This is a genomic window from Odoribacter lunatus (assembly GCF_943193135.1).
Lineage (GTDB): Bacteria > Bacteroidota > Bacteroidia > Bacteroidales > Marinifilaceae > Culturomica > Culturomica lunata.
In genome coordinates, this window is the sequence record NZ_CALPCZ010000005.1 from 57,672 (window position 1) to 109,670 (window position 51,999).

The following is a 51,999-nucleotide window of genomic DNA, read 5'->3' on the forward strand; positions in this document are numbered from 1 at the left end:
TCAACGGGAAAGCTTCTCCTTTAGAACCGAATTTCGCATTCATGAGTTTTTCCATGTGTGCGATACCGGCTTTAACATCGTTTTCAATTAATTTAACGACAGCCTCTTTACCTTCTTGATTGTAAAGTGTACAAACTTCAGTCGTGATTGTAAAACCTGCCGGTACAGGCAAGCCGATTAAATTCATTTCTGCCAGGTTGGCGCCTTTGCCGCCGAGCAGATTTTTCATGTCTGCCTTACCTTCTGCTTTTCCGTCTCCGAATGTGTAAACGTACTTAGTACTCATAGTATTAAATTTGATTTATAAATTGTTGAAATTATTTCTTTTCAATATCCTGATATTCAATGTGAATGATAAAGAAAGTAAATCATTTTTTCAATTTTGCAAACATAATAAAATTCTGTTACAATATGAAAAAAAACAACTTCGTTTTTTGTAGAAAATCCTCTCAAAAATAAAGGGGGATAAGTATATTTTAATAGAATGGTACCGTGAATGAAATAAATTTGAAACTGCATACGATTTGCGTTATCTTTGTTCACTATTTCGTCGCATGGTTATGAACGGTACAAAGGGTCAGAAAAGGTATAGGGATTTTCCCGCATTTTGTCGCAAGGTATTCGGGGTGAGAGTGCAGAAACTTTCCGTGGATGCCGGTTTTACCTGTCCCAACCGGGACGGGAAGAAGGGAACAGGCGGATGCACTTTTTGCAATAATGAGAGTTTTAATCCAGATTATTGCCGTTCGGTGGAAAGTATTTCCAGTCAGTTGGATGAAGGAATCCGTTTTTTTGACTCCAAATATAAAGGACAATGTTATCTGGCTTATTTTCAAGCGTATTCCAATACTTATGCGCCTTTGGACGTATTGCGGAAACGTTATGAGGAGGCGTTGGCACATTCCCAGGTGGCGGGTATCGTGATTGCGACACGCCCGGATGTGATGAATGAAGAGATTTTGGCGTACTTGGAGCAATTGGCGCGGGAATATTATGTATGTGTGGAATTCGGTATTGAATCGACGGACAATGCCGTGTTGGCAAAGGTAAACAGGGGACATACCTATGAGGAGGCCGAGCGGGCAATAATCAGTGCGGCGGATAGGGGTATTTACATCGGCGCGCATCTGATATTCGGGTTGCCGGGTGAGACACCCCAATCCATGCTGGATGGAGCGGTACGGGTGAGCCGATTGCCGATTCATATTTTAAAACTGCATCAACTGCAAATTATACGGGGGACGCGAATGGCGGATGAGTATCTGAATAATCCGCTGCTTTTCCGATTGTATACTCTGGAGGAATATTTGGACTTTATTGCGGATGTTATTGAAAGGATGAATCCGGAAGTGTATCTGGAGCGTTTTGTGAACCAGGCTCCTCCGGAGTATTTGATCGCTCCCAACTGGGGCGTGAAGAATTATGAGTTTGTTGCGAAGTTGGATAAGCGTTTGAAGGAGCGGGATAGTTGGCAAGGGAAATGGTGTGATATGAAACATTTTAATTTGGGATTCGATGATAGGACAGGAAAAAGTATATGAGACTTTGGAAAAGCTGGGGATAAAGTTTGATTATATTGAGCATCCGCCGGCTCCGACGATAGAGATTGCACGTCAATATTGGACACAATTGGACAGTACGCACTGCAAGAATTTGTTTTTTCGAAATCACAAGGGTAATCGCCACTATTTGGTAATTTTTCATTGTGATCGGAGTCTGGCAATTCATGATTTGGAGCAGTTGCTGAAACAGGGGAAGCTGAGTTTTGCATCGGAACAGAGAATGGTGAAGTATTTGGGTTTGTATCCTGGCTCTGTCAGCCCTTTCGGATTGGTGAATGATGCAGAGCATCATGTATATGTCTTTTGGGATGAGAATTTGAAGAAAGCGGAAAAACTCTCTTTTCATCCGAATGACAATCGGGCTTCGCTGGCGATAAAAACCGAAGATTTCATACGATACATGGAGGCGACGGGAAATGGATACGAGTGGATAAAATTGTATTGAGCGGTAGATTTGTGATGAGAAAGTATACAAAGTTTATAGAAATATTGTATGTTTGTTGAAATTTAAACAACAAGAGATATGGTAAGTATTTCACATGCTGTTGAAGATATCGTAAAACATCGTCCTTATTTGTCGGAGGCTTTGGCTGCCGGCATTATCAATGTGTCGGCATTGGCACGGCAGTTGCAGCCGGAGGTGGAAAGAATATTGCAAAAAGAGATTAATACGGGTGCAATCGTGATGTCTTTGAATCGTCTGGCACCTTATTTACAAGTTCGGGAACAGATGCAACTGAATAAGTTGCTGAATAATATGGGAGATATTATTTTGCGTAGTAATTTGTGCGACTATACGTTTAAAAATTCTGCGACGTTGCTGGAGTGCCATATAGAGGTATTGAAGAATTTGGTGAAGAATGAGGAGATTTTTTATACGTTGGTGCAAGGAGTGTTTGAGACGAATTTGGTGGTAAGTAATACGATGGAAGAGGTGATAGGAGACTATTTTAAAAATGAGGTGTGTCTGTTCAAGCAAAATGACTTGTCATCAGTGACGTTGAAGTTGCCTAAAGGAAATAGTTTGCAACCGGGATTTTATTATACTATCATGAAGGAGCTTTCGTGGGAAGGTATTAATCTGACTGAGGTTATTTCTTCTACCAATGAGTTTACGGTTGTGGTAGATAATTCGTTGATAGATAAAACGTTTGTTGTATTAAAGAACATAGGCAAGCGTTAAAGGGTATAAATGTAAATAGAGTTATAAATAAAAAATATATCGTATTATGTTTGAGAATTTATCGGACAAGCTGGAACGTTCGTTTAAGTTGTTAAAAGGGCAGGGAAAGATTACGGAGTTAAATGTGGCGGAAACACTGAAAGAAGTGAGACGCTCGTTGTTGGATGCCGACGTGAACTATAAGATTGCCAAGGATTTTACGAATAAGGTAAAAGAAAAGGCGTTGGGTATGAATGTGCTGACTGCTGTGAAACCGGGTCAGATGATGGTGAAAATCGTGCATGATGAATTGGCGGAATTGATGGGGGGGAAGAATGTGGATATTGATTTGAAGAAGAAACCGGCGGTTGTTTTGATGTCAGGCTTACAGGGATCGGGTAAGACGACTTTTTCTGGGAAACTGGCTAATTTACTAAAAAATAAGAGGGGAAAAAAGCCGTTGCTGGTAGCGGGCGATGTGTATCGTCCGGCAGCTATTGAGCAGTTGCGGGTGTTGGGGCAGCAAATCGATGTGCCTGTATATAGCGATGAGAATTGTAAAGACCCGGTGAAAATCGCTTTGGAGGCTATCAGGCAGGCGAAAACGGATGGAAATGATGTGGTGATTGTCGATACGGCGGGACGTTTGGCGGTGGATGAGGAAATGATGAATGAAATTGCTGCCCTGAAGAAGGCGGTGGAACCGGATGAAACGTTGTTTGTGGTTGATTCAATGACCGGGCAGGATGCGGTGAATACAGCGAAGGAGTTTAATGACCGTCTTGATTTTGACGGCGTGATATTGACCAAGTTGGATGGTGATACGCGAGGCGGTGCCGCTTTGTCTATCCGTACGGTGGTTAATAAACCGATTAAATTTGTCGGTACGGGAGAAAAAATGGAGGCGATAGATGCTTTCCATCCGGAGCGTATGGCGGACAGGATTTTGGGAATGGGTGATATTGTGTCGTTGGTGGAAAAAGCGCAGGAACAGTTTGATGCGGAGGAGGCGAAGAAGTTGCAACGGAAGTTGTCCAAGAATCAGTTTAATTTTAATGATTTCCTGTCGCAAATCCAGCAAATTAAGCGGATGGGTAATATTAAAGATTTGGCTTCGATGATTCCGGGAGTGGGGAAGGCACTGAAGAATGTGGATATAGATGACGACGCTTTTAAAGGCGTGGAAGCGATTATCCATTCGATGACACCAGCGGAACGTGAATCTCCAGAGATTATCAACGGTTCCCGGAGGAAACGTATTGCAGAAGGAAGTGGTACAACGGTGCAGGATGTTAATCGGTTGTTGAAGCAGTTTGAGGAATCGAAGAAGATGATGAAGATGTTATCGGGAGGGGGCAAGATGTTGCGAGGTATGAAAGGAATGAGAAGATAATACGAAAAAAGAGTTATGGATATATAAGGAAGGAGGCAATTATGGAGTTACTCGACGGAAAAAAGATAGCGGCGGAAATTAAGCAGGAACTTGCGGATAAAGTGGCGGAACTAAAACAGGCAGGGAAGAAAATTCCTCATTTGGTTGCTGTGTTGGTGGGAAATGACCCGGCAAGCGAGACGTATGTTGCAAGTAAGGTAAAATCGTGCAAGGAGGTCGGTTTCAAAAGTACGGAAATGCGTTTTTCTGCCGATATGACCGAAGAGCAATTGCTGGAAGTGGTAGATAAATTGAATGCGGATGCGGATGTAGACGGGTATATTGTGCAGTTGCCTTTGCCTACTCATATTTCGGAGGAACGGATTTTATTGGCGGTAGATCCGAATAAGGATGTGGATGGGTTCCATCCATTTAATGTCGGCAAGATGGTTGCCGGACTGCCTACTTATCTGCCGGCGACTCCGGCGGGAATTGTCGAATTGCTGACCCGTTATGATATAGAGACGAAGGGTAAGCATTGCGTGGTAATCGGGCGGAGCAATATTGTCGGTACGCCGATGGCGATACTGATGTCGCGTAAGGATGCGCATGCGGATTGTACTGTGACGATATGTCACAGCCGAACGCAGAATATACAGGAGATTACGCGCCAGGCAGATATATTAATTGTTGCTTTGGGAAAACCCCACTTCGTAACGGCGGATATGGTAAAAGAAGGAGCGGTGGTGGTTGATGTGGGGATTCACCGGGTACCTTCGGATAAAACGAAGTCGGGATTTAAGTTAGTCGGAGATGTGGATTTTGAACATGTTGCACCGAAATGTTCCTATATTACACCGGTGCCTGGTGGTGTGGGACCGATGACAATTGTCTCGTTGTTGCAAAATACGTTTAAAGCGGTTCTGTAACGTTTTGTGGTATGGTACTGAATTATATTTGGATATTTTTCTTTGGTGCCGCTTTTTTATTGGCATTGTTCAAATTGATTGTCGATGGGGATACGGAAGTTTTCAGTGCTATGATAAAATCGACATTTGATATGTCGAAAACCGGTTTTGAAATTTCTTTGGGCTTGACAGGGGTTTTGACGTTGTGGATGGGGATTATGAAAATCGGAGAGCGGGGTGGTGCTGTTCATGTGATGTCGAGATTGATACATCCTTTTTTTAAACGGCTTTTTCCGGAATTACCGACGGATAGTCCTGCTTACGGTTCTATTATGATGAATCTTGCCGCAAACATGTTAGGGTTGGATAATGCCGCTACGCCGATGGGGCTTAAGGCGATGGGGGAGATGCAGGAGTATAACCGTCACAAGGATACAGCCAGCAATGCGCAGATTATGTTTCTTGTGCTGAATACTTCGGGGCTGACGTTGGTTCCGGTTTCGATTATGGTGTACCGGGCGCAATTGGGGGCGCTGAATCCGACGGATATATTTATCCCGATATTGTTGGCCACTTATTTTTCTACGTTAGCGGGTTTGATAGCGGTGGCTGTTTATCAGCGGATTAATTTGTGGGATAGAGTTATTCTGGCTTATTTAGGTGGCATGACGTTGCTGATTAGCGGGGTTATCTGGTATTTTTCGATGCTGGACAAGGAGATGGTAACGGTAGTTTCTGGTGTGGCAAGTCATATTATTCTCTTTTCGATTATAATTCTTTTTATCGCAATGGCGGCACTGAAAAGGATAAATGTGTACAATGCTTTTATTGACGGGGCGAAGGAGGGTTTCTCGGTAGCGGTCAGGATTATACCGTATCTTGTTGCCATATTAGTGGCGGTGGGTGTTTTCCGGGCTTCCGGGGGAATGGATGTATTGATATCCGGTATAGAGCATTTTGTTGCATTCTTGGGATTTGACGCAGAGTTTGTGAAGGCACTGCCGACCGCACTAATGAAGCCATTGAGCGGAAGCGGTGCCCGGGGAATGATGATAGATACTATGACTACTTACGGGGCGGATTCTTTTGTGGGGCGTTTGGCTTCTACATTTCAGGGAGCGACGGATACCACGTTTTATATTATTGCCGTTTATTTTGGGGCTGTAGGGATTAAAAATACGCGTTACGCCGTGCCTTGCGGCTTGATAGCTGATTTTGTCGGTATTGTTGCGGCCATTGTTATTGCTTATCTGTTTTTTGCCTGACATGTGTGAGACGGTTGCTGTCGGATTAAGCGGGGGAGTAGATAGTTTAGTTACTGCCTTGATGTTAAAGCAACAAGGGTATCGGGTGATAGGTGTGTACTTGCAATTGTGGAATAATGATAGTGGGGAAGAGGTTGCCCGATTGTGCCGTCAATTGAATATTGATTTTGTCACGTATGACGGGGAAAAAGTCTTTCGGAAAGAAGTGGTCACGCCTTTCGTAAATGAATACCTTATAGGGCGTACGCCTAATCCGTGTACGTTTTGTAATGCAACCGTCAAGTGGAATTTACTGGTTGCGGCAGCGGATAGTCTCGGCATACAAAGGGTGGCAACGGGACATTATGTGCATGTGGAACAAAAGGATACTGGTTGGTATATCCGAAAGGGCAGAGACTCGCAAAAGGACCAGTCTTATTTTTTATGGGGATTAAAACAGAACGTGTTGGCTCGTTCCTTGACGCCTTTGGGGGCTTGTACGAAAGCGGAGGTAAAGGCGTATGCAGAGTCAAACGGCTTCTCGGAGGTCAGTCGTAAAAAGGAGAGTATGGGCATCTGTTTTTTAGAAGGGAAAGATTATCGGGAATTTATAGGTCGGCATGTGGAAGAATCCACTATTGGAGGAATGGGTGATATTGTAGACCAGGCAGGGCATGTCATCGGGCGGCATGCGGGGCTTTTGAATTATACGGTGGGGCAGAAAAGAGATATGCCTTTGCGTAATGGGCATCCCCTTTATGTAAAGGCAATTGATGTGGAAAACAATTGTATCGTAGCGGCGGATAAATCGGATTTGTATGTGGATACTTTGTGCGTCATGCGGGTAAATATGGTAAATTGGAAAGATGTTGGAGCGCAAGATATATCTGTAAAAGTGCGGGGTTTGGGATTGAATCCGGAAGGCTTTGCCGTATTGGAACGCCAATCGGAAAATACGATATCTGTCCGTTTGCAGTCCCCTGCGTGGGCTGTTGCTTCCGGTCAGCCAGTGGCATTCTATCGGGGAGATTATTTGATAGGTGGGGGGATAAATAGATAATTGCGATTATTTTTGAAGTGAGAATAGTTTATTATTTAATTTTTTTCTATACATTTGCAGCCGTAAACTCACATCGGGGCGTAGCTCAGTCCGGTAGAGTACACGTCTGGGGGGCGTGTGGTCGCTGGTTCGAATCCAGTCACCCCGACAATTGAAAATCAAGAGGTTAGATAACAAGTCTAACCTCTTTTTTATTGCTTCGATTAAGGTTTTATTAAGGTTTTCGGGAAACTTAATGCGAATAAATCTCAATTTATAATGCGAAATTCATTTGGTATTTGTTTGTATGCTTACCCGGCTTTATGTAGTTTAGGGGTAATCAATGCTAATTTAAAGGCAGCTTCTTCTTTTCCTTGTTTCATTGCTTTTTCATACCACCGTGCCGCTTCCTCGTAGTTTTGTTCCACGCCTTGTCCATAATGATACAGGAATCCCACATTGAGCTGTGCCTCGGCAATACCTTGTTGTGCTGCCAAGTGGAAGTACTCAAATGCCTTTTGTAAGTCTTTTTTTATTCCGTATCCGTTATAGTAATGGATACCGATATTGAATAGGGCATATTCATCTCCTTTATCAGCAGCCAGCTTAAAATAATGGAATCCCCGTTTTTCATCTTTATTAATTCCCTGCCCTTTATTACACATGACCCCCAGCATAAACAAGGCATCTGTATATTGTGATTGTGCAGATTTAGAGAATAACGTGAATGCTTTTTTGTAGTCTTGTTGGAATAGTTCCCCCTCATAATATAGCCACCCCATAAAGTTTTGTGCTTTTGGATTATTGTTTTCAGCTAATTCATTGATTTGTTTTAATGCTTCGTTTACTTCTTCATCGGTTATAGCAGTCTCAAACATTCTTACAGCCGATGAAAATTGTAGCTGGTTATTATCTCCAGTTACAAGATTTTCCTGAGTGTTGGATTCATTATTCTGTTTCATAGCTCTAATTATTAATATTATAGAGCAAATTTACTCAATAGGGATATACCATCCTTTTTATACTTCCCTGTGTCTTTTTCTTTCCAAAAGAAAAGCCGGAACTAAGTCCGGCTAAACTTCAAGATTTTTAATTTATTTTTCAGACAATCAAGTAGACAGAATTAAGAAATTATTTTTGCCAATCTAATGTTCTACTATCCAATTTCTATCCGCAGATAGGGTAGGATGGTGTTATTTATAGGATAGGGGAATCCCCGGTTATCCCAGAGATACCCCTCTAAAAGTTATTCCGCTTTGCGGAAATCTATGGTAATGGTTTTGCCATTGTAATCCCAACTTTTTTTATTGTTTTTTATAGCTTTAGGAATATTATTATTATCAAACCATGCTGTTACGGGAAAAAGACTTATTTCGTCTCCGGGATTGTTATGGCACCATACCGTAGTCAACGCAGTACATCCACTTATATCTAAGAAGGTCAGTTGATTACTAGCGCAATCTAAATAGGTCAACGCTGTACATCTGCTTGCATCTAAGGAAGTCAGTTGATTATTAAAGCAAGACAAGTGAGTCAATGCAGTATTCTTACTTACATCCAAGTCGGTCAGTTGATTAAAAGAGCAAGTCAAGCTAGTCAACGTGGTACATTCATTTAGATTTAAGTTGGTCAGTTGATTAAAAGAGCAATTCAAGCCTGTCAACGCAGTACATCCATTTAGATTTAAGGAGGTCAGTTGATTATTATAGCAATTCAAGCTGGTCAACGTAGTATATCCACTTAGATTTAAGGAAGTCAGTTGATTAGTACCGAAATACAAGTAAGCCAACGCAGTACATCCATTTATATCTAAGAAGGTCAGTTGATTACTAGCGCAATCTAAATAGGTCAACGCAGTATATCCATTTACATCTAATGAGGTCAGTTGATTATTATAGCAAGACAAACTTGTCAACGCAGTATTCTTACTTACATCTAAGGAAGTCAGTTGATTATCATTGCAATTCAAATAGGTCAACGCTGTATTCTTACTTACGTCTAAGGAAGTCAATTGATTCACAGAGCAAGACAAGCCTGTCAACGCAGTACATTCACTTACATCTAAGGACGTCAATTGATTAAGAGAGCAACCTAAGTTTGTCAACGCTGTATTCTTACTTACATCTAAGGAAGTTAGTTGATTATCAGTGCACCATACCGTAGTCAACGCAGTACATCTATTTAGATTTAAGGATGTCAGTTGATTATTATCGCAAACCAATCTTGTCAACGCTGTACATCCGCTTACATTCAAGGACGCGAGTTGATTACAAGAACAATCCAAATTAGTTAAAGATTCAAAGTATTCTATTCCAGCCAGAGAGGTCAAACCTTTTCCTCCCGCATACCAACTATCATAACTTCCGTTTATACTCAATGTATTGATGTTTTTCACATCAGCCAATGTAATGTAAGAGGCGTCAGGAATATACCCTTTATTTTTCAATACTTTTGCAAATTCGGGGTCAAAATACTTTGTAATGTTTGGGTTATCGAAATTATTTGTATTAGATTGCTGAATATAGACCGTATCGGAGAGTATGCCGTTTTTATCCTGTACGGCAATCTTGGCACTGCGGAGGACGTCGGTGGTGTTTTCATCGATGTGAAACAGCAGGCGGTCTACGCGGCTGGCTCTCGTTTCTATCCGGCTAATCCACGAAATGTCATCTCCCACGATGCTGACTTCATAGTCTACGTTGGTTTTCAATTCCACTACGATGGTCGTATCGTTTGCAGACAGGTTATATTTCGTTTGCGTCAGCACCAATTGGTCTTTTTGCGTCTGATAGATGCGTACAGTGTCTTGCAGTGAAGCGGCGGAGAAGATGATGTATCCCGTTCGGGAGTCCTCGTCTTCATTCCCTGCGATGATGAAACGGTAGGTCGTATCGCTTATCTCTGACCGCGTTTCCGGAGCCGGCTGTATCCAGGAATTGCAAAATTCGGGGATAACCACTTCGTATGTCACATTGCTTCTCACCTTGATAGCCAAATCGCCCCCTCCTTGCGCAACCTCGAATTTCGCTTTATCGAGAATAATGGCATCCTTGCCTTTTTGTGTCACTTCCAGTACTTGGCTCTTATCACCTGCTTTGACGGTTAAATTCATGTTGCGGTCTTCCAATTCCCCGTAAGTTTGGGAAGTGACCGTCACCGTCCGGTTGCCCGTTCCGGAAGTAACATCCGTCGTACACCACTCGCTCTCGTTGGTAATCGTCCACTCCGCATTGCTCGTAATGGTAAATGTCTTCTGTCCGCCCTCCGCATCAAAAACCAAATCCGCGTCGGACAATTCCAGCGTGACAGCTACCGGCGTCACCGGAACATCTGGCTCGTCGGGCTCTTCTATGCTTTTGTCTTTGCTGCATCCTATTCCTGCCAATAACAACAATGGTAGGAAAATCAAAAAATAGATGTGTCTCATATCTAAAAATTAATTGTGATTGTTACTACTTGTTTTTTGACACTGTTTAGCACACTGTCTGACGTAATTTATAAATATGGACGCGTCTTCCGTAATTTCTCCATACCTTGTTTGTGCTTTTGGAATATTCGGACGAATATTTGCAGGCACCTCCAAAGAATCCGCAGCACCGAAATAGTAAAACTCTTCGCATACCAATACATATTCACCTCTCAAATCCTTGACTTTCTTCTCCTCGGTTTTATTGCTGCTATTGGGGTGTAAAATGAAAGTATTGGGTTGTTGCGGGTTGGGAATGCACCCATTGGTAGGCTCATAGATGTTGTCACCGTAATAAGCCTTATCATCGGTATTTTTCAAAACGGGACGTTTTTCTTTATAGTGTTCCCAATATTCCGCATAGGTCAGTTTCTTACTAACCTTAGCTAAATAGACTAATCGTTCTTTCCCGATGTCAGTAGAATACTTTTTAAGACTTTTAGACGTCCAGCCTGCAATCCAGTTTTCGGGTTGTATAATCCGTCTTAGATTCTCTTTGCACGTAGCCAGTGTCAGTACTCCAAAATAGGGATTGGGAGCAAAGCCAGTGTCACGTGCCATTTTGTAGCTGTAAAGTCTGTTTTCAGGCTTTTCCATATTTAATTATTTGGCATCCTCTGCAGCCAAAAAGGAAAAGTAATTAAATAAAAGAAGCGGGCTGCTGTCCGCATCTTAGTTAGGCATCGCCAAACGCCTGAATACACGCAAATAGACAACCCACAATAATATGGATTGACTTGTGCCTTGTATGTAGTTAAAATTGGCGACTTTAACAGGAAAAGGCACTTCTTTTCGATAAAAATTAGCCTTGAAAGGCTTGACAAATGTAGGGAATTCCCCTAATTAAAAAAAGGATACGGAAGAAAATCAGTGATATATGGGAATAGGGTTGATTTAGGGAGCTATGTTTGTAAAGATATGAGACATTAAGATTTGTCGTGTTTGTGAACACTGATTTTTTCTATTGGTAGTATGTTAAATCTTTATTTCTATCTCTTTTTTCTTTATTGTCATGTACCAATCATAATCTTATCATACGATGACATCATTGTTTATATTGCTATATACTCCCTATGCTCATTTCTTATGAGATAGGATAATTTTGATTATCGAACCGCCTCATCTTTCCTCATCACGTTTTTATCCTTCTATTGGCTTTTATAAGGCGATATATTTATTCAGTAATAAAAACTATTGGAGTGATGAGGTATAATCCCTATACGGCTCTATTTCACGGATTATTTTGTATATATAGATAGAGGGAGCCATTTCGACTCCCTCTATATGATTTTTTGATATTGTTATTTTGCTTCTTCACTATCTAAATCCACATCTTCCACTTCTCCGCTTTGTAATCCTAATATATCTTTTGCGTTTAGAGGAGTAACAACAGATTTCCCCGTCTCTTGTTCTAATTTTATTCGAGCTTCTTTTGCCACATTTCCGCCTCTACGAGCAACATCTATATGTTCATCAAAAGATTTTGGATTTTGTACTTCAGATATTTCTTTTGTAGAAAGTTCAGCGAGCATGTTTAATACTAATTCCTTATTAGTCATGTTATCGCGGAGATTTTCTTTCTTCAAGCCTTTGAACTGTTTGTATTCCTTTGCCGTTTTTCCAGCCCATGTTTTATAGATGATGTCTGTTAAGGTGGCAAATTGTACACCTTCCTGTAGCCCGTGCCGTGTTAAGTCCTTGCGGATTTCTATGCTTTTAATTCTTTGATTAATCCAATTGTCGGAATATCCCAACCGTTTGTAATCCATCATAGCCTGCTGAATAGACAATTCGGGGTCTTGCATTTGGTCAAGGCGTTCCTTGGTTACTTGCGCCATCCATAATTTAAAGGGCTCTGCTTTAGGAGAAGGGATGGATTGTATCAACCGAAATAACTGCTCTGTATCAGCGACATCTGTTTTGTAATATTTTCCATCCGAGGAAGGCATTTTCAGTTGACTACAATTTGTAGTCAACTCACTTCCTTCTTTTTTTAAGCGAGTTTTTAGCACACTCCAATATTTCCTTGGATTAGGACTATCAGTTAATACTGCTATCACATCCACAATAGAGAAATACCATTCTTCTTTATCACTATCCCATACGGTACGGACTTTCTTTTCTTCAAAGACTTTTATTGCATTCTGTTTTGTCATATCACCCGGCTTTTGATTGTTACAAATATACCTGTTAGGAATGAGTTATCCTAAATTTTACTCCTCGTTTGGCTTTCCTATAGCCATTGAAACTATACCTCTGAATGAGTTATGGTCTAATCGTTCTTTGGCTACTTGCGCCATCCATAAACGAAGCAGGTGTAGAAATCATGTCTCCGCACTATTTTGCCAAACGTGACGGAAGTGCCTCCACCATCCCGGAAGATTATCTGAAAAGCGAATCAATGAAGGGGGACATATATTTTTTCTTAAAGATATGCCAGCTATAAAAACGAATTACTTCCGTATTATCTCCGTTCCAGAACGGAGATAATACGGAGATGTAACGGAAGTATAACGGCAGTATCTATAAGAGGATGTGCCGTTCAATCTGCTGAAGTGCGGTGTCTTAATTTTTAAGACATCCTATCGGAACAACCTGTACATTATCGTGGGGGTACCGGCAGGTAGAATCTCACTTTCAGGTGTGCAATCAAAGTTTTCTATAATAATGGAAAAAGTGAAAAAGAGGTAATACTGTTTATCAGAAAAGATTATTTTTGCAAAATAAATTTAATCAGGGAAAAATAAACGGCTAAATGTAAAGATTGGGTATGTCACATCTTCCGACATTGATTTCAGACCTGGCTTTGATTCTGATTGCTGCCGGGCTAACTACACTCCTGTTCAAAAAATTAAAGCAACCGCTAGTATTGGGATACATTGTGGCGGGTTTCATTGCCGGACCGCATATTACATTGGTCCCGACGGTCATGGATACGGCCAATATTCAGACTTGGGCGGATATCGGGGTCGTCTTCCTGCTGTTTGCCCTGGGACTGGATTTCAGTTTCAAAAAGCTGATGAAAGTCGGAGGTCCCGCCGTCATTGCCGCGATAACCATCATCGTGGGCATGGTCATATTAGGGACGCTGGCCGGTTCCGTTATGGGCTGGAAACGGATGGATTGTATTTTTTTAGGTGGAATGCTTGCCATGTCTTCCACTTCCATAATCTACAAGGCGTTGGAGGATTTGGGGTTGAGGACGCAGCGGTTTTCTGGTTTGGTCTTGGGAATACTGGTTATTGAAGATCTGGTGGCCATCGTATTAATGGTGTTGCTTTCCACTATGGCGGTAAAAAACAATTTTGAAGGCACCGAGATGGTTTACAGCATCGCCAAGCTGGTTTTCTTCCTGATGCTGTGGTTCATCGTCGGAATATACGTGATACCGACTTTCTTTAAGCGCACTAAACTCCTGATGAACGATGAAACTATGCTGATCGTCGCTTTGGGATTGTGTCTGCTGATGGTGATACTGGCCACGCAGGTCGGCTTCTCTTCGGCATTGGGGGCTTTTGTCATGGGCTCCATATTGGCGGAAACCATAGAGGCGGAGAAAATCATTCATGTCGTAAAACCGGTAAAAGACCTGTTTGCCGCCATCTTTTTCGTATCGGTCGGGATGATGGTCGACCCGGAGATGATAGTGGAATATATCGGACCGATATTGCTGATTACTTTTACTATTTTGGCAGGTCAGACGTTTCTAGGGATGTTCGGTGTCGTTTTGTCCGGTCAGCCGCTGAAAGTGGCTATGCAATGTGGTTTTTGCCTACCTCAAATCGGTGAATTTGCTTTCATTATCGCCTCATTAGGGCTCTCTTTGCATGTGACGGAGGGATATTTGTATCCGATAGTGGTGGCGGTTTCGGTTATTACTACCTTTCTGACTCCTTACATGATACGTTTGGCGGAACCGGCTTATTCTTGTGTAGAAAAACATTTGCCTCCGATATGGAAAAAAATGTTGCAGCGCAATGCTTCGGGCGTACAGTTGATGAACCAGGAGAGCAACTGGCGGAAGTTATTATTGGCCTTGTTGCGTATTGTGGTGGTATATTCAGTCATTGTTGTCGCAGAATTAATATTGGCATTCAGTTTGCTGGTCCCTTTCCTGCGTCAGTATATCCCCGGAATATGGGGCTCTGTTGTCAGTGCCGTGATTATCCTGCTGGCCATTTCTCCTTTTCTGCGGGCTATTGTGGCGAAGAAAAACCATTCTGAAGAATTTCAGACGCTCTGGAATGACGGACGGTTTAACCGGGGCTATCTTATCTCGCTTATTGTGTTCCGTTTCGTATTGGCAGTTGTCTTCGTCATGTTCGTCATTTCGACATTATTAAAAATATCGGTGGGGCTTTTAATCGGGATTGCGGTGCTGATTGTGGGGGGAATGATTTATTCCCGCTATCTGAAAAAACAATCGATATTGATAGAACGCCGTTTTTTGAGGAATTTTAATATCCGGGACATTCAGGCTCATGAATCGCGGAAAATTGTACCCCGTTTTGTAACGAATCTGTTGGCACGAGACCTGCATATGGCGGATTTCGAAATACCCGTTGAATCTTTACTGGTGGGAAAAACATTGGCAGAACTGGCATTGAAAACTCAGTTCGATGTACATGTTGTAGCCATATTCAGGGGAAACTTGTGTCTGAACATTCCGGGAGGAGAAGAACGTTTGTATCCGTATGACCGGATACAGGTTATCGGTAGTGATGAACAATTGCTGGCTTTTACGAATTATCTGAAAGAGCAGATTATGTCTGTTGAAGACTCCGATCTCAGCCAAAGTGGAGTAAGTCTCCGGCAGTTCGTGATTGATGAAAACTCGGCGTTTAAAGGGAAGACAATCGGAGAATCGGGAATCAGAAAATGCTATAAGTGTCTTATTGTTGGATTGGAGCGGGGGGTGAACTCTTTGCGTAACCCGTGTGCCGATACCGTATTTGAGGTCGGGGACTTGGTGTGGATTGTTGGGGAGGAAGCCCATATTTACGAGTTGGTGAAAAATGAATAATCCTTTTATCAGCCTTTTCCTTTGAGCTTGGAGCGTTCCTGCAAGGAATCTATAGAGGGTTTGTGTTCCCGAAAACGCATATAAAGTTCCATCGGGTGTTCCGAACTACCTTTATATTGACAGTCTGTATGAATGGTTGCGGTGCTTTTGTCCGGTGTATAGGTCATAATTTCTTCTTCTTTCCAAGCACACTGGTGCATGTCTACGCACATTTCTGATTTGAAAAGCACGCCTTCTGCCAATAGAAGGTTCTTTTGTTGCGGCCAGAAGGGTGCGATACGACCGGTTGTGTTTACTACCCGATGACAAGGCAATTGTATTTCGGGGGGAACATCACGTAAAATATGCCCAACATGTCGAGCATGGTTGGGGTAACCGGTTAGTGCAGCAATCCGACCATAGGAAAGTACCCGACCGACAGGAATTTGTCGGACGATATAGTACACTAAATCACGAAAGTCTCTAGGGTTCATATTATTTCATTGTTTGTTTCTTTTGCTGTTGTATAGCGAAATCCATTGCAATGACAGCCAGTGTCAGAACTTCGGCGCAGGGGATGGCGAGCCATGCTCCTGTTTCGCCCCACAGCATGGGGAGTATGAGGAAAGCGGGTACAAGGAGTGCGATGCCGCGTAGGAGTGTGTAGATCGTGGCACGCATGGCACGTTCAGTACTTTGATAATAGCCGATAAAGGCAATGTTGAGGGCGAAGAACAGGGCGCATGAGGCGAATAGCGGTATGCCACGTGCTGCGATGTCGTGTGCCGGATATTCGGGAGTTAGAAAGAGATTGACGATGGGGGAGGTAAAGAAGCAGAGTAGTGTCGTGGCGAGTATGCCACACACAAGGCTTGCCAAAAGGCTTGTGCGTAGGGCTTTTCTGACGCGCAATACATTGCCTGCCCCATGATTGAAACTGATAATGGGCTGGGCGGATTGTGCTACGGCATTATTGATCATGAAGACCAGTGGAAAGAGGTAGCATGCGATGCTGAAAGCCGCTACTCCTTCTTCACCTAATAGTCCGATAAAAACGTAGTTGCCTGTGAGCATCATCACTGACATGGCAGCTTCGGTAAGAAAGGCTGAAGCGCCGATTTTCGTCATATAGCCTACATTGCGTACGGTCAGACGCAGGCTGGTTGGTGAAAATTTCAACCGATAGAGTTGTAGCGTTTGTGTACGGCGCAGGAAATACCATACAACCATTATTCCGCCCGCTACGCATCCCAGTGTCGTGGCCAATGCTGCACCTCCTACACCCCAGCCGAATGGAAATACGAAAAGATAATCGAGAATCAGGTTGAGCAATGCCGGTATGACGTTGCACATCATGGCATAGCGCGGCGAACCGTCGAGGCGGATTAGCATCAACCCGATGCTTTGGAGTAACAGGAAAGGAAAGCCGGGCAGCAGAAATAACAGATATTGCCTTGCGTAAGGCATAAGCACCTCCGTGCCGCCCAACAGGCGAATTGTCTGTGCATGAAAAATGCCTACGCTTGCGGTAATGAGCAGCAATAGCAACAGTGAAACGGTGAAGGCCTGCGTTATGTTGATATTGGCAGCTTTTACATTGCCGCGTGCGAGGTGGACGCTTGCTACTACTGATGCTCCGATGCCGAACATCAGCCCGATGCCTGTTGTTACCATGAAGAGGGGAGCGATGATATTTACTGCTGCCAGTCCGTCGCTGCCTACGCCACGGCCTACGAATATACCGTCTGCTATAGTCAGTAGGGCATTGAATATCATTCCTGTTAGAGTGGGAAAAAATAGTTTGCAAAACAGGGACGGAATGTGCATCCGTCCGAAATCAATGCTGTCACGTTCGAGGTTCTTCATATGTTCTTTTCATCTTATAAAAAAACAACCGGATAAGATGTGAATAACCGGGCGCACCCGACATCTTATCCGGCCGTGGCAGTTACGACTGCCAGCCCTCCGATGAGCACGACAAAAGTAGGCCTTTTATCCGAATCGTGCAAGCATTTGTTAATACTCCAGTTTCTCCAGCCATGCCGAGACGCTTTTCTGTGCCTCGTTACGGGAGTTCTGTGCTATTGAGCCTTTCAGGGCCAGCCCTTTGCCTACCGTTGCGCCTTTGCAGGTGGCGCTGATATTGCGCTCTGTACCTGAGAGACCGCTGCCTTCATGCGTACAGAAAGGAATGACGGTTTTACCTTGCCAATTGTGTTTTTCAAGGAACGTGTAGACAGCCATCGGCATGTCGCCCCACCAATTGGGGTAGCCTACGAAAATGACGTCGTAGTCTTCGGTCTTGACGTCGCCTTTCACCGCCGGCCGGGCACCGGCTTCCTTTTCTTTTTTAGCTACATCCACGCAGGCGTTATACGTTTTCGGGTATGTCTGTTCAGGTACGATTTCAAAGAGGTTGCCTCCTGTCGCTTCGGCTATCATTTCGGCTACGATGTGCGTGTTTCCCTTCGTGATGTTTCCTACGGCATAGTTTTCACCCGTGTGAGAGAAAAAGGTTACCAATACTTTTTTGTCTGTTTTCATGTTACGGTTTGTTTTGGAGTCGGCCTGTGCGAAAGTTGCCATGTGAAAGGAGGCGACGAACAGCAGGACGAATAGTGATACGATTTGTTTCATGATTACTTGTGTTTATTTGTTTGTTTTCGTGCGTTCAAGGCGATTGTATTCTTTGTCGCTGACAGGCTCCAGCCATACGTTGTCTGTGTTTTCACCCGGTACGCTGAAAGCCAAGTGGGCAAACCAGGAATCGGCAGCCGCTCCGTGCCAGTGTTTTACGTTCGCAGGGATGTGAATAACTGTTCCGGGCAGGATTTCAACTGCCGGTTTGCCTTCCTCCTGATACCAGCCGCGGCCGGCTACGCCGATAAGCATCTGTCCGCCGCCTTGGGTCGCTTTGTGTACGTGCCAGTTGTTGCGGCAGCGCGGCTCGAAAGTCACGTTGGAAACGATTACCTGCTCGGATGAAAGAGGAGCAAGATAACTGTTGCCGATGAAATATTGCGCATAGGCGGTATTCGGTTCGCCCACGGGGAATATCATCTCACGTTGGAACTGCTCGCGTGCGTTGGCGGCCTCGGTGTTATCTGTGTCTTCGTTCCACACCTCTTTGGCAAGGCGAAATGTTGCCCATGCTTTCGGCCAGCCTGCATAAAAGGCGGCGTGAGTGATGATTTCGGCAATCTCGGTGCGTGTGATGCCGTTTTTCTTTGCGGTCTGCAAGTGGTGTATCAGTGACGAGTCGGTGATACCCTGACTCATGAGGGCGACGACGGTGACGATGCTGCGGTCGCGCAAGGAAAGCAGATGGTTGCGGCTCCACACTTCGCCGAAAAGAACATCGTCGTTGAGACGTGCGAATTCGGGCGCGAACTCGCCCAAGGCTTCGCGTCCGGCGGTCTGAATGATTTTCTGTTGTGCCATACTCTGTGAGATTATTGTTACGGTAATTGCGAATAAAATTAGTTTTTTCATGCTGTCAATGTATGTAATTGTTCAACTTGTTGTCCGGATTGAGCGGGGTTTGGTCCGTCAGTTTGAGTTTTTTTACCATGTGAAGGGTGCCCTGCTTGTATTTTTGAAAATGGGCGGACGCGATGTGTGCTTCGTAGACCGCCTGGCTGGCATAGGTTTCGAGAATGGTGATGCGGCAGGGGTTTTCCTGCTCGGCCATGGCGTACATGGAGAGTACGCCCGGTTCGGTGCGTAACGACACCTCGCCGACTTCCGTGGCGTAGCGTTTGTATTGGTCGAGGTATTGCGGATAGACTTCAACGGTGGAAAGGCGGACGATGCCGTCGCTCTCCGTGGGGAGTTTGGCGCACATGGACGGCTGGCTGTCCAGTTTCAGACATCGGCCGATTATTTCGCCTGTGGCGAGATAGGAATAAGTGGGAAATTCAAACAACACCGGTTTCAGTTTGTCGTAGTCGAGTCTGCCGAGACTGTCGAGTACAGATTCGTCGGCGTAAGTGTTGGCGATGGTGCAGATGAAGTTGTCGAATCCGGGAGTTTTATAAATATCTTCCACATTGAGTTCAATGCTCAGCGGTGATTCGTCGATGACGGGCGTGCCGTTTTCTCCGGCATGCCAGGCGAAGACGTGTGACTTGTCCGTATTTTCGCCGCTAACGCTACCCACGTAATCCGCCCGCGGCAACATTTGCCGGCTGGTCAGGTTCAGGGAGAGTTTGCGCGTTTTCCGGATGCCCCGGTTTGTGTAATGTTTGTCGCTCATGCTCACCAAAATGCGGTCGTGTCCGATGATTCCGGTGTGCGCAACTAACAGCCAGTTCACTTTTCCCTCTACTTCCGCGCCGACAACGGTAACAGGCATCGGATAGAGGGACAGACGCTGACCGATGTTTTTTTTGCTTGTGATTTCCATATTCAGGTTGTTTGATGTTTTGTTGTTCGTCTGTCCGCATGCTGCGAGAATGAGGAGGCTGATGAGGACGGATAGCGTGATGAATAAGTGTTTCATATTTTTTGCTTTTATAATGATAGTTTCTATGACAAAGATACGGCGGATGAGGTATGTTTTATTATTCAAATTACGGTTTCCCTAACCATTTTTACGGTATTCGCTTGTTTTACCTTGCAGAAACAAAGATACAATGAAATATTGAACGGATGTTTTGTTTAGAGGCTCATTTTTCTTTGTCAAGAGGGGCGAGGGGTTTATGGATAGTAAGTGTACTATTCGTACATTTTTTTAATATATTTGTGTTCCAAAGTGTGAAAAGTGGTAAAATATGAATATAGAGGATTTTAGATTGTATTGTCTTTCATTGTCAGGAGTAGAGGAGGCGATGCCGTGGGCGACGGGTAGAAATGAGCATGATCGTGGACTACTTTGCTTCTCTGTGGCGGGGAAGTGGTTTTGTGTGGTGCATGTCGATTTGATTTCTGCCTGCTGAAATGTCCACCTGAACAGGCGGAGGAGTTGCGTGGGCGCTATGAGGGTGTCCGTCCCGGATGGCACATGAATAAGCGGCATTGGAATAGTGTTTATTTCGATAGTGATGTACCGGAGGAGGAAATCTGCCGGCAGGTACGGTTGGCGTATGATACAGTGGTGGCTTCGCTACCCCGCTGTACGCGTGAGGCGTTGAAAGTATTAAAGTAAATATACAGATATGAAGGAAAGAATTATTTCATTTTGTTGGCAGCATTTGTTATTGCTTGTTTCGTTGTTTGTGATGACAGTCGGTGTGGCTGTGTGTGTGCGCTCGATGTTGGGGTCGAGTGTGATAAGTGTGTTGCCGTATGTGTTTGAGACGGCGGGAGTGCAGAAATTAGTGCCCGCACTGACAATCGGTCAATATACTTATGTGATGAATTTTATTCTTGTGGGCGGACAAATAGGAGTATTGCGTCGGCGGTTTGAGTGGGTGCAGCTTTTCCAGCTGGTTATTGGTTTTGTATTCGGTACGCTTATTGATTTGAGTATGTCGCTGACGGGATGGCTTGCACCTGTGGGATTATGGCAGCAGATAGCGGCGCAATTGGCGGGGTGTATTATATTGGGTATCGGTATTGCGATGGAAGTGTGTTGTGGCAGTGTGACGATGCCTGGTGAAGGTTTTCCGGTAGCAGTCAGCCGAGTGACGGGTGTGGATTTCCCGAAGGTGAAGATTGTAGTGGATGTGACACTGGTAATGCTTGGCGTGGCGGCATGCTATGTGTTTTTCGGAGCTTGGCAGTGGCATATTATCGGTGTGGGGACGTTGTTGGCAATGTTCTTTGTGGGCGTTATGGTGCGTCTGGCAGGACGGCATATGGGCTGGTTTCGGCGTTTACTGGCTTATCGGCCGGGCTTCCGTCGGTATGTCTACGGGTTAGCAAGGTTTATTTACAATCGGAAGGAGGAGTAAAAGAGTCGTTTTACAGTTCTTTATTTCAAAGCGGGAAAGTTTTTTTCCTCTCTTGAGTTAATGTCAGTTGTTTTTTAATTAATACTTACCGAAATTCAGATAAAATTCCCCTGTTTACGTTTTTTTTAATTTAAGACGTCTTCAAGGGGAAAGATGTCGTATGTAGTAGCATCAAATGTTTTTTGTATCTGGGGAACATCGTAGTAGGGCGAGTTTTTTTCTTCACCGAATACCAAGCTATAGCTTAAGTACAAGACGAGGAAAAGTAGTAATATATTTGTAAGTAAAAGGTAGAAAGGAATGGGTTCTTTGAGTACGGAGAAATCGGATTTCTTTTTCATGTTTAGTGTATTTGGGTTAATAATATAGTGTTTGTTGTACGTCGGGGACATGTATAAAAAGGAAACGTGACCGCCGGTGAGCTTTAAACAGATGGCGTCCGCGCAGAGCCAGAAGTACAAAGATAAAACCGGAACGATCACGTTTTTATGTACGCAATACGTCTCTTTATTCTCCTGTACTTTTTTAAGTTTCGCGGACTTTTCTGTTTAGGATAATAAATAGTACGATTGATTGAATGGAATCAAAAAGGGCAACGCTTTACGCCTCTTTTGCAAAAGTATGAATTTTATCTGCGATTCATCGTTTTTTTGCGGGGATTTGTCGAGAAAAACTCCTTGTAGGTCTATAATAATTGTAGGTCTTTACATGGCATGCTACTTTTGAACTGTTAAAATAAAAACAGGTAAGTATGAAAAGTATTGCTATTTTAATTATATGGTGTACGAGTATAGGGCTGTACGGGCAAATACAGGATTCTCACCGGAACTGGACGTTGAAAAATTGTATAGACTATGCGTTGGAGCATAATATACAGGTGAAAAAGTCGAAAGTTTTGCTGGAGGAAAGCAAGGAGAATACCTTACGGGCGAAAGCGGAACTGTTTCCCTCTCTTTCTTTTTCGACGGGACATGATTTGGTGAACCGTCCTTTTTCAGACAAAGATGTGAACGGGGATAAGAACAGTTATGTCGGCAGTTACGGGTTAAATTCTTCGGTAGCGTTGTATAACGGGGGGAAGTTGCGGCTGAATATCCGGCAGCAGGAGTTATCGGATAAAATCCAGGAGTTGTATATTCGGCAGGCGGAGAATACTATTCAGCTGGCGATAACGGAGTCTTATCTTCAGATGCTTTATGCGGCGGAATCTGTTGCAATTAACCGGAATACGGTGGAAGTATCCGGGGCGCAGTATGAGCGGGGAGTACAGTTGTTGGAGGCGGGCTCTATTTCCCGCAGCGATTTGGCGCAATTACTTTCGCAATACAGCATGGATAAATATCAATTGGTTGCAGCCCAGTCGGCATTGGAGGAGCAGGAGTTGAATTTGAAACAGCTGTTGGAATTGGAGTTGAATGATAGGATTCAATTGGCAGTTCCGGCGTTGTCCGGGGAGGATGTGCGGTTTTCTTTGCCAACGAAAGCGGTGGTTTACGAAGCGGCTTTGGGTTTTATGCCTGAGATAGAAAGCGGGCGTCTGTCTGTTGAATCTTCGGAGTATGATGTAAGTATCGCGCGTTCCGGTTATCTACCGTCGTTGAATCTTACAGCGGGCATTGGGACCAGCCACATGTCGGGGACGGGAAATTCATTCGGGAGTCAGGTGAAACACAATTTTAATGAAAGCATCGGATTAAATCTGAGTGTTCCTATTTATAGCAAGCGGCAGAACAAATCGGCGGTGAAGATTGCCGAGGTGCAGGTGGAAAATGCGGAATTGGATTATCGGGAAGCACAGAAGGATTTACTGAAAACAGTGGAGACGGTTTATCTGAGTGCCCTGTCTTATCAAAATCGCTATCAGGCGGCTGAGGAAAGTGTAAATTCCGCCCGGGTCAGTTACGATTTGGTGCGCGAACAGTTTGATTTGGGAATGAAGAATACGGTGGAATTGCTGGCGGAAAAGAATACATACCTCTCGGCGCAGCAGGAGATGATACAGGCCAAATACATGGCGGTACTTAGTTATCAGTTATTGAATTTCTACCAGGGAAAGGGAATAGCGCTTCCGGATGAAAAAATGAAATAAAAATAAATTAAAATCCATAGTAATATGAAAAACAGCAAAGCAATAACAAGGGGGATTCTTTTACCGGTATTGGGAATATGCGGTTTAGTGTTCCTTCAGTGTTCCGGTAAGCGGGGAATTAACTGGGCAACTGAAGTGGTGGAACGGAGTTCTATGTCGAATATGGTGACGGCGACCGGGACGGTAGAGCCCGTGACACAGGTGGAAGTGGGTACGCAGGTATCGGGCATTATCGATAAAATATATGTGGATTATAACAGCGTGGTAAAGAAAGGGCAGTTGCTGGCGGAAATGGATAAAGTGACGTTACAGGCCGAATTGCAATCCAACGAGGCCCAGTTGGCAAGCGCGAAGGCGGAGTATGACTATCAGCAGAAAAATTATGCCCGCAGCCAGGTTCTTTTTGAGAAGAAACTGATAAGCGATACCGATTACGAAACGAGTCTTTATAACTATGAAAAGGCAAAAAGCGCTTACGAGAAATCGCAGGCGGATATTGTGAAAGTAAGACGGAATCTGGGGTATACCGTGATCACGAGTCCTATCGACGGGGTTGTGATCAGCCGGGAGGTGGAGGAAGGACAGACTGTGGCTGCCGGTTTTGAAACGCCGACGCTTTTTAATATTGCGAACGATTTGACGGAAATGCAGGTAATTGCAGACGTGGATGAAGCGGATATCGGTCAGGTAGCAGAAGGGCAGCGGGTGACCTTTGAGGTCGATGCTTATCCGAACGATGTATTTGAGGGAATCGTTACGCAAGTGCGTCTGGAGGCTACGGTAGAATCCAATGTCGTAACTTATGAAGTGGTTATCAGTGCTCCGAATCCGGATTTGAAACTGAAACCGGGACTGACGGCGACGGTTACCATTTATACCCTGGAGAAAGAGAATGTATTGGCCGTGTCTTCCAAAGCCTTGAAATTCATACCGGACGAGATAATGGCTGCGGAAAATAAAATAGACATTCGTTCTCTGCCGGAATCCGGCGAGAGTCTGCGAAAAACGCTTTGGATAAAGAAAGCCGGTTTGCTGGAGGAGAGGAAGGTAAAAACGGGTACGTCCAGCGGTTCTTTGGTGGAAATCATACAAGGGGTTTCTGAAGGGGAAGAGGTTGTTACGGGCATGGAAGTTGCGAAAAACGGCAACGGTGATATGAAACCGGGAGAGCAGGAAGGGGGAAGTCCGTTTATGCCGACCCCTCCGGGAAGAAAGAAGAAGAACTAACGGAATAATCTGTCACGAGTGATGAATGCAATCATAGAACTGAAAGATATAAAGAGGGATTTTCAGGTGGGGAGTGAAACCGTACATGCCTTGCGTGGCATCTCCTTTGCCATTTGGCCGGGGGAATTTGTTACGATTATGGGAACCAGCGGTTCCGGAAAATCGACGCTGCTGAATTTGTTGGGTTGTCTGGATACGCCTACTTCGGGCGAGTATTTGCTTGACGGTATATCTGTGCGGCAGATGGGAAAGAACGACCGGGCGGAGTTGCGTAATCACAAAATTGGTTTCATATTCCAATCTTACAACCTGTTGCCCAAAACGACGTCCATTGAAAACGTGGAGTTGCCTTTGATGTACAATCCTGACGTGTCGGCGAAGCAGCGGGAAGCCAAGGCGATTGCGGCACTGGAAGCGGTCGGGTTGAAAGAGCGCTTGTATCATAAATCCAACCAGATGTCCGGAGGACAGCAGCAGCGGGTGGCGATAGCCCGGGCGTTGGTCAATGATCCGGTGCTGATATTGGCGGACGAGGCGACGGGAAATCTGGATACGCGGACCTCATTTGAAATACTGGTCTTATTACAGGAGCTGCACGCCAAAGGCAGAACCATCGTTTTTGTCACCCATAATCCGGAACTTGCGGATTATAGCAGCCGGACGATTGTGTTAAAAGACGGGAAAGTGATACAGGACACGACCAACGACCATGTTGCTTCGGCGAAGGAGACGCTGGATAGACTGCCTGTGCCGGAAGATTGAGTTGATTATAAATAAACAGCGATGAACTTTACGAATTTGCTAAGAATAGCTCTTCGGGCTTTAAATAACAATAAAATGCGCGGATTCCTCACAATGCTGGGGATTATAATCGGGGTGGCATCCGTGATAACAATGCTTGCAATCGGGCAGGGCTCGAAACGAAGTATCCGGGCGCAAATCGCCGAAATGGGCTCTAATATGATTATGATTCATCCCGGAGCGGATATGCGGGGAGGGGTAAGACAGGATCCGGCGGCCATGCAGAGCCTTAAACTTGAAGATTTTAAATCCATACAGAATGAAACCCGTTATGTGGCGGCATGCTCGCCTTCCGTGAGCAGTAGCGGGCAGGTTATTTTCGGCTCCAATAACTATCCCTCTTCGATTTACGGCATAACGCAGGATTACCTCGACATCCGCAAGTATACCGTGCAGGAAGGCGATATATTTTCCGACCAGGACATAGTGACATCGGCCAAAGTCTGTATTATCGGTAAAACCGTCGCCGACAATCTTTTTACCAACGGAGAAAATCCGGTGGGGAAAATCATCCGTTTTAGTAAAATACCTTTTTTGGTTATCGGAGTACTTACCCCCAAAGGCTACAACACGATGGGCATGGACCAGGATGATTTGATACTGGCTCCTTATACCACGATTCAGAAAAGAGTATTAGCGATTACCCACTTGCAAAGCATTTTCTGTTCTGCGCTGAGCGAAGAGATGACGGAGCAGGCGGAAGAGGAGATTACTGCCATACTGCGGCGTAACCATAAACTGAAAGAAACCGCCGACGATGATTTCAATATCCGTTCCCAGCAGGAATTAAGCACGATGATGAATTCGACGACCGACATGATGACCATGCTTCTGGCGTGTATAGCCGGAATATCCCTGCTTGTCGGAGGTATCGGGATAATGAATATCATGTACGTATCGGTGACCGAACGGACGCGGGAAATCGGTTTGCGCATGTCAATCGGGGCGAAAGGACGGGATATACTGGCCCAGTTCCTGATAGAGGCGATACTGATCAGTGTTACCGGTGGTATTATCGGGGTCCTCTTCGGGATAGGCGCGGCGTGGCTGGTAAAAATAATAGCAGGGTGGCCTGTGTATATTCAACTTTATTCTGTTATTTTGTCTTTCGTCGTCTGTACGGTTACCGGCGTATTCTTTGGCTGGTATCCTGCACGAAAGGCCTCGAATTTAGACCCGATAGAAGCCATTCGTTATGAATAACATGATTAATAAGAATGTCTTACAGATACTGATACAAGTGATAGGATGGGGGATAATTTTTTGTTTTCCCTTATTCTTTGCTTCCAAAGAATGGATAAGCTGGCAGAGCTATTTGGGATATTTTTTTGTTCCGGTGGCATTCATGTTCGTATTCTATTCCAACTATTTCCTGTTGATAGACAGATTACTGTTTCGTAAGAAGCTGTGGCAGTTTATTCTGTTGAACATTCTTGTGATATTGTTGGTGGAGGTTGGTCTGGATGAATGGATGGATTATTATAATGCCCATTTCACATCCTGGAAACCAACCCGGCCGCATCCTCCGAAGTCCATGTTTGTCATTCGGGATTATGCATTGATGATACTGGTGGCGGCATTAAGCGTCGCCATAAAAATGACTGTCAATTGGTATCGGCTGGAAGCGGGACGGAAAGAATCGGAAAAAAGAAGGATAGAGGCGGAATTAAAGAACCTGAAAAGTCAATTGAATCCGCATTTCCTGTTCAACACCCTGAATAACATCTACTCTTTAATCTCCTTCAGTCCCGAAAAGGCGCAACACGCCGTGCACGACTTAAGCCGTTTGTTGCGTTATGTCCTGTATGAGGATAGTCAGCACAGTGTTCTGTTGATAAAGGAAATCGAATTTATAAATAATTACATCGCTCTGATGAAAATCCGCTTGTCTCAGCAAGTCAAAGTTGAGACGGATATTTCCATAGAGAGCAATATGACAGTGGCCCCGCTGCTGTTTATTACTCTGATTGAAAACGCATTTAAACATGGTGTGGATCCCATGGAGTCCTCCTTTATTCGGATACATTTGAGGACAGAACAACCGGGACGAATTATTTGTCGTATTGAGAACAGCTTTTTTCCGAAACGGCAAAATGATAAAAGCGGCTCGGGCATCGGACTGGAAAATTTAAGAAAGCGTCTTGAATTGCTCTATCCAGGGAGACACCGCTTGAAAACGGAGGTTACGGGGAATACCTATATCGCCGAATTGCAGATTGAAGGATGTGAAAAAAGCCTAATATGTAAGCCATGAATCTGACTTGTTGCATCATCGACGACGAGCCTTTAGCTCTTGACATGCTTGAAGTGTATGTGAAAAAAACACCCTTCCTTACTCTGTGCGGCAAATTTCCGAGCGCATTGCTCGCCATGCAGCAATGCGCTTTCGATTCGGTAGACCTCCTGTTTCTGGACATTCAGATGCCGGAATTGGACGGACTGGAATTTTCCAGGATAATCAATACTCGTACCCGTATCGTATTTACGACGGCATTCGAGCAATATGCTGTAGACAGTTATCGGGTGAACGCTTTGGACTACCTTTTGAAACCCATTAGTTATACCGAATTTCTTCAGGCGGCCAACAAAGCATTGCAATGGTATGAAATGTTACGTCAGACACCCGAACGCAACGAAAGGAGCAGTATATTTGTAAAAACCGATTACAAATTGATTCAGATAGAATTAAAAGACATCCTTTATATAGAAGGGCTTAAAGACTATGTGAAAATATACCTGGCGGGGACACCCCACCCCGTTGTTACCCTCATGAGCATAAAAGCGATAGAAGAATTATTGCCTGAATCGCAATTCATCCGGGTACATCGTTCCTACATCGTGCAGGGCAGTAAAATCAAAGTCGTAGAGCGCAACCGCATTGTCTTCGGTAAAGAATACATTCCCGTATCCGACTCTTACAAAGAAAAATTCCTTGCTTTTCTTGGCCAGAAAAGCCACTGACACGGCGAATCGCGGACTTACAATCCGCTTCGTTTGAGAAGCGCGTCTACCGTTGGCTTACGGCCACGGAAACGGACGTACAAATCCATCGGGTGCTCGGAGCCGCCTTTTTCCAAAATGTTTTTACGGAAAGACTGTGCCGTTTCCTTATCGAAAATTCCTTTTTCTTGAAATAGGGAAAACGCATCGGCATCCAATACTTCCGCCCATTTATAGCTGTAATAGCCTGCGGCATATCCTCCGTCGAAAATGTGTCCGAACGTCGGTGAAAAACAACTCCCGTCTACCGGTGGAAACAATTCCGTCGCCTGCATAGAGCGGTGCTCAAATTCACATACCGGCTCTTCTACAGGCTTCCGTATACAATGCCAGGCCATATCCAACATGCCGAAACTTAACTGGCGGTCGCATTGGGAGCCGCTTTGGAAATTAGCGGCATTCCGGATTTTATCGATATACTCTTGGGGAATCTTTTCTCCCGTTTGGTAATGAACAGCCCACAAGTCCAGCCATTCTTTTTCTAACGCCCAGTTCTCCATTAGCTGGGAGGGAAGTTCCACAAAATCCCGGTACACATTGGTCCCTGCAGTGGAGTTATAGGTGTTGCGGGATAACATTCCGTGCAGGGCATGCCCGAATTCGTGCAAAAAGGTGGTGACTTCATCAAATGTTAACAGAGAGGGCCTGTCCGGAGTGGGTTTGGTAAAATTCATGACTAAAGAGACTAAAGGCCGCACGTCTTTCCCGTTTTCTTCATGCTGTGTGCGGAATTCCGTCATCCATGCGCCGCCGCTCTTATTGTTGCGGGGGAAAAAATCCATATAAAGGACAGCCAAAAAGTAATGTTCTTCGTCATACACTTCAAATGTTTTTACGTCCGGATGATACTTCGGAATACGGTCGGTTTCCTGAAACGTCAGACCGTAGAGTCGATTAGCTAACTGGAACACGCCCTTCTGAACATTCTCCAGCAGGAAATAAGGTTTCAGCATTTCATCATCCAGCGTATACCTCGCTTGTTTCAATTTATTCGAGTAATAGGCCCAGTCCCAGCGTTGCAGGGTATCCGAAAATCCTGTTTCTCTGGCAAATTTTTCAACTTTTTCTTTTTCTCTCAATGCTGCGGGATGGGAGGAGAAAAAGAGATGCTGTAGGAATTGATTCACCTCTTGCGGAGACCTTGCCATGCGGTTCGACAACACATAATCGGCGTATGTGTCATAGCCGAGCAGACGGGCCTTTTCTAAGCGGAGTGCCGTGATTTTCCAGATAATTTCTGTATTGTTTTGAGAATTGTCATGGTTGCAGCGGGAAGTGTAAGCTTTGAACATTTTTTCCCGGAGTTGCCTGTTATCCGCATATTTCACAAAAGGAATGTAACTGGGGGCATGCAGCGTAAATACCCATCCTTCTTTATTTCTCTCTTTGGCAGTCAAAGCGGCAGCCTCAATCGCACTGTCGGGCAGGCCGGCAAGATCACTTGCTTCTGTCAAATGCAATTCGTACGCATTGGTTTCTGCCAGAAGATTCTCTTCAAATTGCAGGCTCAAACGAGATAATTCCGTCGTGATTTCCCGAAATCTCTCTTGTGCTTTCCCCTCTAAATCGGCTCCCCCGCGAATAAAAGATTTCCACGTATCCTCCAATAGTGTTTGCTCCTCTGCTGTCAGATTTGTACGCGGTGTATGCAGATACACACTTTTTACCCGTTGAAAAAGCATGGAATTCATGTAAATATTATTGGCAAAATCCGTTAGCAGCGGAGAAACCTCCTGCGCTGTTTTCTGCATATCGGGAGACGTGCATGCGGAATTAAGATTGAAAAAAATGGAGGAAATCGTATTCAGCGTAGAGCCCGCATAATCCAAAGCGGCAATGGTATTCTGGAAATCGGGTGCTTTGGTTGAATTGGCGATAGCCTCGATTTCCTGCAAAGCCTGAGCGATAGCCTTCTTGAAAGCAGGCTTGTAATCCGTCATTTGAATAGATTCAAAAGGCGGAGTCTGGTAAGGAGTATCAAATGATTTTAAAAGAGGATTGGTTATATTATTCATAGCAAACTGTATTTTCATTTATACCCCAAAATTACGACATTTTTTCGTATATCTCAATCCGGTTCAGAGCGAACGATTGCATATAAAATTAATGGGAAATAGGAAGATTGTGTGAATAACGTGACTTAAAAATATTATATCTTTGCAACACGTATGAATAATAAACCTAAATCATTGATAATCGCTGTGGACGGATATTCTTCCACGGGTAAAAGTACGGTAGCAAAACAGTTAGCTGCGCGTTTGGGATATGTGTATATAGATACGGGAGCTATGTATCGGACGGTAACACTTCATGCCATGCGGGAAGGTTGGATTGTAAACGGAGAAATAGACGAAAAAAGATTGCGTGAAGGCTTGCTGGGGCTTAACATCACCTTCCGTTACGACGAAGGGAAAAAACGATATGAAACTTATTTGAACGGGGAATATGTGGAAGAACAGATTCGGGGAATGGAAGTATCCGGAAACGTCAGTGCCGTGTCAAGTATCGGATTCGTTCGGGCGATGCTGGTAGAAAAACAGCGGGAAATGGGCAGACAAGGCGGGGTGGTCATGGATGGGAGAGATATAGGCAGTGTCGTATTTCCGGACGCGGAAATAAAATTCTTTATGACGGCGGCGCCGGAAGTACGGGCGAAAAGACGCTATGAAGAACTAAAGCAAAAAGGGCAGGAAGTACCTTACGAAGAAGTGGAAGCAAATGTGAAACAGAGGGACTACATGGATGAACACCGGAAAGAAAGCCCATTGAAAAAAACAGAAGACGCCATATTGATAGATAATAGCAACATGACGGTGGAGGAAGAGATAGACTATATGTTGGAAAAAATACGTGAAAAACAATAAGGGCGGGAGGTAAACGAAACTATGCGGGTTGAAATAGATGAAAATTCCGGTTTTTGTACAGGTGTAGTGAATGCCATTCGCAAAGCGGAGGAAGAACTGAGCAGAGGAGAACTGTACTGTATTGGGGACATCGTACACAATAGCCGCGAAGTCGAGCGGTTGCAGCGCAAAGGATTGAAAACAATCGACCACGGAAAATTCGCTTTATTGAAAAATTGTCGGGTACTCTTTCGTGCACATGGTGAGCCGCCCCTTTCTTACAAACAGGCGGAAGAAAACGGGATAGAAGTCATAGATGCCTCTTGTCCGGTAGTCTTGAACCTGCAGAAGCGAATTCGGGAAGCCTATGAGCAAGTGAAAAGAGAGCAAGGAAAAATTGTCATATACGGCAAAAGAGGGCATGCGGAAGTTATTGGATTGGTGGGACAGACAAACGGGGAGGCGGTAGTTGTGGAAAATGAAGCGGACATAGAGCAACTCAACTTCAGCCATCCGATTGTATTGTTTTCACAGACAACCAAAAGCCTGGAGGGATTTCAAAACATATCTGCATTAATTAAGGAGCGGGGAGGAGCGGGGGTTATCGTGCACGATACTATTTGCCGTAAAGTGGCCAATCGCATTCCTCAATTGAGAAATTTTGCAAAGATTCACGATGTTATTATTTTTGTGTGCGGAGAAAAAAGTTCTAACGGCAGACAGCTGTTTGCAATATGCCGGGAAGAAAACAAGCGGACTTACTTAGTGCAAAGTGTGGAAAACATACGTCCGGAAATGTTGGAGGGAGCGGAAAGCATAGGAATTAGCGGAGCCACTTCTACGCCGGCGTGGGTTATGGAAGAGATAAAGAAAAAATTAACGGAACAATAAATTTATACTACATTATTATGGCAAAAATTAAAAGAATCGGAGTTCTTACATCCGGTGGTGATGCGCCGGGAATGAATGCTGCTATTCGTGCAGTGGTTAGGGCTGCAATACATTACGGGTGTGAAGCCTATGGAGTGTATGGTGGTTATCAGGGATTGATAAACGGAGAGATTAAAAAATTGAAATCCAAAGATGTAAGTAATATTATACAGCGGGGAGGAACCATATTGAAATCGGCTCGTAGTACTGAATTCCGTACGCCGGAAGGAAGAACGAGAGCCGCTCAGGTATTGGCTGAACACAATATTGACGCATTAGTTGTCATTGGTGGTGATGGTTCATTTACGGGAGCTCGTTTACTAATTCAGGAACATAATATTCCTATTGTAGGAATACCGGGAACAATCGATAATGATTTATTCGGGACTGATTCAACCATCGGTTATGATACAGCTGTGAATACAGCAGTGGAAGCCGTGGACAAAATCAAAGATACCGCTAGTGCGCACAACCGTCTGTTTTTCATCGAAGTCATGGGACGGGATGCAGGATTTATTGCCTTACGTACAGCCATTGCAACAGGAGCAGAAGCCGTATTGGTACCGGAAATAGAGACCGACTTGACAGACCTTGAACGTTTCATTGAAAAAGATTACGATCCGACAAGATCCAGCGGTATCGTCATCGTGGCGGAAGGGGAAAAAGAAGGTGGTGCATACGGTGTGGCTAAAAAAGTATCCGAGGCTCACCCTGAATATGACATCCGTGTATCCGTATTGGGGCACATGCAACGGGGAGGTTCTCCGTCCGCATTTGATCGTGTGTTGGCAAGCCAGTTGGGCGTTGCTGCCGTTGATGCTTTGATGGACGACCAAAAGAGTATTATGGTGGGAATTGTAAACAAAGTAATCGTACACACACCTTTCAATAAAACAATCAAGACTTCCAAAGGACTGAATCCTGAATTATTGAAATTAGTACGTGTTTTGACCAGTCGGTAAATCTGAGAATATAAAGTAAAAAAATGAAAGAGAGGGTGCCAAAAACTTTTTGGTTACCCTCTTTTTGTATCTGTAAATTTCCTACTTTTGGAACGGTTGGAAAATATAGATTCGGGTGAAATTTGCAGATGTCATAGTACCTTTGGCCGTCGATGGATTTTTTACGTACGTTGTTCCCGCAGAACGGGAGGAGGAAATACGTGAAGGGAATTTGGTTATTGTGCCGTTTGCCGGTAATAAAAAATACACCGCACTTGTAGTCCGTTTGCATGAAAACCAGCCTTCCGGTTGTAGTTACAAAATAAAAGTTATTGAATCGGTGATAGAGCGGGAAATCCGCTTATCGGAAATTCATCTCCGCTTCTTATTATGGATAAGCGAATATTACATGGCAGCCACGGGCGACGTCTTGCGGGCGGCTTTGCCCGTATTCTTCCGCTTGGAGAGTTTTACTTGCATCACGAGAGAATTCGTTGAAATAGAAGAGGAACAATTGACGGAAAAAGAGCGGATACTGTTTCGATTCCTCCAGCCCGGACATTACACGGCACTGAAAGATATTGAAAAATACACAGGGATTAAAAACTGCATGGGTATGGTGCGTTCACTCCTTGCTCGTGGATACGTGCGGGTACAGGAAACTGTCGATGAAGTTTTCCGGGAAAAAACAGAGAAAATAATTCGGTGGACTCGTCCGTGGAGTGAAGAAGAACTGAACGGAATATTGGACGGATTGAAAAGGGCACCGGCACAATATACCCTACTGTGTCGCTGGATAGAACAGCAGGAGAATGAACGAAAAAAAGCCGATTTTCTCTCGGAAACGGGGGCATCTCCGGCAATATTGAAAGCCTTGTGCGACAAAGGAATCCTGGAAATCGTGGAAAGACAGGTCAGCCGCTTGGAAACAGACGGAGCCGTGTCAGGCGCTTGCTGCGAACTGTCCGATACACAAAAACGGGCATTCCGGTCCATACAAATCGAATTTGAGAACAAAGACTGCGTATTATTGCAGGGGGTTACTTCATCCGGTAAAACGGAAGTATACATTCACTTGATACAAGAAACGGTACGGCAGGGGAAACAGGTATTGTACATGTTGCCGGAAATAGCTTTGACCGTACAGATAATCCGACGCTTGCAACGCGTATTCGGAAACAACATCGGAATCTACCATTCGGGTATGCCCGATGCGATGAGGGCGGAATTATGGAAAAAACAGTGTAGCGACACCCCTTTCCACGTTCTTTTGGGAGTTCGCTCGTCAGTCTTCCTGCCTTTTCGGAATTTGGGATTGGTTATCGTTGATGAAGAACACGATGCCTCCTACAAACAGAAAGAGCCATCTCCCCGCTATCAGGCCCGGGATTCGGCCATTATGCTCGCCAAACAGTTCGGTGCCAAAATTGTCTTGGGGTCGGCGACCCCTTCTTTTGAAAGTTACGAAAACGCCAGCCGCGGTAAATATGGGCTTGTTACCATGACGGAACGATACGGTAACGTTCGGATGCCTGAACTGATATTGGCGGATGTGACGGAATATCGCAGGAAAAAACAAATGCAGGGCGTATTCACCCCCGTATTGTACGAAGAAATGAAAAAAGTATTGGAGGCGGGAATGCAAGTCATACTCTTTCAAAACCGGCGTGGATACTCTACCTATCTGCAATGTGACCGGTGTGGCACGGTTTTGACCTGTAAACATTGCGATGTAAGCATGACCTACTACAAACAGCGGGAACTGGTGGTTTGCCGCTACTGTGGAGCCATGAAGCCTCTGCCGCAGCATTGTGAATCCTGTGGTGCGGGACATTACAAAGTCTGCGCCCCCGGTACGGAAAAAATAGAAGAAGAAGTCGCCCGTCTCTTTCCCGGCGTGCGGGTCGCGCGGATCGACACAGATGCCATGAGCAGTAAAGCGAAATTTCATGCTGTCATAGATGATTTTGAACACGGTAGGACGCAAATATTGATAGGAACGCAAATGGTATCCAAAGGATTGGACTTTGATCGGGTAAAATTAGTCGGAGTCATCGACGCCGATAGCATGATAAACTTCCCTGATTTTAGAGCTGAAGAGAGGGCATACTGCATGCTGATGCAGGTAAGTGGGAGGAGCGGACGAAAAGGAGAACGGGGGAAAGTTGTCATTCAGACGGCGGATATCAAAAATCGGATATTTCCCCGTCTGCTGTCGGCAGATTATGATACCTTTTATCGGGAACTGGCGGAAGAGCGGCAGCACTTCTCTTATCCTCCTTTCTGTCGTTTGATACGGATAGAGTTACGCCATAAGGACGTAGTAACGGTAAGAAATGCTTCCAATCTGTTAGCGCGTATATTGCGGGAAAAATTAGGCAGGCGTGTATGCGGACCTGCCGTACCCGAAGTAGGCCGGATAAACAACCTCTATCGCATCCATATCCTGTTGAAAATAGAATCTGGCATATCCTTCTCTCAGGTAAAACAACTCTTGAAAAAAGAAACCGCCGTACTCTTACAAACCAAAGAACACACCGCACTGCGAATCATCTGCGACGTAGATGCCTAATCCGACGGGAAAGTTAAGTTCAAGTGAATATTCCCTGTTTTATGGAAAAAGTAATGTACGGCAAGTATTTTGTGGGGGAGTTGCATTATCTTTGTTACGGTTAAAATCTAAGATGTGTTTGTATGAGAGAGTTATTTATTCTGATTGGTTTTTGCGTGTTTACTTTTTTGTTGGGAGTGCGGTTGAAACAACGGTTGGTTAAAAAGAAACCTAATGAGGTGCCGATACGTATCCGTAAGAACCAACGCTCAAAGATGGCAGACTGTGGAGAGGAACCTCCTCTGGTAAAGGAAAGGAGGTTGAGAAGGGAGAGGCGTTCCCGCCGTTTTACGGTGGTTTTATTGTTTGCTCTGTTTGGGTTGATGATTTTTATGATTCCTTCGCTGGTATTCGATTTGTCGATGCCTGAAAGGATGGGAAATCTTCACTTTTTTTTACGTTGTTTTATTTTTGTATTTACTGTTTATGTTTTCGTTTTGGGTTATATTAAGGTGATGAAGCGTAAGAAAGAGGAATAAAGCCCATTGTTTTTTTGCAAAATCTTAAATGAATGCTTAACGTTTTTTAAGGTTGTAAATTTAACATTTAGAGTGATAGGCAATAATTTTGATTGCGTAATGAAGAATAATAATTAATTAATACATATTTATGATGGATACGGTTGATATAAAGGCTTTGAATGAGCGCATACAGCAGGAAAGCTCGTTTGTTGATATGATCAACATGGAGATGAACAAAGTGATTGTCGGACAGAAACATCTGGTTGAGGGACTTTTGATCGGTTTGTTGTCTGACGGGCATATTTTGTTGGAAGGTGTGCCGGGATTGGCAAAGACGTTGGCGATAAATACGCTGGCTACGACGATTGACGCTAAGTTTAGTCGTATACAGTTTACGCCGGATTTGTTGCCTGCGGATGTGCTGGGTACATTGATTTATTCACAGAAGAAAGAGGAGTTTGTTGTAAAGTACGGTCCTATTTTTGCTAATTTTATTTTGGCGGATGAAATTAACCGAGCCCCGGCAAAGGTACAATCGGCATTGTTGGAAGCGATGCAGGAACGGCAGGTAACTATCGGAGAGAATACATATCGTTTGCCTGAGCCTTTTTTGGTAATGGCTACGCAGAACCCGATTGAACAGGAGGGTACTTATCCGTTGCCGGAAGCGCAGGTAGACCGTTTTATGCTGAAAGTGGTTATCGATTATCCGAAAAAGGAGGAGGAGAAGTTGATTGTGCAACAGAATTTGCTGAAGTCATTCCCGAAATCCGGTACGATTCTGAAACCGGAAGATATTGTGAAAGCCCGAGAGGTGGTGAAGGATGTTTATATGGATGAGAAAATCGAGAAATATATTATCGATATTGTTTTTGCAACGCGTTTCCCTGCGGATAACGGGTTGGAGAAATTCCGGAATATGATTGCCTACGGCGGTTCACCCCGTGCTAGTATCAGTTTGGCGAAAGCGGCCAAAGCATATGCATTTATCAAGCGGAGGGGCTATGTGATTCCGGAGGACGTTCGGGCTGTCTGTCCGGATGTTATGCGCCATCGTATCGGTTTGACTTATGAGGCGGAAGCAAATAACATTACAAGCGAGGATATTGTGAGCGAGGTTTTGAATACGGTGGAAGTACCTTAATGGAAGATTGGGAGATTTATCATGGAAACATCGGAGTTATTAAAGCGGGTCAGAAAGATTGAGATTAAGACGAGGGGATTGTCCAGCAATATTTTTGCGGGTGAGTACCATTCGGCTTTTAAGGGGCGCGGTATGACGTTCAGCGAGGTGCGGGAGTACCAGTATGGGGATGATGTCCGCAATATAGACTGGAATGTGACCGCCCGGCACAATCGGCCGTATATCAAAGTGTTTGAGGAGGAACGGGAATTGACGGTGATGCTGTTGATAGATGTCAGCGGCTCCCGTAATTTCGGTACGGTGTCGAAGCTGAAAAAGAACCAGATTACGGAGATTGCTGCTGTGATTGCGTTTTCCGCCATTCAGAATAACGATAAAATCGGGGTTATCTTTTTCTCGGACAGGATTGAAAAATTTATTCCTCCGAAGAAGGGAAGGACGCATATTCTGCATATTATTCGGGAGTTGATTGATTTTTATCCGGAGGAGAAGCAGACGAATGTGGCCGTTGCGTTGGAGTATCTGACGAATTCCATTAAAAAGCGGTGTACATGTTTCGTATTGTCCGATTTTATTGATGATCATAATTTTGAACATGCACTGTCTATTGCCAACCGTAAACATGATGTGGTGGCTTTGCGGGTATATGACCGGAGGGAAGATGAGTTGCCCCCGGTGGGCTTGATGTATCTGACTGATGCGGAGACGGGAGAGAGTATGTGGGTGGATACTTCCGATAAGAATCTGCGGGAGAGTTATCGAAAGTATGCTTTTATGGAAGAAAAGCGCTTGATCGATGTATTTAAACGTTCCGGCGTGGATGTTGCCAATATCCGTTCGGATGAAGATTATGTCCGGGCGTTGATAACTTTGTTTAAAAAACGGGGATAAAGGAGGATACGTATGAAATATATACTATTGTTTGTCGTTTTGTTCGGATGGGCAACCGGTCGGCTGTCGGCTCAGGATTTGGAGTACGGGGTGGAACTGGATACGACGTATATGATGATAGGAGACCAGCAGCATTTGCGCTTAAAGGTCGTGAGTGACCGGGGGCTGATGGTGCGATTCCCGTTGTTGAAGGATACTGTTGTTGAAGGGGTGGAAATTATTGAAGGACCGGTACGCGATTCGGTGAAGGGGAAAGACGGGAAGTGGCTGTTTGAGGAGTCGTATGTGATTACGGCTTTTGATACGGGAGTGTATGTGGTTCCTTCTTTGATGCTGACGGTGGAGAATGAAGATTATAATAATGTGCTTCGGACGGAGCCAGTGGCTTTTGTCGTAAATACATACAAGGTAGATGAGCAGCAAGGCAACTATGATATAGTGTCGCCTTTGCATACTCCGGTGAATTTTGCGGAAATATTGCCGTGGATTTTGGGAATCGGAGGGGTATTGCTGTTGGTCGGGCTGATTGTATGGTATATCGTCTGGAAGAAGAAAAATAAGCCGTTGTTTGCAGCGGAGAAGAAAGTATATGTACCTCCTTATGTAGCTGCGATGAACGGGTTGAATCGTCTGAAAGAAGAGAAGTTGTGGCAGGCGGGGAGAGTGAAAGAATATTATACCCGTTTGACGGATATTGTGCGCCAGTATATGTCTGAGGAGCTGGATATTCCTGCGATGGAACAGACTTCTTATGAAACCGTGCGGGCATTGGAGCATAACGTTTCGGTGGATGCGTCCGATGTGGAGCAGGTAGCCGAAATGTTGCGTAGCGCCGATTTCGTGAAATTTGCCAAGTCAATGCCGTTGCCGGATGAGAATGTCAGGAATATGGATGTGGCGTATGATTTCCTGCGGCATACGGATGAGAGGTTAAAGAGTCAGCGGGAGGAGAAGAAGGAAGAGGAGTAATAAATTACCAAATTCAATTTTCAGTTATGTTTGGATACGAATTTGCTAACCCGAATTATTTTTGGATACTGGTTTTATTGGTTCCGATGATTTTATGGTATGTTTTCCGGGAGAAGCGTTCCCATGCGGATTTGCAATTTTCTTCTTTGAGAGCGTTCCGGGAGATGAAACATGCGGGGTATGTCTGGGTGCGCCACGTGCTGTTTGTCTTGAAAGTGCTGGCTATCGTGTTTTTGGTGGCGGCGTTGGCTCGTCCTCAGTCCAGTAACAGTTGGCAGACATATTCGAGTGAGGGAATAGATATTATGCTGGCATTGGATATTTCGGGCAGTATGCTGGCGCGGGATTTTTCTCCCGACCGTTTAGAAGCGGCGAAAGAGGTAGCTACCAAGTTCATCCTTGAAAGACCCCAAGACAAAATCGGTTTGGTTGTTTTTGCGGGAGAGAGTTTTACTCAGTGTCCTTTGACGACAGACCAAGCGGTATTGGTTAATTTGATGAGGGAGGTGCAGAGCGGTATGATAGAGGACGGTACGGCTATCGGTTTGGGATTGGCAAATGCTGTGAATCGTTTGAAAGACAGTCCCGCTAAGTCAAAGGTCGTTATTTTATTGACGGACGGAGTAAATAACCGCGGAAGCGTGGCACCGGTGACGGCTGCCGAATTGGCAAAGACTTATGGTATTCGCGTATATACGATAGGTGTCGGTACCTACGGTGAGGCGCCTTATCCCATTCAGACACCTTTCGGAACGCAGTTACAGAACGTGAAAGTAGAGATTGATGAAGATGTATTGCAGCAGATTGCGGCAATTACAGGCGGACGCTATTTCCGGGCGACTGATAATGATAAGCTGAAACAGATTTATCAGGAGATAGATCAATTGGAGAAGACCAAGATTGAAGTAAAGCATTTCAGCAAGAAGCAGGAGCATTATTTCTGGTTTGCTTTGATAGGGATGCTCTTGCTGATTTCCGAGGGAGTGCTGAGATATACATTGTTGAGAAAGATTCCGTAATTTTATAGATTGGCTTATGTTTAGATTTGCACATACAGAGCTGTTGTATTTGTTGGCGGTGATTCCGTTGCTGGTATTGTTTTACATCGTGATGCTGCGGCGGAAAAAGAAGGCTATTGCCGAGTTCGGAAATCCGGAGTTGTTGGCTCCTTTGATGCCGTTACTATCTTTTAAGAGGGGAGCATGGAAATTCATTATGGTATTGATTGCCCTGTTTTTCGTAATAATCGGGGCCGCAGGACCTCAGTTCGGTTCCAAGTTGCAGCAGGTAAAGAAGAAAGGCGTGGAGCTGATGCTAGTGTTGGATGTGTCCAATTCGATGATGGCGCAGGATATCAAACCGAGCCGTTTGGAAAAAGCGAAGCTGGCTATTTCCCGTATGATAGAAAAGTTGTCGGATGACAAGGTGGGGATGATTGTTTTTGCGGGGGATGCTTATGTGCAGTTGCCGATAACAACGGATTACTCTTCCGCCCGATTGTTTTTGTCGGGAATTAATACGGATATTGTTCCTGTACAGGGAACGGCTATTGGTGCGGCCATTAATACGGCGGTGAGGTCATTTACGCCGGAGACGGAGACATCCAAAGCGATTATAGTGATTACCGACGGGGAGAACCACCAGGACGATGCGGTGGCGGCGGCCAGAGCGGCCAGAGAGAAGGGTATTTTTGTACATACCATAGGCATGGGACTGGAACAGGGCGCACCTATCCCGCAGAAAGGAAGTCCGGGGCAGTTTATGAAGGATGGCTCGGGAAATGTCGTTGTTTCCAAACTGGATGAATCCACCTTGCGGGAGGTAGCTAAAGCGGGAGAGGGATTGTATATTCGTGCCAGCAATACGGATGTCGGGTTGAATACACTGCTGGATGAGGTGAACAGGATGGATAAATCGTTACTGGAGGAACGTGTTTACAGTGACTATGCGGAAAAGTACCAATACTTTTTACTGGCGGGGCTGTTTTTTGTTTTTGTGGAATTTATGATTTTGGGACGGAAAAACCGTCATTTCATGAAGATTAATATTTTTAAAGACAGGACGATTAATGAATGAGGTCATGAGATATACGTTAGTGATTATCGGTTTGTTGGTATGGATATTACCTGCCGCGGCTCAGCAGGAGAGGAAACTGATACGGGAAGGCAACAAATTGTATGAAGGGCAGGGATTTGAGAAAGCGGAAGTGGAATACCGGAAAGCATTGGATAAAAAGGCGGATTCGTTCGAGGCGGCTTTTAATCTGGGGGATGCATTGTATAAGCAGGAAAAGTATGACGAAGCCTTGCGGCAGTTTGCTGCATTAGCGGAAAAGACGACAGATAAGGAGCGTTTGGGGCAGTTGTATCACAATATTGGCAATACATTGTTGTCTATGCAGAAAACGGATGAGAGTATCGAGGCGTACAAAGAATCGTTGAGGAATCGCCCGTCATCGGAAGAAACAAAGTATAATTTGGAATTTGCCCGCCAGCGGAAGCAGCAGGAGCAGCAAAACCAGAATCAGGATAATAAGGACAACAAGGATAATAAAGATAATCAAAACCAGGATAAGCAGAATCAAAACCAAGATAAAAACCAAGACCAAAACAAGGATAATAAGGAGCAGGATAAACAAGATCAGAATAAGCAAGATCAAGACAAGCAGAATAATCAGGATCAGGATAAAAATCAGCAGAACCAGGACAAGCAGGAGCGCGATAAGGGACAACAACAGCCACAGGAGCAGCAGGGAAAAATTTCAAAGGAGGATGCGCAGCGCTTGTTGGAGGCTTTGCAAAATGACGAGAAGAAGGTACAGGAGAAGGTGAGGAAAGAAAAAGTACAACAACAGAAGGCTAAAAAACAGAAAATCGAAAAAGATTGGTAATTTTGCGCCATTTGATAAAAGGGTTATTAAATCGGAAAAAATGAGGTGGAGTATATTCTTATGGCTATTTCTGGCCGCCTTGACGGGGAAATCCCAATCTGTGGAATTCAAGGCGGAAGCTCCGGAAGTAGTGGAGATAGGTGAACAGTTTCGGCTGTCATACTCGTTGAATCAAAAGGGAACGAATTTGCAGGTGCCTACATTGGAAGGCTTTGATTTGCTTATGGGACCTCGTACGAGTACCTCGTCCAGTTTTTCAAGTATTAACGGGCAGGTATCTCAAAGTGTGTCATATACCTATACTTATGTATTGGAGGGTGTGAAAGAGGGGACGTTTCAGATTCCCGCGGCAAGAGTAACGGTAGACGGAAAGCAGTATAGTTCCAATACCTTGACGATACAGGTAGTAAAGGGAAACGGAAATGCGGCGCGGGGAAATGGGAACCGGGCGACACGTCCGGAGGCGGGAGCGAAAGTGTCGGATGAAAATCTTTTTGTAAAAGTGGATGTCAGCCGTAAGAGTCTGTTTATGGGAGAGAGTCTGGTGGCGACGATAAAGGTATATACAAGAGTAGATTTGATTAATTTCGGGCAGAGTAAGTTTCCTTCTTTTTCGGGCTTTTTGTCGGAGGAAGTGCCTACGCCGCAGCGGGTGGAGTTATCGAGAGAGAACTACGACGGAAAAGTTTATAATGTGGGGGTAATCCGGAAACTCTTGTTGTTTCCGCAACATACGGGGGATATTACGATTGAGCCGTTTGACCTGGAATGTATTGTCCGGCAGCAATTGACAAACTCCCGCAGTTTCTTTGATGATTTCTTCGGAAATTATAAGGATGTCCGTGTCAGACGCTCCAGCCGCCCGGTAACGATTCATGTAAAAGAATTGCCATTGGAAGGACGTCCGGCGGATTTTAGCGGAACAGTAGGGCATGTTACGATGCGGACGTCAATTTCAACCGATTCACTGAAGGCGAATGAGGCAATTACGTATAAGGTGATTTTTCAGGGAACGGGAAACTTGAAGTTGATAGAGGTTCCGAATGTTCATTTCCCTGCCGATTTCGAGAGTTATGAGCCTAAGGTGACGAAGGATGTGAATACGGGTGAAAACGGTATGGCGGGAACGGTTACCTATGAATATTTGTTGATTCCGCGTTATGCGGGAGATTATACGATTCCTCCCGTGCGTTTCTCTTATTATGACACACGTACGAATGCTTATAAGACACTGCGGGGAAATGAGTATAATATCCATGTAGAGAAAGGAGCGGGCGGAAATTCACCGGAGGGGAACGTGGCTTCCGTACAGTCATTTAAGAGAGAAGAAGTCCGTCAGTTGGGAAAGGATATACGCTATATCAAAACCGGTGATTTGGACTTATATGAGAAAGGAAGCGGGTTTTACGGAACAATGGCTTATTGGCTTGCTTTTGCGGTTCCTTTTGTATTGTTTGTCCTTGGTTCTTTGATAACCCGTCGCCGGATTAAAGCAAATGCCGATGTGGCACGGGTGAAAAATAAGGGAGCGAACAAGATGGCCAAGAAGCGCATGAAGATTGCCGCTGTGGCGATGAAAAACCGTAATCCGGAAGTCTTCTACGAGGAAGTACTGAAAGGCTTGTGGGGCTATGTAAGCGATAAACTCAATGTGGATAAAGCCGAGTTGAACAGGGATAATATAAGTGAGATTCTGCAATACAAATCGGTGAACAACGACATGATTCAAGAGTTTATAAATGTTCTGGATACGTGTGAATTTGCCCGTTACGCACCGGGTGGCAAGTCGGCACAAGAGATGGAGAAAGTGTACCGGGACAGTATAGATATAATAACCAGACTTGATAAGGTGATAAAATAATTAGGAATGAAAAAATTATTGCTCATATTACCGTTTATATTATGGACCTTGCTGGGAGCAGCCCAACCGTTGGATTTGCCACTGGAGGCGGAAGTTTTTTATCGTGAAGGGAAGTATGAAGATGCTGCCAATACGTATGCTAAAATTTTGTCCGCCGGAATGGAATCTGCCCGGTTGTATTATAATTTGGGAAACTGTTACTATAAGTTGGGAGAGAATACAAAAGCAATCTTGAATTATGAACGTTCGCTTTTGCTTAATCCGGGGGATGCCGATGCGCGCTATAATCTGAAAATGGCACAGGAACAGATTGTGGATAAAATCGAAGTACTTCCCGAAATCTTCTTTTTGCGGTGGTATAAAGCACTGGTGACTTATTTCTCCGCCGACCAGTGGGCTTATATCTCATTAGGGTGGTTTTTAGTCTTTTTGGGAATGCTTGCCCTGTTTTTTTATTCCGCCCGTTCCTTCTGGAAAAAAATCGGTTTCACGGTGGGGATTATCGCTTTGTTCTTCACGGTAATGTCCGTGATTTTTACCGTAAAGCAAAATCATAGATTTACGGAGAGAGAATACGGGATAATCATGACACCGAGCGTGACGGTGAAAGGAGCTCCTGATAATAGCGGCACGGATCTTTTCTTAATTCATGAAGGCTTGAAAGTACATATAGTGGGGACATTGGGTGATTGGGTAAACATTCGTCTGGTAGATGGCAATGAAGGGTGGATAGCGAAAAAAGATGTGGAGAAAATCTGATTATTTGCTATTGTGTTTGCTAAAACAACAAAAGCTTCTTACTTTTACGTGCTCGAATAGATTTATGTATGGATAATTTTATCGTTTCGGCAAGAAAATACCGTCCTGCCAGTTTTGATACCGTTGTGGGGCAATTGTCGATTACTTCGACGTTGAGAAATGCGATTGCGAATCATCAATTGGCACAGGCTTATCTGTTTTGCGGGCCTCGCGGAGTGGGTAAGACGACGTGTGCGCGTATTTTTGCCAAGACGATTAATTGCATGAACTTGCAGCCGAATGCGGAGCCTTGCAATGAGTGTGAATCCTGTCAGGCTTTTAATGCGGGACGCTCGTTGAATATCCATGAATTGGACGCAGCCTCCAACAACAGTGTGGATGATATACGCGGCTTGGTGGAACAGGTGCGTATATTGCCCCAGGTCGGGAAATACAGTGTGTATATCATTGACGAGGTACACATGTTGAGTACTTCGGCTTTCAATGCTTTTTTGAAGACATTGGAGGAACCTCCTGCCCATGCTATTTTTATATTGGCGACGACGGAAAAGCATAAGATTTTGCCGACCATCTTGTCGCGCTGTCAGATATACGACTTCAACCGGATGAAAGTGGGGGATACGGTGGAGCATTTGAAATATATAGCAGGAAAAGAAGGGGTTGTAGCAGAAGAAGAGGCGTTGGATGTGATAGCACAGAAAGCCGACGGGGCAATGCGTGATGCACTTTCCATATTTGACCAGGTAGTAAGCTTTTGCGGGAAGGAACTGACCTATGATAAGGTAATAGAGAACCTGAACGTATTGGATTATGATTATTATTTCCGTCTGACGGATTTATTTTATAACGGCAAAGTCTCGGAATCCTTGCTTCTTTTTAATGAAATACTGGAGAAAGGATTTGATGCGGGGCATTTGTTGGCGGGGTTGGGAAAGCATTTCCGGGATGTATTGGTATCCAAAGACCCGGCAACCGTACAATTGCTGGAGGTAAGTGCGAGCATCAAGGCGCGGTACGCCAAACAGGCGGAAATCTGTAGCGTCGATTTCCTGTATGATGCATTGAAGATTGTAGAGCAGTGTGAGATGCAATACAAAGTGCGCATCGAAAAGCGATTGTGTGTGGAGGTGGCCTTTATTCAATTATGCCAGATTAATGAGTTAAAAAAAAAAATCTGATTCTTCCCGATAAAAAGCTCTTGAAAATAGAAAGCTTTGCCGGTAAATTTCAAACCGCTGATACGCCGGTGGAAGTGAAACAGCCGGAACCGGTAGCCGCAATCAAAGTCCGTCAGGAAGAGAAATTAAAACCCTCTTCTTCTTTTAAACTCAAAGAGGCTTTTGCTGAATCTTCCCAATTATATGTTAATAAGAAAAATGTTGTTACGGAACAAAAAATTGTTCTGGAAGCTCGTGACCCGTTTGACGTAGAAAAAGTAGAGAAGGCCTACGACGATTACATCCGGATGCACAAACCGGAAACAACGGTCATGGTGGCATTGAAAGCGCACAGACCCATTATTTGCGGGGAAGAAATATGTATCGAAGTGGATAATCAATTGCAGCAGGAACGGTTGGAGGCGTTAAAAATCGGATTACAAAATGTGTTGATAAAAAGTTTGAATAACGGTGCGGTTTCTTTGACCTTGAAATTTTTTGACGACAAGAATGGTGTACAGGAAAAGAAGCTGATAACAGCACAGGATAAACTGGAGCATTTTATCCGGGAAAATCCGGTAGTAGGTAAAATGTGCGAAATGTTCGGGTTACAGATAGATTAAAGTATAAATATAATATATCAGGATGATGAGAAAGTTTGCTGTTTTTTTATGTCTCATAGTCTGCCTGTATATGGCGACGGAGGAAGGAAAGGCACAAAGAAAAGTGGTAACGGCGGCGGAAAAAGTGATGTTGTTTATTGACGGAGCCCAAGTAGTACGAACGAAACAGATTGAAATACCGGCAGGGAATTCATCTTTGCTGTTTACCGGACTTTCGCCTTATCTTGACGCCCGGAGTATGCAGGTCAGTGCGAAGGGAAAACTTACTATTACATCCGTGAATGCACAATATAACTATCTTGACAGCGTAGCAGTCAGCCGCCGGCTGGAGCAATTGCAACAAGAGTTGAAAAAAGTGGCGAAGCAGCGGGAAGAACAGGAGAAAGCGTTGGCTGTCGTGAAAGCGGAACAAGAAATGTTAAAAACCAATTGTACGTTGGGCGGTAAGGGATATACACCCTCATTGGGGGCAATTCGGGAAGCAACAACTTATTTTGCCGAACGTATGAAAGTACTTACAACCGAAGAACTTGCTATCCGTAATCGATTGGAGGAACTGGCCGGCCGTCAGCAGCAACTGACGCGTGAGCAAGCCCAGGTGAAGGGCAAGGACATGAAACGCAGCGGGGAAATTCTTGTTGGTGTTCATGCTCCTGCCGCTTGTACGGCAACATTTACCCTAAGCTATTACGTAAAGAACGCCGGATGGTTTCCGTCGTATGACATTCGGTCGGGCAGCCTCTCCGAACCGCTTACCATTATCTATAAAGCCAACATTTTTCAGCACACGGGAGAGGAATGGAAAGACGTTGCCTTGTCACTTTCATCCTCCAATCCTTCCACCGGCAATGTGGCGCCCCGTTTGATGCCTTACCGCTTGAACTACGGGTGGACAGCTCCGGTATACAGTCGTGAGTTGAATGGAAATATAGTGTCGGGCAGAATTTCGGATGCCGAAACGAATGAACCTTTAATCGGTGCGACAGTCCGGATACCGGGAACAACCGTGGGGTGTGCCACCGATGTGGACGGTCGTTATTCTCTTACATTGCCTGATGGACAAAACCGGTTGGAGGTTGCATACGTCGGCTATGCCTCGCAGACGGTTTATGCGCACAGCAGTACGCTTAACATCCGTTTGCGTCCGGACAAGGGAAATCTGGAGGAAGTAGTTGTCACCGGTTACGGAACGGCACGGAAAGCGCTGAATGGCCGGGTTGCCGGTGTGGCTGCGACTATGGCTGCTCGGATGGATGACATGGAAGAGGCGGAACTGGCGGATGAAAGCATAGCCATGGAGGTCGAACAGACCCGGCAGCCGACAGGGTTTGAATTTAGCATCAAAATGCCTTATACCGTTCTTTCGGACAATAAACCCGTTGTGGCTGAAATAGGCCGGTATGATTTGCCTGCTGTTTATGCTTACCAATCTACGCCGAAGATTGATAAAGACGCTTTTCTTATGGCACAGGTGACGGATTGGAATAAATTAAATCTGCTGGAAGGAGAAGCCAATATCTATTTTGAAGGCACATTTATAGGCAAATCCATACTTGATGTGAATACCTCCGGCGATACGCTTTCGTTTGCTTTGGGACGTGACCGGCAGATTGCTGTACAGCGTACGAAAGAAAATGAATATACGTCGCGTAAATTAATAGGCTCGACACAAACACAAACCATAGGTTGGAAAATATCTGTTCGTAACAACCGTTTACAGGCGGTAGAACTGACACTCTACGACCAATTGCCTGTTTCCGCAAACAGCAGCATTGTCGTAACGGCGGAAGAGGTGAGTGGTGCAAAGGTAAACAGTGATACAGGAATCGTTACCTGGTTATTGACACTGCAACCGGGAGAACAGCGAGACCTGACCTTGCGTTATAAAGTGAAATATCCGAAAGACCGGCGACTGCTAGTGGAATAAGCCTTTAAACTTCGCGGAGAATTTATATATTTGTGACGGAATAAAACTGAAGGGACAGCATTTATGCGGTTTATTTTTAAGTTATTGGCGATTACGGCATTGATTTTCTCATTGTCCTGCAAGGCAAAGGGGCAGGAAGTGTTGCGTAACACCAGTATACTTAACTATCAGCGGGGAGACCATACATTTATGCACTTCGGTTTTAATCTCGGCGTAAACTATATGGACTATCGGATGATATTTTCCGGCAAAAATCCATTGCGGGCAGAGGCGGGAAAATTGGAAGTGGGGTTTCTGGTCGGTATTATTTCCGAATTGCGGGTGACGGATGATTTGGGATTGCGTTTTTTGCCGGGCTTGGAATTTGCTACCCGAAGAACCATATTTACGCATGTTCCGGAAGTAGAGGAGAATAAAATGGAAAATTTTAACGAATCAGTCTACATCACGCTCCCTTTTATGATGAAATACAAGGCCAAGCGTATCAATAACTTCAGACCTTATATGGCGGCGGGGCCGAGTTTGAAATATGACTTTCACGGACATCGTACAATCGACCCCGAAAGAGGGGTATATCTGAGGACAAAACCGGTGGACGTATTTTTGGAAACCGCTCTGGGATGTGATTTTTACTTACCTTACTTTAAATTCGGGATGGAGCTTCGTTTTGCGTGGGGCTTGACGGACATACTGGTGAAGAAGCATGACTTAAAGAATCCGGGTTATGAAATGTACACGGACGCCTTGAAAAAAATGAAAGCCCGGATGTTTACCGTCTGTTTTAATTTTGAGTAGAAAATAGAAGGGAGATATTATCGGCGATGTATACGGAAATAACACTTAGGATAAGCCCGGAAGATGCTGTGCATGAAGAGGTGTTGAAAAAAGAGGTAGCGCGGAGTGTTAAAGTGGACATAGATAGGATAAAGCATCTTGAAATAATCCGGCGTTCGGTAGACGCCCGGCAGAGAACGGTATTTCTGAATCTATTTGTAGGCGTCTGGATAGATAGGGTAGAAGAAAGGGAAAAAGTATTCCTTCCGGCTTATAAAGACGTATTCGACAGGCCTCGTGTCATTGTCGTAGGAGCGGGCCCCGGAGGGCTTTTTTCCGCCTTGCGTCTGATAGAGAGGGGATATTGTCCTGTTGTGCTGGAGAGGGGGAAATGTGTAGACAAACGTAAGGGAGATTTGGGACGATTATATAAAACCGGCATAGTGGATGAAGATTCCAACTTCGGTTACGGCGAAGGGGGAGCGGGAACATTTTCAGACGGCAAACTGTTTACGCGCTCGCAGAAGCGGGGAAATGTGAGGCGGATATTGGAGATGTTGGTTTACTTCGGCGCCGATAAAAATATATTGATAGATGCCCATCCGCATATCGGGACGGATAAATTGCCGGGAGTCATTGTGAACATAAGGAAAGCCATCGAAGCGCACGGCGGGCAAGTGTACTTTGATACGCGGGTAACGGATTTGCTGATACGGGACAATCGGATAGAAGGCGTGATAGCCGGTAACCGGGAATTTTTGGCAAAGCATGTTATTTTGGCTACGGGACACTCCGCCCGGGATACCTATAAAATGTTGCATAACCGGAATGTGTACATGGAGCCGAAAGACTTTGCCGTCGGTTTCCGGGTAGAACATTCACAGTTCGACATAGATTGCATGCAATACCATACTCGTACGGGAAGGGGGGAATACCTGCCGGCTGCGGAATACAACTTTGTGACAAACATAGCCGGGAGGGGAGTATATTCCTTTTGTATGTGTCCGGGCGGAGTTGTCGTTCCGGCAGCTACGGCACCGGGACAGCAGGTTGTGAACGGTATGTCGGCTTCCGGACGCAATACGCCGTGGGCCAACTCCGCATTGGTTACTTCTGTGGGAGAAGCGGAATTAGCAGCCCTGAACCACCGGGGACTCTTTGCCGGTATTGAATTTCAGGAAGCATTGGAACGGAAAGCATGGGAAGAGGGAGGAGGCGGATTACATGCACCCGCTCAGGCTCTGACGGATTTTTTACGTGGGAAAATCACCCGGCATTTGCCTCGGACCTCCTATAAACCGGGCGTGACAACTTCGCCGATACATGCATGGTTTCCTGCCCTTCTTGCCGAACGTTTGCAGCAGGGAATAACCTATTTTGGTCGGTGCGCCAGAGGATTTGTTACGGAACAGGCTATTGTTCTGGGAGTAGAAACCCGTACTTCATCCCCCTTGCGGATAGTGCGCGAAAAAGAACGTTGTGTACATGTCGGGATAGCGGGATTGTACCCGTGCGGAGAAGGAGCGGGATATGCGGGAGGCATTGTATCGGCGGCAATGGACGGAGAAAAATGCGCGGAAAGTGTTTTTTAAGGTAAAAATTATTAAAATTCTTCTTTTTTTGAAGTAAAACTTTGTCGAAGTCAATAAAATCTATACATTTGCCCGAAGATAAACAGGTTATAAATTTTAACCCTAAATTTTAATATTATGAATAAAGCACAATTAATTGACGCTATTGCTGAAAAAGCAGGTTTAACAAAGGCAGATTCTAAAAAAGCATTGGAAGCTTTCGTAGAAACAGTAGGTGAAGCATTGAAAGGTGGTGACAAAGTTGCATTGGTAGGATTTGGTTCTTTCTCTGTATCTGAAAGAAGTGCAAGAAGTGGTAGAAATCCTCAGACAGGTAAAACTATTACTATTCCTGCAAAGAAAGTTGTTAAATTTAAAGCTGGCGCTGAATTGGCAGAAAAATGCTAATAAAGCAAAAGACAAGATAAGAAAGAGTGACCGGCAAGGTCACTCTTTTTTATTTCTTACCCCTTCCGCTTTCTTTTTACTCAAAAAGAGTATGTTTTGATGCAAAAAGAGCCTCTTTTTAGTACAAATGAAGTGCCCCCCAAAAGTTGGACAGGTTACACATTAACCAGTAATAGAAAGAGTTCGGTATTGCACCGGACTCTTTCCCTTTAACCGGGCTTTAATTCTTTTATTGTTGTAATAATCAATATATTCATCTAAAGCCTTTATAAAAGCTTCCGGCGACTCAAATTCCTCAGCATACAGAAGTTCAGATTTCATTATTCCAAAGAAGTTCTCCATCATAGAGTTGTCAAGGCAATTTCCTTTTCGTGACATACTTTGGATTATATGACGCTCTTCCAATCGTTTACGATAGCCAGCGTGCTGGTACTGCCAGCCTTGGTCAGAGTGGAGTATGAGACCATCAAGAC

At 44.7% G+C, this 51,999-nt stretch carries 46 protein-coding genes, 1 tRNA gene and 2 pseudogenes (1 of these 49 cut by a window edge); 37 read left to right on the forward strand and 12 right to left on the reverse strand.

Annotation, left to right across the window (positions count from 1 at the left end):
• Positions 1 to 286: the beginning of a pyruvate, phosphate dikinase gene (gene ppdK, locus NFR61_RS03700; RefSeq protein ID WP_251620725.1), read on the reverse strand. The gene continues 2,447 nt to the left of window position 1, outside the view; 286 of the gene's 2,733 nt are visible here — the first part of the coding sequence; the start codon lies at positions 284 to 286; its stop codon lies off the left edge, out of view.
• A gap of 274 nt (positions 287 to 560) precedes the next feature.
• Here ppdK and mnmL point away from each other — a divergent pair, with 274 nt between their 5' ends.
• From mnmL to NFR61_RS03740, 8 genes are all read left to right on the forward strand, one after another.
• Complete coding sequence (gene mnmL / locus NFR61_RS03705; protein WP_251620726.1) at positions 561 to 1,541, forward strand: tRNA modification radical SAM protein MnmL/YtqA; 981 nt, start codon at positions 561 to 563, stop codon at positions 1,539 to 1,541.
• A complete protein-coding gene (locus NFR61_RS03710; RefSeq protein WP_251620727.1) occupies positions 1,516 to 2,007 on the forward strand; it encodes a prolyl-tRNA synthetase associated domain-containing protein in 492 nt (163 codons plus the stop codon). The genes mnmL and NFR61_RS03710 overlap by 26 nt, the downstream gene beginning before the upstream one ends.
• 78 nt (positions 2,008 to 2,085) lie before the next feature.
• Positions 2,086 to 2,745, forward strand: coding sequence for an aspartate kinase (locus tag NFR61_RS03715; RefSeq protein WP_251620728.1), 660 nt, complete (start codon positions 2,086 to 2,088; stop codon positions 2,743 to 2,745).
• A 46-nt stretch (positions 2,746 to 2,791) separates the two neighbouring features.
• On the forward strand, positions 2,792 to 4,117 hold the full coding sequence (gene ffh / locus NFR61_RS03720; RefSeq protein ID WP_251620729.1) for a signal recognition particle protein: 1,326 nt from the start codon (positions 2,792 to 2,794) through the stop codon (positions 4,115 to 4,117).
• Positions 4,118 to 4,158: 41 nt separating this feature from the next.
• Positions 4,159 to 5,025 (forward strand): bifunctional methylenetetrahydrofolate dehydrogenase/methenyltetrahydrofolate cyclohydrolase FolD, encoded by an 867-nt coding sequence (gene folD / locus NFR61_RS03725; RefSeq protein ID WP_251620732.1) that lies wholly within the window; start codon positions 4,159 to 4,161, stop codon positions 5,023 to 5,025.
• A gap of 11 nt (positions 5,026 to 5,036) precedes the next feature.
• A complete protein-coding gene (locus NFR61_RS03730; RefSeq protein WP_251620733.1) occupies positions 5,037 to 6,269 on the forward strand; it encodes a nucleoside recognition domain-containing protein in 1,233 nt (410 codons plus the stop codon).
• A gap of 1 nt (position 6,270) precedes the next feature.
• Positions 6,271 to 7,308, forward strand: a complete 1,038-nt coding sequence (gene mnmA / locus NFR61_RS03735; protein ID WP_251620735.1) for a tRNA 2-thiouridine(34) synthase MnmA — start codon at positions 6,271 to 6,273, stop codon at positions 7,306 to 7,308.
• Positions 7,309 to 7,382: 74 nt separating this feature from the next.
• Positions 7,383 to 7,456 (forward strand) — tRNA-Pro (locus NFR61_RS03740).
• A 142-nt stretch (positions 7,457 to 7,598) separates the two neighbouring features.
• Here NFR61_RS03740 and NFR61_RS03745 read toward each other — a convergent pair.
• The 4 genes from NFR61_RS03745 to NFR61_RS03760 form a co-directional block, all read right to left on the reverse strand.
• On the reverse strand, positions 7,599 to 8,249 hold the full coding sequence (locus tag NFR61_RS03745) for a tetratricopeptide repeat protein (protein WP_251620737.1): 651 nt from the start codon (positions 8,247 to 8,249) through the stop codon (positions 7,599 to 7,601).
• Between the two features lie 284 nt (positions 8,250 to 8,533).
• Positions 8,534 to 10,714 carry a leucine-rich repeat domain-containing protein gene (locus NFR61_RS03750; protein WP_251620739.1) on the reverse strand — a complete coding sequence of 727 codons (2,181 nt, stop codon included), beginning with the start codon at positions 10,712 to 10,714 and terminating at the stop codon, positions 8,534 to 8,536.
• A gap of 9 nt (positions 10,715 to 10,723) precedes the next feature.
• Positions 10,724 to 11,350, reverse strand: coding sequence for an Nmad2 family putative nucleotide modification protein (locus NFR61_RS03755; RefSeq protein ID WP_251620741.1), 627 nt, complete (start codon positions 11,348 to 11,350; stop codon positions 10,724 to 10,726).
• 704 nt (positions 11,351 to 12,054) lie between these two features.
• On the reverse strand, positions 12,055 to 12,909 hold the full coding sequence (locus NFR61_RS03760; RefSeq protein ID WP_251620750.1) for a BRO-N domain-containing protein: 855 nt from the start codon (positions 12,907 to 12,909) through the stop codon (positions 12,055 to 12,057).
• Positions 12,910 to 13,013: 104 nt separating this feature from the next.
• Here NFR61_RS03760 and NFR61_RS03765 point away from each other — a divergent pair, with 104 nt between their 5' ends.
• Positions 13,014 to 13,199: a hypothetical protein gene (locus NFR61_RS03765; RefSeq protein WP_251620831.1), complete on the forward strand. Its 186-nt coding sequence runs from the start codon at positions 13,014 to 13,016 to the stop codon at positions 13,197 to 13,199.
• A 324-nt stretch (positions 13,200 to 13,523) separates the two neighbouring features.
• A complete protein-coding gene (locus NFR61_RS03770) occupies positions 13,524 to 15,776 on the forward strand; it encodes a cation:proton antiporter (RefSeq protein ID WP_251620752.1) in 2,253 nt (750 codons plus the stop codon).
• 8 nt (positions 15,777 to 15,784) lie between these two features.
• Here the strand turns inward: NFR61_RS03770 and NFR61_RS03775 are convergent, their stop codons facing one another.
• From NFR61_RS03775 to NFR61_RS03795, 5 genes are all read right to left on the reverse strand, one after another.
• The gene (locus NFR61_RS03775; RefSeq protein WP_420910098.1) at positions 15,785 to 16,249 is read right to left on the reverse strand and encodes an MGMT family protein; all 465 of its coding nucleotides are present in this window, start codon (positions 16,247 to 16,249) and stop codon (positions 15,785 to 15,787) included.
• A 1-nt stretch (position 16,250) separates the two neighbouring features.
• Entirely contained in the window at positions 16,251 to 17,621 is a 1,371-nt protein-coding gene (locus NFR61_RS03780) for an MATE family efflux transporter (protein ID WP_251620754.1), read from the reverse strand.
• A 150-nt stretch (positions 17,622 to 17,771) separates the two neighbouring features.
• Complete coding sequence (locus NFR61_RS03785; protein ID WP_251620756.1) at positions 17,772 to 18,392, reverse strand: flavodoxin; 621 nt, start codon at positions 18,390 to 18,392, stop codon at positions 17,772 to 17,774.
• A gap of 12 nt (positions 18,393 to 18,404) precedes the next feature.
• Entirely contained in the window at positions 18,405 to 19,247 is an 843-nt protein-coding gene (locus tag NFR61_RS03790; RefSeq protein ID WP_251620758.1) for a carboxymuconolactone decarboxylase family protein, read from the reverse strand.
• Between the two features lie 4 nt (positions 19,248 to 19,251).
• On the reverse strand, positions 19,252 to 20,256 hold the full coding sequence (locus tag NFR61_RS03795; protein WP_251620760.1) for a flavin reductase: 1,005 nt from the start codon (positions 20,254 to 20,256) through the stop codon (positions 19,252 to 19,254).
• A gap of 271 nt (positions 20,257 to 20,527) precedes the next feature.
• On the opposite strand from NFR61_RS03795, the pseudogene NFR61_RS03800 reads away from it, so the two are divergent.
• The 8 genes and pseudogenes from NFR61_RS03800 to NFR61_RS03835 all read left to right on the forward strand — a co-directional run bounded on the left by NFR61_RS03800 (position 20,528) and on the right by NFR61_RS03835 (position 28,727).
• Positions 20,528 to 20,901, forward strand: a pseudogene (locus NFR61_RS03800) (MmcQ/YjbR family DNA-binding protein).
• Between the two features lie 10 nt (positions 20,902 to 20,911).
• Entirely contained in the window at positions 20,912 to 21,649 is a 738-nt protein-coding gene (locus NFR61_RS03805; protein ID WP_251620762.1) for a YczE/YyaS/YitT family protein, read from the forward strand.
• A 751-nt stretch (positions 21,650 to 22,400) separates the two neighbouring features.
• Positions 22,401 to 23,738 (forward strand): TolC family protein, encoded by a 1,338-nt coding sequence (locus NFR61_RS03810; RefSeq protein WP_251620764.1) that lies wholly within the window; start codon positions 22,401 to 22,403, stop codon positions 23,736 to 23,738.
• 24 nt (positions 23,739 to 23,762) lie between these two features.
• Positions 23,763 to 24,965, forward strand: a complete 1,203-nt coding sequence (locus NFR61_RS03815) for an efflux RND transporter periplasmic adaptor subunit (RefSeq protein ID WP_251620766.1) — start codon at positions 23,763 to 23,765, stop codon at positions 24,963 to 24,965.
• Between the two features lie 21 nt (positions 24,966 to 24,986).
• A complete protein-coding gene (locus NFR61_RS03820; RefSeq protein WP_251620775.1) occupies positions 24,987 to 25,727 on the forward strand; it encodes an ABC transporter ATP-binding protein in 741 nt (246 codons plus the stop codon).
• 21 nt (positions 25,728 to 25,748) lie between these two features.
• Positions 25,749 to 26,969: an ABC transporter permease gene (locus NFR61_RS03825; RefSeq protein WP_251620777.1), complete on the forward strand. Its 1,221-nt coding sequence runs from the start codon at positions 25,749 to 25,751 to the stop codon at positions 26,967 to 26,969.
• Complete coding sequence (locus NFR61_RS03830) at positions 26,962 to 28,020, forward strand: sensor histidine kinase (protein WP_251620779.1); 1,059 nt, start codon at positions 26,962 to 26,964, stop codon at positions 28,018 to 28,020. The genes NFR61_RS03825 and NFR61_RS03830 overlap by 8 nt, the downstream gene beginning before the upstream one ends.
• Positions 28,017 to 28,727 carry a LytR/AlgR family response regulator transcription factor gene (locus NFR61_RS03835; protein ID WP_251620781.1) on the forward strand — a complete coding sequence of 237 codons (711 nt, stop codon included), beginning with the start codon at positions 28,017 to 28,019 and terminating at the stop codon, positions 28,725 to 28,727. The genes NFR61_RS03830 and NFR61_RS03835 overlap by 4 nt, the downstream gene beginning before the upstream one ends.
• A gap of 17 nt (positions 28,728 to 28,744) precedes the next feature.
• Here NFR61_RS03835 and NFR61_RS03840 read toward each other — a convergent pair whose 3' ends face one another.
• Positions 28,745 to 30,781 carry a M3 family metallopeptidase gene (locus tag NFR61_RS03840; protein WP_251620783.1) on the reverse strand — a complete coding sequence of 679 codons (2,037 nt, stop codon included), beginning with the start codon at positions 30,779 to 30,781 and terminating at the stop codon, positions 28,745 to 28,747.
• A gap of 153 nt (positions 30,782 to 30,934) precedes the next feature.
• On the opposite strand from NFR61_RS03840, the gene cmk reads away from it, so the two are divergent.
• From cmk to NFR61_RS03935, 19 genes and pseudogenes are all read left to right on the forward strand, one after another.
• Entirely contained in the window at positions 30,935 to 31,630 is a 696-nt protein-coding gene (gene cmk / locus NFR61_RS03845) for a (d)CMP kinase (protein ID WP_251620796.1), read from the forward strand.
• A gap of 21 nt (positions 31,631 to 31,651) precedes the next feature.
• The gene (locus NFR61_RS03850) at positions 31,652 to 32,500 is read left to right on the forward strand and encodes a 4-hydroxy-3-methylbut-2-enyl diphosphate reductase (protein WP_251620797.1); all 849 of its coding nucleotides are present in this window, start codon (positions 31,652 to 31,654) and stop codon (positions 32,498 to 32,500) included.
• A 17-nt stretch (positions 32,501 to 32,517) separates the two neighbouring features.
• The gene (gene pfkA, locus NFR61_RS03855; RefSeq protein ID WP_251620798.1) at positions 32,518 to 33,501 is read left to right on the forward strand and encodes a 6-phosphofructokinase; all 984 of its coding nucleotides are present in this window, start codon (positions 32,518 to 32,520) and stop codon (positions 33,499 to 33,501) included.
• Between the two features lie 115 nt (positions 33,502 to 33,616).
• On the forward strand, positions 33,617 to 36,052 hold the full coding sequence (priA, locus tag NFR61_RS03860; protein ID WP_251620799.1) for a replication restart helicase PriA: 2,436 nt from the start codon (positions 33,617 to 33,619) through the stop codon (positions 36,050 to 36,052).
• A 122-nt stretch (positions 36,053 to 36,174) separates the two neighbouring features.
• The gene (locus tag NFR61_RS03865; protein WP_251620800.1) at positions 36,175 to 36,570 is read left to right on the forward strand and encodes a hypothetical protein; all 396 of its coding nucleotides are present in this window, start codon (positions 36,175 to 36,177) and stop codon (positions 36,568 to 36,570) included.
• A gap of 130 nt (positions 36,571 to 36,700) precedes the next feature.
• Complete coding sequence (locus NFR61_RS03870; RefSeq protein WP_251620801.1) at positions 36,701 to 37,696, forward strand: AAA family ATPase; 996 nt, start codon at positions 36,701 to 36,703, stop codon at positions 37,694 to 37,696.
• A gap of 21 nt (positions 37,697 to 37,717) precedes the next feature.
• A complete protein-coding gene (locus NFR61_RS03875) occupies positions 37,718 to 38,587 on the forward strand; it encodes a DUF58 domain-containing protein (protein ID WP_251620802.1) in 870 nt (289 codons plus the stop codon).
• Positions 38,588 to 38,599: 12 nt separating this feature from the next.
• Positions 38,600 to 39,556, forward strand: a complete 957-nt coding sequence (locus tag NFR61_RS03880; protein ID WP_251620804.1) for a hypothetical protein — start codon at positions 38,600 to 38,602, stop codon at positions 39,554 to 39,556.
• 26 nt (positions 39,557 to 39,582) lie between these two features.
• Positions 39,583 to 40,575: a vWA domain-containing protein gene (locus NFR61_RS03885; protein ID WP_251620805.1), complete on the forward strand. Its 993-nt coding sequence runs from the start codon at positions 39,583 to 39,585 to the stop codon at positions 40,573 to 40,575.
• Between the two features lie 16 nt (positions 40,576 to 40,591).
• Complete coding sequence (locus NFR61_RS03890) at positions 40,592 to 41,632, forward strand: vWA domain-containing protein (protein ID WP_251620807.1); 1,041 nt, start codon at positions 40,592 to 40,594, stop codon at positions 41,630 to 41,632.
• A 4-nt stretch (positions 41,633 to 41,636) separates the two neighbouring features.
• Positions 41,637 to 42,446 (forward strand): tetratricopeptide repeat protein, encoded by an 810-nt coding sequence (locus NFR61_RS03895; RefSeq protein WP_251620808.1) that lies wholly within the window; start codon positions 41,637 to 41,639, stop codon positions 42,444 to 42,446.
• 40 nt (positions 42,447 to 42,486) lie between these two features.
• A complete protein-coding gene (locus NFR61_RS03900) occupies positions 42,487 to 44,307 on the forward strand; it encodes a BatD family protein (protein WP_251620810.1) in 1,821 nt (606 codons plus the stop codon).
• 6 nt (positions 44,308 to 44,313) lie between these two features.
• Positions 44,314 to 45,066, forward strand: a complete 753-nt coding sequence (locus tag NFR61_RS03905) for a tetratricopeptide repeat protein (protein WP_251620812.1) — start codon at positions 44,314 to 44,316, stop codon at positions 45,064 to 45,066.
• Between the two features lie 68 nt (positions 45,067 to 45,134).
• Positions 45,135 to 46,220, forward strand: a pseudogene (locus NFR61_RS03910) (DNA polymerase III subunit gamma/tau); the annotation flags it as partial.
• Positions 46,221 to 46,264: 44 nt separating this feature from the next.
• Positions 46,265 to 46,846 carry a hypothetical protein gene (locus NFR61_RS03915; protein WP_251620814.1) on the forward strand — a complete coding sequence of 194 codons (582 nt, stop codon included), beginning with the start codon at positions 46,265 to 46,267 and terminating at the stop codon, positions 46,844 to 46,846.
• A 70-nt stretch (positions 46,847 to 46,916) separates the two neighbouring features.
• Positions 46,917 to 48,773: a mucoidy inhibitor MuiA family protein gene (locus tag NFR61_RS03920; RefSeq protein ID WP_251620816.1), complete on the forward strand. Its 1,857-nt coding sequence runs from the start codon at positions 46,917 to 46,919 to the stop codon at positions 48,771 to 48,773.
• 63 nt (positions 48,774 to 48,836) lie between these two features.
• The gene (gene porT, locus NFR61_RS03925) at positions 48,837 to 49,568 is read left to right on the forward strand and encodes a type IX secretion/gliding motility protein PorT/SprT (RefSeq protein ID WP_251620818.1); all 732 of its coding nucleotides are present in this window, start codon (positions 48,837 to 48,839) and stop codon (positions 49,566 to 49,568) included.
• Positions 49,569 to 49,594: 26 nt separating this feature from the next.
• Positions 49,595 to 51,139 (forward strand): NAD(P)/FAD-dependent oxidoreductase, encoded by a 1,545-nt coding sequence (locus NFR61_RS03930; RefSeq protein WP_251620820.1) that lies wholly within the window; start codon positions 49,595 to 49,597, stop codon positions 51,137 to 51,139.
• 117 nt (positions 51,140 to 51,256) lie between these two features.
• Positions 51,257 to 51,526: an HU family DNA-binding protein gene (locus NFR61_RS03935; RefSeq protein ID WP_251620821.1), complete on the forward strand. Its 270-nt coding sequence runs from the start codon at positions 51,257 to 51,259 to the stop codon at positions 51,524 to 51,526.
• Positions 51,527 to 51,688: 162 nt separating this feature from the next.
• Here the strand turns inward: NFR61_RS03935 and NFR61_RS03940 are convergent.
• On the reverse strand, positions 51,689 to 51,999 hold a 311-nt coding region (locus NFR61_RS03940; RefSeq protein ID WP_251620822.1), incomplete at its 5' end, for an IS3 family transposase.

Coding starts and splice junctions, on each gene's coding strand:
- mnmL (WP_251620726.1), top strand. CDS start 561: ATGAACGGTACAAAGGGTCAGAAAAGGTATAGGGATTTTCCCGCATTT.
- NFR61_RS03710 (WP_251620727.1), top strand. CDS start 1,516: ATGATAGGACAGGAAAAAGTATATGAGACTTTGGAAAAGCTGGGGATA.
- NFR61_RS03715 (WP_251620728.1), top strand. CDS start 2,086: ATGGTAAGTATTTCACATGCTGTTGAAGATATCGTAAAACATCGTCCT.
- ffh (WP_251620729.1), top strand. CDS start 2,792: ATGTTTGAGAATTTATCGGACAAGCTGGAACGTTCGTTTAAGTTGTTA.
- folD (WP_251620732.1), top strand. CDS start 4,159: ATGGAGTTACTCGACGGAAAAAAGATAGCGGCGGAAATTAAGCAGGAA.
- NFR61_RS03730 (WP_251620733.1), top strand. CDS start 5,037: ATGGTACTGAATTATATTTGGATATTTTTCTTTGGTGCCGCTTTTTTA.
- mnmA (WP_251620735.1), top strand. CDS start 6,271: ATGTGTGAGACGGTTGCTGTCGGATTAAGCGGGGGAGTAGATAGTTTA.
- NFR61_RS03745 (WP_251620737.1), bottom strand. CDS start 8,249: ATGAAACAGAATAATGAATCCAACACTCAGGAAAATCTTGTAACTGGA.
- NFR61_RS03750 (WP_251620739.1), bottom strand. CDS start 10,714: ATGAGACACATCTATTTTTTGATTTTCCTACCATTGTTGTTATTGGCA.
- NFR61_RS03755 (WP_251620741.1), bottom strand. CDS start 11,350: ATGGAAAAGCCTGAAAACAGACTTTACAGCTACAAAATGGCACGTGAC.
- NFR61_RS03760 (WP_251620750.1), bottom strand. CDS start 12,909: ATGACAAAACAGAATGCAATAAAAGTCTTTGAAGAAAAGAAAGTCCGT.
- NFR61_RS03765 (WP_251620831.1), top strand. CDS start 13,014: ATGAGTTATGGTCTAATCGTTCTTTGGCTACTTGCGCCATCCATAAAC.
- NFR61_RS03770 (WP_251620752.1), top strand. CDS start 13,524: ATGTCACATCTTCCGACATTGATTTCAGACCTGGCTTTGATTCTGATT.
- NFR61_RS03775 (WP_420910098.1), bottom strand. CDS start 16,249: ATGAACCCTAGAGACTTTCGTGATTTAGTGTACTATATCGTCCGACAA.
- NFR61_RS03780 (WP_251620754.1), bottom strand. CDS start 17,621: ATGAAGAACCTCGAACGTGACAGCATTGATTTCGGACGGATGCACATT.
- NFR61_RS03785 (WP_251620756.1), bottom strand. CDS start 18,392: ATGAAACAAATCGTATCACTATTCGTCCTGCTGTTCGTCGCCTCCTTT.
- NFR61_RS03790 (WP_251620758.1), bottom strand. CDS start 19,247: ATGAAAAAACTAATTTTATTCGCAATTACCGTAACAATAATCTCACAG.
- NFR61_RS03795 (WP_251620760.1), bottom strand. CDS start 20,256: ATGAAACACTTATTCATCACGCTATCCGTCCTCATCAGCCTCCTCATT.
- NFR61_RS03805 (WP_251620762.1), top strand. CDS start 20,912: ATGAAGGAAAGAATTATTTCATTTTGTTGGCAGCATTTGTTATTGCTT.
- NFR61_RS03810 (WP_251620764.1), top strand. CDS start 22,401: ATGAAAAGTATTGCTATTTTAATTATATGGTGTACGAGTATAGGGCTG.
- NFR61_RS03815 (WP_251620766.1), top strand. CDS start 23,763: ATGAAAAACAGCAAAGCAATAACAAGGGGGATTCTTTTACCGGTATTG.
- NFR61_RS03820 (WP_251620775.1), top strand. CDS start 24,987: ATGAATGCAATCATAGAACTGAAAGATATAAAGAGGGATTTTCAGGTG.
- NFR61_RS03825 (WP_251620777.1), top strand. CDS start 25,749: ATGAACTTTACGAATTTGCTAAGAATAGCTCTTCGGGCTTTAAATAAC.
- NFR61_RS03830 (WP_251620779.1), top strand. CDS start 26,962: ATGAATAACATGATTAATAAGAATGTCTTACAGATACTGATACAAGTG.
- NFR61_RS03835 (WP_251620781.1), top strand. CDS start 28,017: ATGAATCTGACTTGTTGCATCATCGACGACGAGCCTTTAGCTCTTGAC.
- NFR61_RS03840 (WP_251620783.1), bottom strand. CDS start 30,781: ATGAATAATATAACCAATCCTCTTTTAAAATCATTTGATACTCCTTAC.
- cmk (WP_251620796.1), top strand. CDS start 30,935: ATGAATAATAAACCTAAATCATTGATAATCGCTGTGGACGGATATTCT.
- NFR61_RS03850 (WP_251620797.1), top strand. CDS start 31,652: ATGCGGGTTGAAATAGATGAAAATTCCGGTTTTTGTACAGGTGTAGTG.
- pfkA (WP_251620798.1), top strand. CDS start 32,518: ATGGCAAAAATTAAAAGAATCGGAGTTCTTACATCCGGTGGTGATGCG.
- NFR61_RS03865 (WP_251620800.1), top strand. CDS start 36,175: ATGAGAGAGTTATTTATTCTGATTGGTTTTTGCGTGTTTACTTTTTTG.
- NFR61_RS03870 (WP_251620801.1), top strand. CDS start 36,701: ATGATGGATACGGTTGATATAAAGGCTTTGAATGAGCGCATACAGCAG.
- NFR61_RS03875 (WP_251620802.1), top strand. CDS start 37,718: ATGGAAACATCGGAGTTATTAAAGCGGGTCAGAAAGATTGAGATTAAG.
- NFR61_RS03880 (WP_251620804.1), top strand. CDS start 38,600: ATGAAATATATACTATTGTTTGTCGTTTTGTTCGGATGGGCAACCGGT.
- NFR61_RS03885 (WP_251620805.1), top strand. CDS start 39,583: ATGTTTGGATACGAATTTGCTAACCCGAATTATTTTTGGATACTGGTT.
- NFR61_RS03890 (WP_251620807.1), top strand. CDS start 40,592: ATGTTTAGATTTGCACATACAGAGCTGTTGTATTTGTTGGCGGTGATT.
- NFR61_RS03895 (WP_251620808.1), top strand. CDS start 41,637: ATGAGATATACGTTAGTGATTATCGGTTTGTTGGTATGGATATTACCT.
- NFR61_RS03900 (WP_251620810.1), top strand. CDS start 42,487: ATGAGGTGGAGTATATTCTTATGGCTATTTCTGGCCGCCTTGACGGGG.
- NFR61_RS03905 (WP_251620812.1), top strand. CDS start 44,314: ATGAAAAAATTATTGCTCATATTACCGTTTATATTATGGACCTTGCTG.
- NFR61_RS03920 (WP_251620816.1), top strand. CDS start 46,917: ATGGCGACGGAGGAAGGAAAGGCACAAAGAAAAGTGGTAACGGCGGCG.
- porT (WP_251620818.1), top strand. CDS start 48,837: ATGCGGTTTATTTTTAAGTTATTGGCGATTACGGCATTGATTTTCTCA.
- NFR61_RS03930 (WP_251620820.1), top strand. CDS start 49,595: ATGTATACGGAAATAACACTTAGGATAAGCCCGGAAGATGCTGTGCAT.
- NFR61_RS03935 (WP_251620821.1), top strand. CDS start 51,257: ATGAATAAAGCACAATTAATTGACGCTATTGCTGAAAAAGCAGGTTTA.